The organism is Pantoea sp. X-Soil-TKNS-1279 (assembly GCF_059730565.1).
The window spans coordinates 863,499-921,169 of record NZ_AP035948.1 but is presented as its reverse complement, the minus strand read 5'-3'; the positions used below and the strand labels follow the sequence as shown (position 1 = coordinate 921,169).

The following is a 57,671-nucleotide window of genomic DNA, read 5'->3' as shown; positions in this document are numbered from 1 at the left end:
TGGCGATGTCGTCAACATTGATGTCACGGTGATCAAAGATGACTATCACGGCGACACCTCAAAAATGTTCATCGTCGGCAAGCCGACCATTCAGGGCGAGCGCCTGTGTCGCGTCACCCAGGAAAGCCTGTATCTGGCCCTGCGTCTGGTGAAACCCGGCATCCGCCTGCGTGAACTGGGACGTGCGATTCAGAAGTATGTTGAAGCACAGGATTTCTCTGTGGTGCGCGAATATTGCGGCCACGGCATTGGTAAAGGTTTCCACGAAGAGCCGCAGGTGCTGCATTACGATGCTGATGACGGCGGCGTGGTGCTTCAGGCCGGCATGACCTTTACCGTCGAGCCGATGGTCAACGCCGGTGATTACCGCATCCGCACCATGAAGGATGGCTGGACCGTGAAAACCAAAGATCGCAGCTTGTCCGCGCAGTACGAGCATACTATTGTGGTGACGGAGAACGGCTGTGAGATTCTGACGCTACGTGAAGACGACACCATCCCAGCGGTGCTGGAAAACGTCGCGTAAATCTCTTCCCAACAGTACCAGGCCGACCTTGAGTCGGCTTTTTTATGTCAATGGCGCGAAGAAGAGACGATGTCGATGAGTGGTAGCGTGACCGAAGCAGTACACAAAGGCCTGACCGATTCCCCAGCCGACTGGCCTGATGAAGCCCTAACCCGCGAGAAACTCAAACTCTATCTCGAACAATTTCAGCAGCATATGGGGACGGCGTTTGATGCCGGTACCGATGTCGAATCCCTGATTGATGCGCGTACCCTGTTTATTGATCGGCTGCTGCGCCGCTTATGGCGCTTCTTTGGCTTTGATCAGATGAAAGAGATCGCTCTGCTGGCGGTGGGCGGGTATGGCCGTGGCGAGCTGCATCCGCTGTCGGACATTGATGTGCTGATCCTGAGCCGCCGCCCGCTGGACGAGCATGCCGCACAACGCACCAGTGAGTTGCTCACGCTGATGTGGGATCTCAAGCTCGAAGTCGGCCACAGCGTGCGTACACTCGAGGAGTGTCTGCTGGAGGGGCTGTCGGATTTGACCGTCGCCACCAACCTGATTGAATCGCGCATGCTGACCGGCGACGTCGCATTATTTCTTGAGCTGCAAAAAAACATCTTTAGCGATGGTTTCTGGCCTTCGTCACGCTTCTTCGCCGCCAAAATTGAAGAGCAGCAAGAGCGCCATAAACGCTACCACGGCACCAGCTATAACCTCGAGCCGGATATCAAAAGCAGCCCCGGCGGTCTGCGGGATATTCATACGCTGCAATGGGTGGCACGCCGCCACTTTGGTGCCACCACCCTTGATGAGATGGTTGGCTTCGGCTTTCTCACTGAAGCCGAGCGTAATGAACTTAATGAATGTCAGGAGTTTCTCTGGCGCATCCGCTTCGCGTTGCATCTGACGCTGACGCGTTACGATAACCGCCTGCTGTTTGATCGCCAGCTGAATGTGGCGCAGCGTCTCAACTATCTCGGCGAAGGTAACGAACCGGTTGAGCGCATGATGAAAGATTTTTACCGGGTCACGCGCCGCATTGGCGAGTTAAATCAGATGCTGCTGCAACTGTTTGATGAGGCGATCCTCGGCCTTTCCGCCACCGAAAAGCCGCGTAACATCGATGACGACTTCCAGCTGCGTGGCGAGTTGATCGACCTGCGTGATCCCACGTTATTTGAACGTGAGCCTCAGGCAATTATGCGTATGTTTTACGTGATGGTACGCAACGAAAACATCAAAGGCATTTACTCCACCACCTTACGTCAGTTACGTTTCGCCCGCCGCCATCTCAAACAACCATTGTGCCAGATCGCCGAGGCGCGTCAGACCTTCATGGCGATTCTGCGCCATCCCGGCGCGGTGAGCCGTGCGTTAGTGCCGATGCATCGTCACAGCGTGCTTTGGGCTTATACGCCGCTGTGGGGCAATATCGTCGGTCAGATGCAGTTTGACCTGTTCCATGCCTACACTGTGGATGAACATACCATCCGCGTGTTGCAGAAACTGGAGAGCTTTGCTGACGAAGCGACACGCCCGATGCACCCGCTGTGCGTAGAACTCTGGCCGCGTCTGCCGCAGCCGGAACTGCTGCTGATGGCGGCGCTGTTGCATGACATCGCCAAAGGGCGTGGCGGCGATCACTCGATTTTGGGTGCGCAGGATGCCCTCGATTTCGCTGAATTACATGGCCTGAACTCAAGGGAAACGCAGTTGGTTGCCTGGTTAGTGCGTCATCACCTGCTGATGTCGGTCACCGCCCAGCGCCGCGATATTCAGGATCCTACCGTCATTCAGCAATTCGCAGAGGTAATGCAGAACGAAAACCGCCTGCGCTACCTGGTGTGCTTAACGGTATCGGACATCTGCGCCACCAACGAAAGCTTGTGGAACAGCTGGAAGCAGAGCCTGCTGCGCGAACTGTTCTTCGCCACGGAAAAACAGCTGCGTCGCGGCATGGAAAACAGCCCGGACCTGCGCGAGCGTGTCCGTCATCATCGCTTGCAGGCGCTGGCGCTGCTGCGAATGGAGAACCTCGACGAAGAGCGACTGCAACATATCTGGAGCCGCTGCCGTTCCGATTATTTCCTGCGCCACACCCCCAATCAGCTGGCATGGCATGCGCGACATCTGATCAACCACGATTTGAGCAAACCGCTGGTGCTGGTCAGCCCGCAGGCAACACGCGGCGGAACTGAGATTTTTATCTGGAGTCCCGATCGTCCATATCTGTTTGCTGCTGTGGCGGGTGAACTCGATCGCCGCAATCTCAGCGTGCATGACGCGCAGATCTTTACCAGCCGTGACGGTATGGCAATGGATACCTTTATTGTGCTGGAGCCGGATGGCAGCCCGCTGGCATCCGATCGTCACCCGATGATCATTCAGGCGCTGGAGCAGGCGATCACCCAAACACAATGGGTGCCGCCGCGCGTGCGCCGTCAGTCATCGCGACTGAAGCACTTCAGCGTGGAAACCGAAGTCAACTTCCTGCCCACGCATACCGATCGCCGCAGCTATCTGGAATTGATCGCCCTCGATCAGCCAGGTCTGCTGGCGCGCGTTGGCGAAGTTTTTGCAGATTTAGGTGTCTCGCTTCATGGCGCACGTATCAGTACAATTGGCGAACGGGTTGAGGATCTTTTCATCCTCGCGAACAGCGAGCGCCGCGCACTTGATGCCGAAATGCGCAATGTATTGCAACAACGGTTGACAGAGGCCCTTAATCCAAACGATAAAGTGTGACCGCAATCGATTTATCATCCTTTTTTCTGTGCCAGCGTGACGCTGGCACCCGTATGACAGACTCAGGAAATCATCATGCAACAGTTACAGAGCGTTATTGAATCTGCCTTTGAGCGCCGCGCCGATATCACGCCAACCAGCGTGGACAGCGTCACTCGTGAAGCCATCAACCAGGTCATCGGTCTGCTGGACAGCGGTGAACTGCGCGTATCGGAAAAGATCAACGGTGAGTGGGTAACGCATCAGTGGCTGAAGAAAGCAGTTCTGCTGTCGTTCCGCATCAATGACAACCAGGTGATGGAAGGCGCAGAAACCCGTTTCTACGACAAAGTCCCGATGAAATTCGCCAACTGGGACGAAGCGCGCTTCAAGAAAGAAGGTTTCCGCGTTGTTCCTCCGGCGGCGGTGCGTCAGGGCGCATTTATCGCCCGTAATACCGTGCTGATGCCTTCTTACGTGAACATCGGTGCTTACGTTGACGAAGGTTCAATGGTTGATACCTGGGCAACCGTAGGTTCCTGCGCGCAGATCGGTAAAAACGTTCACCTGTCTGGCGGCGTCGGCATCGGCGGTGTTCTGGAGCCGCTCCAGGCTAACCCGACCATCATCGAAGACAACTGCTTTATCGGTGCGCGTTCAGAAATCGTTGAAGGCGTAATCGTGGAAGAAGGTTCCGTGATTTCAATGGGCGTCTACATCGGCCAGAGCACCAAAATCTATGACCGCGAAACTGGCGAAGTGCATTACGGTCGCGTACCGGCTGGCTCAGTCGTAGTTTCAGGCAACCTGCCTTCTAAAGATGGCAGCTACAGCCTGTACTGCGCGGTCATCGTGAAGAAAGTTGATGCGAAAACCCGTGGCAAAGTCGGTATCAATGAACTGCTGCGCACCATCGACTAAGGCGAATTTGCCTTAAATTAACTAATCCGACGGGTCTGTAATCAGGCCCGTAATTTTTTCTTTACACTGCCTACCAAACAACCTGTTTCTCACCGCGAATTAACAAGTGCGTTTATTTTTCAAACAGGTCATAATCCGCGCCAGTTAACTCAGACCGCGCGATATTCATCCCGATTTTTGTCTACAGTTGATTAAGCTGGTTGCTGCGTTTTAGCCGCATCCCGAATGATGATAGTCCTGCGCGCTCCCCCCACTTTTGATGGAATATAAAGCTATGTACGACAACCTGAAAAGCTTAGGTATCAGCACCCCTGAAGACATTGACCGTTACAGCCTGCGTCAGGAAGCCAATAACGACATCCTGAAAATCTATTTCCGCAAAGATAAAGGCGAGTTCTTCGCGAAAAGCGTGAAGTTCAAATACCCGCGTCAGCGCAAAACCGTAGTGGCTGACCACAGCAGCCAGGGTTACAAAGAAGTTCAGGAAATCAGCCCTAACCTGCGTTATGTGATTGATGAGCTGGATCAGATTTGCCAGCGTGATCAGGTTGAAGTCGATCTGAAACGCAAAATCCTGGCCGATCTGCGTCATCTGGAAAACGTGGTGTCTAATAAGATCGCTGAGATTGAATCCGACCTCGATAAACTGACTCGCAACGGTCGTTAATTTCGCCTCGCGCTTTTCTCAGGCCAGCTATTGCTGGCCTTTTTTCTGCCCATAAGGCAACGAAATCAACCAGGTATCACGCTGCGCCTGCTCTACAGCCCCGCGCGCTGAACCGCTAAAGGCGGTCCAGTCAGTGCGGGCGATGGCGGATTCCCAGCGCGTTTGGTGCAGGCTGTTATCCGCCAACGACAACAAAGGAATGATCCTCTGGCTGACACGATCGCGGTTTTTCCACGGCCAGGGTTTAACCGGATCGCTGTAAGGGGCGAGCGCCGCCAACGCGGCGAGTAACGATCCGCCCTGTGCGTTCTGATAATGCCAGAGATCACCGTTGCCACTTTTTTGTGCCAGCTGCGCGAGGGCGGTCAGCGCCTGCAAATTAAAATAGCTGTAATGAAAAGATCGGGTGCGCGCCAGTTCATAGGGTTGGCTGCCATCGGCCCGGATCTGTTGATCAATTTTACCACGCGCCAGAGTCACCATCGCCCGCACCGCAGCATCATCCCCAAGATACCAGGCGATGCCCGCCAGTTGGGTACAGTACCAGCTACCGTGATTATTGGACGCTGCCGCTTCCTGTTGTGCGAGCGGGCTATGCTGTAACCAATGCAGATAGTCGCGAAACCAGCGTTCTACCCCCTGCTGATCGGCCGCTTGCCAACCTGGAGAGGTTCTCAGTAACTGCAAGGCATCCACTACTCGGGTCGCAAAATAGCGCCCGTCGAGCACCCCGGTATGACGTCCATCCGCTATCCCAGGGACACCCTGCGCAAAGTTAAGGTTGGGATTCATTCGACTGGCAGGATCGATAAACCAGTGGCGCACCAGCGACTGTGCTTTATCGGCATAACGCTGCTCACCAGAGAAGTACCAGGCAAGCGTCAGTGCCTGCACATCAGCGCTAAAGCGTGCCAACCGGACACCATCGCTCTGATCATTTTTGCTGGCCGGATTCACCACACCGTCGCGTCGCAGCCACGGCAGGCCAGCGGGTTGCGACGCGTCTGGCCACCAATAGGCGCTCAGACTGAGATAGTCATGCTTCGAACCACCCGGCGGTAACAGCCCTTTATCGATGACGCTGGGATCAGGATGCTTCAACGCCTGTTGCGCTTCCCGCTGTAATTGTTGCCACGCCGCCAGCGTTGTCGACGCAGCCCGGTGCTGCGCCAGTTGTTGCTTAACCTGCTGTAAATCACTCAGCGAGAGAAAAGCCAGCTCAGTCGCCTGGCTAAAACCGCTACATAGCCATAGCGCGAACGCCAGTATCCCAGCCCGTTTCATCCGCCCTGCTCATCAAGTTGCAATGCCACGTACAATAACAGGCGATCGTCAAAGTTGCCGAGATTCAACCCAGTAAGTTCCGAGATACGATTCAGACGATATTCCAGCGTATTACGATGGATAAACAGTGCACGCGCCGTAGCGCTGGGTTGTACGTTATGGCTGAACCAGGCGATTAAGGTACGCCGCAGCAAACCATTGCTATCCATATTTTTCAGTTTCGCCAGCGGTCGAGCCAGCTCATTGGCCTGCCAGCCACCGCGTAAGCTATCTAGCAGTACCGGCAACACCAAATCCTGATAGAAATAGCTGCGTTGTTCCGGCATACGCTGTTTACCGACCATCATGGTGGTACGGGCGGTACGATAGGAACGTGCGATGCTGCCGGGACCGGTAAAATAGTTCCCCAGCGCAATACGCATGCGCAGATGCCCGCTCTCTTTCATACGTTGTAATAACTGCTCAACCCGACGCCGATGATCGTCCTGATCATAGCGACCGTGCGCATTCAATGCCGGTTTCAATACCACCATTTCGGTGAGCGAGACAATGGCAATCAGGTTATCGCGCTCGGGGGTGGTCAGCAGCGTTTGCAGTTGCTGCAATTCCGACATGGCGCTATCGACACCAAGTTGCCCGCTGTCCACCTCGACCACCGCAACCACACGCGGTTGATTAAGATCGATACCCAGCCGTTGCGCCCATTCGCTCAACGCCGGTGACAGGGTTTCGCTGCGTACCAGGTTGAGAACCAACTCCTCGCGCAGGCGGCTATCCTGGGCCAGCATATGCAGCAGCCGTGCCTGTTCCAGCATCATCTCTGCCGTCATGCAAACCAGTTCACCGTAATGCCGTAACGCTACGGGTTGCCCGGTCAGACCGATCACACCTACGATTTCACCATCAATACGCAGCGGCAAGTTAATCCCCGGGCGTACACCATGCAGATGCTTAGCCACCGCTTCATCGATGTCTACAACCCTACCCTGCGACAGTACCAGCAGCGCACCTTCGTGCAATTCGCCAATACGCTCGCGGTCGCCACTGCCAATGATGCGGCCACGGGCATCCATCACGTTGACATTGCTGTCAATAATTTTCATGGTGCGGGCAACAATGTCCTGAGCCAGTCGCGCATCAAGATGATAGGTGGCCATTAATCACTCCAGATAAAAGGAACTGCCGACAGAATACGCGCCCGCTTAACGGCTGGCATTGTGCAACTGCACATAGCCGGATAGAGATTGCGGGAATTGCGGGGGAGGTCACATCTGTGATGCTTGTGGCGGCACGATTTATCGTGCGAATTTTGGCACCAGGAGCAAACCGCGCGTTAAATCGCGTCGTTACGTTTTCTGCATAAAAAAGGCGGACCGAAGTCCGCCTTTGCTTAGCTACAAGAGATTACTGCATCAGCAGGTACAGGCTGTTGTCGCCGCGCTGGACATTCAACGCCAGTACCGAAGGTTTGGTGTCGAGGATCTTGCGCAGTTCGCCCAGATTCGCCACCGACTGCTGGTTCACACCGAGAATCACATCGCCTTTTTTCAGGCCGATGCGCGCCGCGGCACTGCCCGGTTTCACGCTATCAACTCGCACGCCTTTCTGGCCGTTGCTGTCGACATTACTCAGATCTGCACCTTCAATGCCGGTATAGATCGTAGCGGACTGTACTTTATCCTGAGTGCTCTGCTGCAACTCCACAGTGACGCTTACTGGTTTGCCGTCACGCAGCAGACCGAGTTGCAGCTTGGTGCCAACCGGCAGTGAACCGACTTCAGCACGCAGTGCTGAGAAGCTGGTCAGCGGTTTGCCATTCATCGACACCACCACATCACCAGCTTTAATGCCCGCTTTCGCGGCAGCGGAATTCGGCAGAACCTGGCTTACAAAGGCACCACGCTGCGCATCGACTTTCATCGCTTTCGCCAGCTCGGAGTTCAGCTCGGTACCCATTATCCCCAGCTCACCGCGTTTCACCTGGCCATACTCGACCATCTGCGCACTGAGGTTTTTCACCATATTACTCGGGATGGCAAAACCAATACCGATGTTACCGCCGTCCGGAGCCAGGATCGCGGTGTTGATACCAATCAGTTCACCGTTAAGGTTCACCAACGCACCACCCGAGTTACCACGGTTGATCGCAGCATCGGTCTGGATAAAGTTTTCATAGTTCTCAACGTTCAGGCCGCTGCGACCCAGTGCTGAAACGATACCCGAAGTAACGGTTTCGCCCAGACCATAGGGGTTACCGATCGCTACGGTGTAATCGCCCACGCGCAGGTTATCTGAATCGGCAATCTTAATCGCCGTCAGGTTTTTCGCATCTTTCAGCTGGATCAGCGCAATATCCGACTGCGGATCTTTACCAATGACTTTCGCATCATAACGGCGGCCATCACTCAACTGCACCTGGATTTTTGTCGCATTTTCAACCACATGGTTGTTAGTCACCACGTAGCCTTTATCAGCATTGATCACCACGCCTGAACCCAACGCGCGGAATTTCTCCTGCTGAGTGTTATCACCGCCGCCGCTGTTATCACCGCCACCCCCCTGGCACATCGGTGAGCTTTGGAACGGCGAACCGTCCTGGCAGAACGGTGAGTTATCACCAAAGAACTGCTGGAATTGCTGTGACATACGTGGGGTCTTCACCGTGGTGCTCCCTTCCACGCTGATACTCACCACGGAAGGCATCACTTTTTCCAGCATCGGTGCCAGGCTGGGCAGCTGTTGGCTGGAGGAAGAAGCTGTCTCCGCCGCGAAAACACTGACAGGGCTTAACGCCATGCCAAGACTAAGTGCCAGTGCACTTAACATTAATGTGCTTTTTTTCATTCATCTGTGTCTCATATAAGATTTACGTCCGGACCATTGCTGTGGTCGTGATGATGAGATTAAATTGTAAGCGCGAAGTTCCTGATAAAGTTTTTGGTAAAAGTAAAAAATTATTCTTCGTCTTTACAAAACTTCTCTTATTCTACCGCCATCAAACGGCGGTACTCATCCCAGGCATAAAGGTCCGTCATTCCGCTGATATAGTCCTGAATCAGGCGTGAACGATAATAGCGTTCCCACAGCAGGCGTTCATATTTATGCGCCACAATTAAGGTTCGCATTTTTTGCTGATAAGCTTTGCGATGTTTCCCGGATAGTTTATGAAACAGACGGGTCTCAATCGGATGTTTGGCTAAGAAATCATCATTCATCAGGGTGGTAAACTGCTCATAATCGAGCAACATTAATGACTGATAAATTTCCAGTAACCCTTTAATGACACGATAGCCTTGCAATTCCAGTTGTTCGACTTCGGGATGATTAAACACCTGCTGGCGCGCAACTGTTTTAAATAACATCAACAGACGCCCTTCCTCTCCATCATCCTCCAGCAGAGCATGATTAAAATTCCCTGTAAAAATAGCCGGTAAGTTATCGATAAAGCGCCGTACAGCATGACTGACTAACACGTTTTGCACGTTAACACGTAGCGCCATAAAAAACTGGTCGCCTTTGGTGCGCCATTTCTTCTGGCAGGCTTCTTTCCACGCTTCACCAATGGTGCGGCTGAATGCATCACCAGGTTTTACCGGCCCCCAGGCTTTGAGCAAATAATCGTACAGCGTGTCGACATTAAAGATGTCTTTTTCTACCGCATCATCGAGATCGGCAATGCAATAAGAAATATCGTCAGCGGCTTCCATTATCCAGGTAAGCGGATAGCGATGATGTTCAGGAATATCGGTAGCCGCACGAAGATCGGCGACATATTCCCTTTCGGATAAATAAAAACCCGGCTTTTTCATTAATACGCTGAACTCAGCCGGTTTATCGCCTTGCCACCAGGCGGGGGCGGTATATTTTAAAATACAGGCCACCTGAGCATAACTGAGGTTCAGTTGTAGCAAGGTATGGACCATGCGAATCGCCTGCGCATTGCCTTCGAAGTGGCACAAATCCTGACGAATCATTGCATTTAACCGGTCAAAATCGGCCCGCTGCACCTCGTTTTCTACCCCAGCCACCAGCGGATCCACCAATTCAGCCGGTAAATTATCATCAAACCAGTCATTGATAGCGGCCTCACCGAAGTGACCAAAGGGCGGATTGCCAACATCATGCAGCAGACAGGCCATCTCAATCAGGCTTTCAAAGGCACCCTCCAGCTCATCAAGACCATATTTCGCCAGCCCTCCCCCCTGGGTTTTCAGGGTTTGCAGCACTTCTTTCGCGATATAACGTCCGGTTTGTTGCACTTCGAGAGAATGGGTCAGACGCGAACGCACCGCGGCATTCCGCTCCAGCGGAAAGACCTGGGTTTTTTGTTGCAGACGACGAATCGCGGCCGAATTAATGATACGCCCACGATCGCTTTCAAAATGGCGGGTAATAAAGTATTCCCCTTCGGGATCTTTACGGCTGGTATAGGGGCGGGTGAAGCTGATCTTCTTCCTGAAATTGATCGTCGCCATAATTACCCCTTATTTTTTCGTGAATTCTTCCTCTGACAGCCATGATAGACTATGCCTCACTTTTGCGGTTTACATCCACAACATTAGCGAGACTCTTTTATGAAAGCAGGCATTATTGGCGCGATGGAGCAGGAAGTTACCCTGCTGCGTGACAAAATTGAAAACCGTCAGACGCTGACGCTGGCCGGGTGCGAAATTTACACTGGCACGCTGAATGGCGTTGAGGTTGCCCTGCTGAAATCGGGCATTGGTAAAACCGCAGCAGCACTGGGTACAACGTTACTGCTGGAACTGTGCAAGCCGGATGTCGTCATCAACACCGGTTCTGCTGGCGGTCTGGCACCAACGCTGAAAGTCGGCGATATCGTAGTATCCGACGAAGTGCGTTACCACGATGCAGATGTCACCGCATTCGGTTACGAACCGGGCCAGATGGCCGGTTGCCCGGCGGCGTTCATTGCCGATGATAAACTGATTGCCGCCGCTGAGCAGGTGATCAAGCAACTGGATCTCAACGCAGTGCGTGGCCTGGTGGTAAGCGGTGATGCCTTTATTAACGGTGCCGAGCCGCTGGCGCGCATTCGCCACACCTTCCCACAGGCGATTGCCGTCGAAATGGAAGCCACTGCGATTGGTCATGTATGCCATCAATTCAAGGTGCCTTTTGTGGTGGTGCGCGCCATCTCTGATGTCGCCGACCAGGAATCGCATCTCAGCTTCGATGAGTTCCTCAGCGTTGCAGCGAAGCAATCCTCTCTGATGGTGGAAAACCTGCTGGCACAACTGGCTCGTGGTTAAATCGATCTGGCTTGTCGGGCTGCTGCTGTTTTGCAGCAGCCTGCTTGCCGCAACCCCACGCGTTATCACCTTAGCACCGCACCTGACCGAGCTGGCGTTCGCCGCTGGTATCACGCCAGTGGCGGTCAGCGCCTGGTCAGATTTTCCCGCCAGTGCCGCATCGCTGGAGCAAGTGGCAAACTGGCAAGGCATCAGGATCGAGCGGATTGTCCAGCTTAAACCGGATGTGGTGCTGGCGTGGCGCGGTGGCAATCCTCAGCGCCAGGTCGAACAACTGCAACGGCTGGGCATTAAGGTGGAGTGGATCGATCCGCAGACCCTTGATCAGATGATCGATGCATTGGCGGATCTGCGACGCTGGAGCCCGCATCCACAACAGGCAGAAGATGCGGCTCAGGCGTTACGCGCGCAGGAAATGCAGCTGCGCCAGCAATATCAGCAGCAACAGCCGGTCCGCATTTTTTTGCAGTTTGGACAACAACCGTTGTTTACCGCCTCACGCAATACACTGCAAAATGCAGTGATTGAACTGTGTGGCGGCCGCAATATCTTTGCCGATAGCACGGTGAGCTGGCCGCAGGTCAGCCGCGAACAGGTGCTGGCACGGCACCCACAGGCGATAGTGATCGGCGGCAAAACCGCACAGGCCGCCAGTATCGCGCAGTTCTGGCAACCGCAGTTGGCGGTTCCGGTGATTGCCATTAATGATGACTGGCTGAGTCGACCTGGACCACGCCTGTTGCTGGCAGCTCAGCAGCTCTGTGCGGCGCTTCATCCGGCGAAAAACAGCACCAAAATTGATTAAAGAATCAGCAAAAATTGTCGTTAATCAAGTAACAAGGCACGGCAGCCACGTATGCTCTGTGCCCTTTTTGCGCAAAGCGCAATTTTGACTACACCAGGAATTCAACATGACCAGAGCTTTGCTACTGGCCATAGGGCTTGTGATTGCTGCACCGATTGGTGCGGCCTCCACCACCGGCTCTATTGCCGTTTCGCTGACGATTTTCTCTCGCTGTGATATCTCACGTCCCAATACGCAATCCCTACCCGCGATTGATTGCGGTCGCCAGGTTAGCGCCCAACCACGGGTGATGCACAGCGCATTGGAGCACAACGAAGGGTCACAGTTAGTGACGGTAGAGTGGTAACCGGCCGCCAGAACGGCGGCCAGTGCAATCAGATACTGAAAGAAGAACCACAGCCGCAGGTGGTTTTGGCGTTCGGGTTGGTCACGATGAAACGTGAGCCTTCCAGCCCTTCGGTGTAATCAACCGACCCACCCACCAGATATTGCAGGCTCATCGGATCCACCACCAGCGCCACGCCCTGTTTTTCAATGGTCATGTCGCCGTCGTTCATTTGATCGTCGAAAGTAAAACCGTACTGGAAGCCGCTACAGCCACCACCGGTGATGTAAACACGCAATTTCAGCTCCGGATTTTCTTCATCCGCGATCAGATTCTTCACTTTTTTCGCTGCTGCATCGGTGAATTGCAAAGGCAGTGCTGCTACATCGTCACTCATCTTTTACTCCGGGTAAACGTCCAGGTCAGAAAACGACCTCAATCACGCTATTATCTGCCAGCCGCACAGTGCAATCAAGTGTTGCCCTTCGCACTGCGTGCCGCCTGTTATGCCCTAAAGTATAGCGATGATACGCCTTTAGCGCGCGGCTGCCTTTCACCTCATGCCTATCTTCCCGTAGAATGGCGCGAGTTTTTTTAAGACACAGCAGGAGCCGTAGAATGAGTAAGTCAGAAAACCTGTTTGCCGAAGCGCAACGCCTGATCCCTGGCGGTGTGAACTCCCCGGTACGCGCATTTACCGGTGTAGGCGGTGTGCCGCTGTTCATTGAACACGCTGATGGCGCTTATCTGTACGATGCCGACGGCAAAGCCTATATCGATTATGTCGGATCCTGGGGTCCGATGGTACTCGGCCATAACAACGCCACCATCCGCAACGCGGTGATTGAAGCCGCCTCTCGTGGCCTGAGCTTCGGTGCACCGACCGAGATGGAAGTCAAAATGGCGCAGCTGGTCTGCGAACTGGTGCCGAGCATGGACATGGTGCGCATGGTCAACTCCGGCACTGAAGCCACCATGAGCGCCATTCGTCTGGCGCGTGGTTTTACCCATCGCGACAAAATCATCAAATTTGAAGGCTGCTACCACGGCCATGCTGACTGCCTGCTGGTCAAAGCCGGTTCCGGTGCATTGACCCTCGGTCAGCCGAACTCGCCAGGTGTTCCGGCAGATTTCGCCAAACATACCCTGACCTGTAACTATAACGATCTGGCCTCAGTGCGCAGCGCGTTTGAACAGTATCCGACAGATATCGCCTGCATCATCGTCGAGCCGGTAGCGGGTAATATGAACTGCATTCCGCCGCAACCGGACTTCCTGCCGGGCCTGCGCGCATTGTGTGATGAGTTTGGCGCGCTGCTGATTATCGATGAGGTGATGACCGGTTTCCGTGTGGCCCTGGGTGGCGCGCAAGCGTACTACGAGGTGACGCCGGATCTGACCTGCCTGGGTAAAATCATCGGTGGCGGTATGCCAGTGGGCGCATTTGGTGGGCGCCGTGATGTCATGGAAGCGCTGGCACCGACTGGTCCGGTCTACCAGGCAGGAACCTTGTCCGGTAACCCAATTGCGATGGCTGCCGGTTTTGCCTGCCTGACGCAGATTGCCCAGCCCGGCACCCATCAAACCCTGACTGAGCTGACCACGCAACTGGCGGAAGGCTTGCTGGCAGCAGCGCAAGCAGAAAACATCCCGCTGGTAATCAACCACGTTGGTGGCATGTTTGGCCTGTTCTTCACCGATGCCGACAGCGTGACCTGCTATCAGGACGTGACCAGGTGCGATGTCGAACGCTTCAAGCGTTTCTTCCATCTGATGTTGCAGGAAGGCATCTATCTGGCCCCTTCCGCCTTCGAGGCGGGCTTTATGTCACTGGCGCACAGCCAGGAAGATATTCAGCGCACCATCGATGCCGCACGCCGCTGCTTCGCGCAGCTGTAATGCATCAGGGCACCGCAAGGTGCCCTGATTTGCTCTGTCGAAAACCCGCGCGATAAATCGCGCCGCTACGCCCGCCTCAGCAGCCAGATAAAGTATGGCGCGCCAAAGAAAGTGGCCATCAGGCCCGCCGGGATTTGATCCGGGAAGGCCAGCATACGGCCACACCAGTCAGCAAACACCATCAACACCGCGCCGAGCAAACCGGCCATCAACACCTGTGGTAAGGCACGACGGAAGCCCAGCATGCGCACGATATGCGGTGCCATCAACCCGACAAAACTTAACGGTCCAATGGTTAAGGTCGCGGTAGCGGTTAATGCGGCCGCCAGCAGCAACAGGGCGAGCCGCGAAGTGGTCAGCGCCATCCCTGCCGAACGCGCCGTCGCACTCCCCAGCGGCAGCAGCGTTAACCAGCGGCTCGCCAACGGGGCCAATGCCACCAGTACCACGGCACACACCGCGCTTTGTAATGCCTGATGCAGGGTGATGTTGTAGGTCGAACCAGAGATCCAACTGAGCAACCCACCCATACGCGGATCACCGCTCGCCATCAGCAGCATCAGCAAGGTCACAAAGGCACTATTGAGGGCCATGCCCGCCAGTAGCATGCGTTCCGGCGAAAAGCCGCCACGGCTGGCGACCAGCATAATGGTCAACAGCGTCAACGCTGCGCCCAACGCACCTGCCGGTAACAGCCAGGCCACCGCATTGCCGGGCACGAAAAACAGCATCACCACCACGCCACAGGCAGCACCAGAACTGATGCCTAACACTTCCGGGCTGGCCATCGGGTTACCGGTTAAACGCTGAATCAACGCCCCGGCCACGCCAAGCATCAGTCCGACCATTATGGCGGCCAACACGCGCGGTGCACGCCACGGCAGCAATTGATGCAGCATATCGCCGCTGACCCACGCCCAGCCGTGCGCATCACGGCCAAAGGCCACACCCACCAGGCCCAGCAGCGCTAGCACCACGACGCCGCACAGACACCAACGCAATACGGCCTGACGTTCGGCAGGCACTTTATCGCCCTGATTAAGGGGTGGCGACACCGAACCGGTACGCAGACGCGGCAACAGCCACAGTAGAATCGGCACGCCGATCAGTGCCGTTGCCGTACCGGTAGAGACTTCGCGCCAATGGTTGGTCAGCCACAACACGCATTGGTCCGCCAGCCACAGCAGCAGCGCACCGATCAGCGGGGACAGCAGCATCCGGCTGATTAAACGACGGCCACCGAGCATCTTCGCCAGCAGAGGGGCAAACAAACCAATAAAGCCGATGATACCGGCGACATTAACCAGTTGCGCGCTCAGCAAAATCGCCAGCGCCAGCGCCGCTATACGCGCCAGCGAGAGTGCCAGCCCGAGGTTTTTCGCGACACCATCATCCAGGCCCATCAGGGTCAGTGGACGCAGCAACGCCAGCGCCAGCACAAAGGCCAGCAGCAGACGCGGCCACAGTAACGCAACGTTGTGTCCATCCAGTTGGTTGAGCGCGCCCGTGCTCCACAGGAACATGTTCTGCAACTGGTCATGATTAAAGATGGCAAAGATTTGATTCACCGCACCAACGTACAGGCTGAGCACCAACCCGGCGAGAATCAAGGTCACTGGCGAAAGCCGTTTACCCCAGGCAACCCCGAAGACCAGAATGCCAACCACTACTGCACCGCCCATCGCAGCGAACTGCTGCGTCACGGCACCGCCAGGCAGTTGCCACAAGGTTGCGACCGTCAGGCCCAGTTGGGCGCCAGACGAAACCCCCAGCGTGGTAGGTTCTGCCAGGGGATTGCGCAGCACCTGCTGAAACAGCAAACCCGCCAGCCCCAATCCGGCCCCGACCAACAACGCCAGCGCCAGACGCGACAACAGGCTGTGATGAAACACCACCTGTTGGATATTGTTGACGTCCGGCGCAACAAACGCCTGCGCCCACTCCGCCATCGGCAAGGCCTGGCGAAAATTGATCAGGGTTAAGGTCAACGCCAGCAGGAACAACGCACTCAATAGCGCGACGGAAAACAGACGATTGCGCATCAGTGCGACTCCAGCGCGTGTTCCAGCACGCGGATAAATTTCAGTGCCGAGTAAGTGGCTCCGTAATACCAGACGGCAGGCACCCGCTGAAAATGCCCGGCACGAATAAACGGCAGCGCCTGCCATAATGCCGTGCGCATCACTTCCTGCATCTGCAACTCATTATCGTGGTCGAAGCAGATCACCGGCACATCCCCTACCGCCGCCAGACGCTCCAGCCCGATAACGGCGCTGCCCCAAAAATTGGTTTCTCCCTGCCAGGCGCTTTGCAAACCAAGATTGTCCATCACTTCCAGGAACAGGCTGCCTTTGCCGAAGGTAATGGCATGAAGGCTGTCCAGCAATGACATCAGCAGAATCGGCCGTCCCGCCCAGGGTTTTAGCCGCTCACGCGCTGCCGCCAGCACACTATCGACATACTGCAAATGTTGCACCGCCTGCGCTTCACGACCAATGCGCGCGCCCAATTCATGCAAAGATTTTCTGGCGGTACTTAACGGTTTGCCATCGCCGCTGTTCAGATCAAACCCCATAGTGGGCGCGATGCGTGACAAGGTTTCGGCAGAGGGACCATAGCCATTGGAATGCAGGATCAAAGAGGGATTAAGCTGGGTCATCAACTCCAGATTGGGTTCGGTGCGCAGACCAAGATCGATGGTGGAGGCAGGCAGTTCCGGCTCCCCCACCCACACCCGATAGTTAACCATGTCTGCCACGCCAAGCGGTGCTACGCCCAGCGCCATCAACAACTCCGTGGGTAACCACTCCAGCGCCAGAATGCGTTGGGTATCCGGCAACGCCGCGTGCAGCGGCGCGAGCTTCATCAGCGGCGACAACGCCAGCGCCGCCAGCAAACGACGGCGAGAAATATCCAGCATCACGGGCCTCAGTAAACGAAACTGACGGGCGCACCGCCCTGCGGATGCGGCAGAATCCCCATCGGGATGCCATAAATGCTGCCCAGCACATCGGCCTGCATGATCACCTCTGGTCCCCCTTCGGCAATCATTTCACCACCGCGCAACGCCACTAGCCGGTCGCAATAACGCGCCGCCATATTGATATCATGCAGCACCGCAATCACCGTTAAGCCCCGCTCCTGGCTGAGACGCTGGATCAAAGCCAGCACTTCAACCTGATGGGCAATATCCAGCGCTGAGGTGGGTTCATCCAACAGCAGGCAGCGGCTGTTTTGCGCTACCAGCATCGCCAGCCAGGCGCGCTGACGTTCACCGCCAGACAGGCTATCCACCAGTCGTCCGGCGAACGGCTTCAGCCCGACCAGCGCTATCGCTTCTTCTACACGGTCACGATCTTCCTGACCATAACGCCCCAGCGCCCCGTGCCACGGATAACGCCCAATCGCCACCAGCTCGCGCACCGTCATGCCATCTGCCGCCGGTAACTGCTGCGGCAGATACGCCACCTGACGGGCAAAATCCTTGCTGCCCCACTGATCTACCGCTTCGCCGTTCAGTAACACGCGACCAACACTTGCCGCCTGATGGCGTCCCAGCATTTTCAGCAGCGTGGATTTTCCCGAACCGTTATGTCCAATCAAAGCCGTGACTTTGCCCGGCGTGAAGGTCAATGAGAGCGGATGAAGCAGCGTGCGTCCCGGCACGCGAAAACTGACGTTATCCAGTGTAAAGGTGGTTTCTTCGTGGTGCGGATGCTGCATGGTAATCCCTGGCGTTACGGGCGCACAATGCGCCCTTTTTCTATCAGAAACGGAAGGTTGCAGTACCAACAATCTGGCGATCGCTGCCCCAGTAGCAGGCATATTCGCGATAGCAACTGGCAACATATTCGCGATCAAACAGGTTGTTGACGTTGATACCCAGTGATGAACCCGGCAGGCCAAAGCGCGCGAGATCATATTTCACCGCGGCATCAACCACGGTATAGCCCTTCACATCGAAGTTTTGGTTTTCGTTAGCACCGCTGCTGTATAGCCCTTTGCTGGCACCGGTATAGCGCACGCCGGCCCCCAGTGTCAGACCAGAAAGTGCGGTTTCGTGGAAAGTGTAATCACTCCACAATGACGCGGTCTGTTTCGGCACCTGTACCGGGGTTTTGCCCTGCAAATCGGTATCATGGGTGTATTCCGCATCGGTATAGCTATAGCCCGCCGTCAGGTTGATATTGGCGGTCAGAGCCGCCTTGGCTTCCAGTTCCACCCCACGCGAACGGATCTCACCGCTCTGCACGCTGAAGTTGAGGTTATTCGGATCGGCAGTCAGGTTCTTGCTTTTGGTCAGCTGATACACTGCGGCGGTGATAACAATCGGACGATCTTTCGGTACGTATTTCACCCCGGCTTCATACTGTTTGGCGCGCGAAGGATCAAACGGCTGCCCGTCTGCGGTGGTGCCCGGTGTCGGGATAAAGGATTCGCTATAGCTGAAGTACGGGGCGATACCGTTATCAAATACGTAGTTCAGCCCCCCACGCCAGGTAAACGCCTGATCGTGGTTTTTCTCTTCACTGTTGCCATTACGGTTCAGCGCTGATGTCATGGCGTAATCGTAGCGACCACCCAATGTCAGCACCCAGCGGTTCCACTCCATCTGATCCTGGGTGTAGAGGCCGGTCTGCTCCTGGCGGTTCAGGTACTGATAAGGGAACGGCGTCCCCACCATCGCATCATTGCCGTATTGTGGATTGAACGGGCTAATCGGCTCGGCACCAGCATATACCGCATCAATATCGTTACGGGTACGCTGATAATCCACGCCCATCAACAGGGTATGATCCACAACACCAGTCAGGAATTTCGCCTGCGCCTGTGTGTCGACCGCGAACTGATTGAGCTTCTCATTAGAACGCGCATACCCACGGTTAATCATCTCAGTCGAGGGATCGTAACCGCTACCGTAGATGCTGCGATAATCGGTACGTAGATCGGCATAGCGCAGATTCTGGCGCATCGTCCAGGTATCGTTGAAGCTGTGCTCAAAGCTGTAACCCACCATTTTGGTGTTGCGCGCAATCTTGTTGCTCGGTTCGCCTTCATCAAAATTGGTCGGCAGTTTGAACTGGCTGCCGTCGGCACGGGTGATCGGTACCACCGTACCTTCACGCGGCAGCCAGCCGTAATAGCCAGTTTCCGGTTCGTTCTGGAAATAGGTCAACAGGTCAAAACGGGTATTGGCATCAGGACGCCAGCTAAAGGAAGGCGCGATAGTGTAGCGCTTCTCTTTGTTCATCTCCTGCTGCGCATCCTGGCTGCGCGCCAGGCCGGTCAGTCGATAGCTGTAGACGCCACTGTCATCCAGCGCGCCACCGAAATCAAAACCGGTAGAGAAACGGTTATCGGTGCCCATCTGGAACTGCACTTCACGCAGCGTCTCCTGGGTCGGGCGCTTAGTCACCAATGACACCACACCACCGGGGTTGCTTTTGCCGTACAGCACCGACGCCGGGCCACGCAGCAATTCAGCGCGCTCAAGGAAGTAAGGATCAATAGCGAACTCAGAGTAGTTATCAGCCTGCAATTTCAGGCCATCGAGATACTGGTTGGTATTGACTTCACTAAAGCCGCGAATCGAGAAAGCATCGATCACATCCGAGCTGCCACGGTTATCGCTGATCCCTGGGGTGTAACTGAAAGCACGTTTGACCGACTGGACATTGTGCATCGCCATCTCTTCCTGCGTGACCACCGAAACCGACTGCGGGGTCTTCTCGATAGGCGTGTCGGTTTTGGTGGCCGTGGCGCTGCGTTTTGCAGCGATGGTCGGGGCCGGTCCCCACGCACTCTCCTGAGGTGCCGCAGAACCACCATCAGCGGTGACGACTACAGTATCTTCAGCCAGCGCTTGCGCGCTCAGGGTGCCAAGTACTATTGAAATCAGTAACGCGATTGGGCGTTTGGTAGACGCTCCGCGCGGATCAACAGAGGGAAAATGCGCATTCATATCAGGAATCTCTCGAAAAGTAATCGACGCAGGCGAATGTAAACGAGAATGATTATTAGAAAGGTTGGATTTTAGGCGATATCGCGCAAGATCCGCAAGATTTAAAGCCTGATAGCGGTGTGTTTGCCGCACGTTCGCTCATTTTCACATCTATAAAAAAGGGTGCCGAAGCACCCTTTTTTTAAGATTCAGCAACTTAGTTGTTGCCAAACATCTCTTTGATCCAGCCAGCCACACCGTTGCTGTCTTTCTGCTCTTCCTGTTGCTGCTGTTGCAACTGTTGCTGCTGCTGAACCTGCTGCTGCTGTTGCTGGCACAGCGAGTTAGGATCAAGCGTCCAGACCGGCAGTGAGCGCCAGGTACTGCTGCCCGAACCACAGACAAAGTTACCGGCCGAATCGATGTTCATCTGAGTGATATCTTCCGGCGGCGTCAACACCAGCGGCATCGGTGCCTGGTTATCCAGATAGCGGCGATACAGCTGCATTGCGCCACTGGCACCGTACAGTTTCGTCGTCTGGTTGTTATCGCGTCCAACCCAGGTGATCGCCACTTCTTTGCCGTCAATACCGGCGAACCAGCTATCGATCAGATCGTTCGTGGTACCGGTTTTACCCGCCAGATGCGCATTCGGGAAACGCGCACCCAGCGCACGCGCCGTACCGTGATCCGCCACCTGCTGCATGCTGTACAACGTCAGATATGCCGCCTGCGCCGGTTCCACACGCTGCGCCTGTGGGAAGCTCTGGTACAGCACGGTGCCATCTTCGGCAATCACCGAACGCACCGCCGACAGCTCAGCACGATTACCGCCACTGGCGATGGACTGGAACGCCTGCGCCACTTCAATCGGCGTCAGGTTAAGCGCACCCAGCAGCATCGCCGGAACCGGATGGAGCTGATCTTTCGGCACGCCGAGCTTGGTCCAGGTATCGACCACCGAGTTCAGCCCCAGCGTCATACCCAGGTTTACTGTCGGCACGTTCATCGAGTTGGTCAGTGCGTCCACCAGCATCACTTTGCCACTGAAGCGACGATCATCGTTGAGCGGCTTCCACACCGTGCCATTCGGTTGTTTCAGGGCGATCGGTTCATCAGCAATCCAGCTATTCAGACGGTAGCTGTTCGGCTGGCTTAACGCGGTCAGGTAAGTGGCCGGTTTAGCCAACGAACCGATGGAGCGGCGTGCCTGCAACGCACGGTTGTAACCGGCGAACTGCGGATCGGAACCACCCACCATCGCCCGCACTTCACCGCTGAAGCGGTCAACCACCACCATCGCGGTTTCCAGATCTTTCAGGCCACGCTGTTTTTTCAGCGTCGGAATGCCATCTTCAACCGCTTTTTCTGCCGCATCCTGCGAAATCGGATCGAGCGTGGTGAAGATCTTCACGCCGGAGAGATCTTTCACTTTATCACCGAGTTTCGCCTGCAACTCGTTACGCACCATCTGCATAAAGGCGGGCTGCGGGGTAATCACCCCACCCTTCGGCTGCACGCCTAATGGGCGCGCCGACAGCATGTTGTACAGATCTTCATCGATGATCTTCTGCTGTTGCAGCAAACGCAGCACCAGATTACGACGTTCCAATGCCAGCTGCGGATTACGCCACGGGTTGTACAGCGATGCGCCTTTCACCATCCCCACCAGCATCGCCTGTTGATCGAGGCTCAGCTCATCAACCGGGCGGCCAAAGTAGTACAAACTCGCCAGCGGGAAGCCACGGATCTGATCGTTACCCGCCTGACCGAGGTACACCTCGTTGAGGTACAGCTCCAGAATGCGATCTTTGCTGTAGCGCGCATCCATGATCACCGCCATATAGGCTTCACGCGCTTTACGCCACAGCGAACGCTCGTTGGTGAGGAACAGGTTCTTGACCAACTGCTGCGTCAGGGTACTGCCGCCCTGCACCGCTTTACCGGCCGTAATGTTGGCAAGGAAGGCACGACCAATCGAGTAAGGGCTGATGCCATCATGCTCGTAGAAATGGCGGTCTTCGGTGGCGATCAACGTATCGACCAGCAGATCCGGGAAACCGGCACGCGGCACGAACAAGCGTTGCTCGCCGTTCGGCGATTGCAACATGGTGATCAGGCGCGGATCGAGGCGGAAGAAGCCAAAATCGCGTCCGGTTTCGAGGTTTTTAATCTCGCTCAGTTCGTCACCGTTGAACGTCATACGCGCACGGATCTGGCCTTCTTTGCTGTCCGGGAAATCAAACGGACGGCGCAGCAGGTCGATGGTGTTGCCTTTGACGCTGAACTCACCAGGGCGGGTAATGCGCGACACTTCGCGATACTGCGTGCCTTCCAGCAGCGCAATCATCTCTTTTTTGTCATACGCCATGCCCGGCTCAAGACTGACCATGCGACCATAAACGGCAGCAGGCAGTTGCCACACTTTACCGTCAATACGGCTGCGGATTTCCGAGTCGAGATAGACGCCCCAGGCGGCCATCACCACGACAAAAACCAAAAATAGCTTGATGAACCAGCCTAACCAGCGACGTTTCGCGCGCGGCGGGCGCTTTCCTTTACCTTTGCGTGGCACTGGCTCACTCTCCTCGTCATCATCAAAATCGTCCTGATCGATATCATCATCAAGTTCCCTTCGGCGACCCCGACGCGCGGTGTTGCGCGGCGGTTTGGGCTGTTTTCCTTTGCGCCCAATCGGTTCGCGATCATTCCCAGACATGCTGTTATTCTCCAGGTATAGCTACGGCTGCGCCGTTACTCTAACTGCTTTCTCGTGCCGCGCATGGCAGAACCCTCTGAATTGTCACCAGAGGTCACGATGAAAATTTCTTGGTACGCCTCGTGGGTAAGGCGTTGGCCGGATCGTCCGGCCAGGGATGTTTGGGATAACGCCCTTTCATCTCTTTCTGCACTTCAGGATATGCCCCACGCCAGAACGCCGCCAGGTCACGGGTGATCTGCAACGGCCGGTGCGCCGGTGACAACAACTCCAGTACCAACGGTATCCGGCCTTCAGCCACCGCAGGATTGCTGGCTTCACCAAACATCTCCTGAATACGCACCGCAAGCGCCGGGGGCTTCTCCGCATCATAGCGAATCGGCAGGCGGCTTCCGGTCGGCACAGTGTAATGAGTTGGCAGCACAGTATCCAGCCGCTGACGTTGTGACCATGTCAGCAAATGTAATAATGCACTGACAAGATTGACGTTCTGCAACCCCTTCAGGTCGCGCACCCCATCCATCTCCGGCAACAGCCATGCTTCCAGCGACTCCAACAGCGTCTCGTCATCAAAAGCGGGCCACGCCTCCTCCGGCAACCACTGTGCGGCGCAGTGCAGACGCAGGCGCAGCTGTTCGGCTTCCGGCGTCCAGCCCAGCACCGACAGACCTTTCTCACGGATCCAACGCAGCATCGCCGCGTGCAATACCTCCGGTTCCGGACGTGACATCGGTTGTGCTTTCAGGACCAGCGCACCCGAGACTTCACGCCGCCAGGCACGCAACGTGCCTTTCTCTTCATCCCACTCCACATCGGTACGTTGCTCGACCAGTTGTGGGCACTGCTGACGCAACGCCTCAATATCCACCGGCAGTGCCAGCAAGATACGCGCATCGGCAGCGCTGGCCCCTTGTAACAGCGACGGGGCGATCAGCCATTCGCTGCGGCTCAGGCCATCCTGCTCATCCAGCATCGCCCCGATACCGTTCGCCAGTTGATAACGCGCGCTGTTGCCACGGCGCTGGGCCAGGCGGTCGGCAAACCCGGCGGCCAGCAGTGCCGGGAAAAGATCGGCATCAACGTTGCCACCGCTGACATTGAGGCGCTGTTGCCACTGACGGGCGCGCCGTTGCCAGCTGGATTGAGGACGATGCAGCGCATCACGCAGGTCGGCGCTGCCGCTGCGTGGCGGCTCTTCGAGAATAGCCACCAATAAGGCCGCGCTGGCGATGGCATCCTTATTCTGCCCGGCTGCGCACAGCATGGCGCACAGACGCGGATCGCTACCCAGCTCAGCCATTTTGCGCCCAACGGCGGTCAGGCGTCCGGCGTCATCCAGCGCCGCCAGGCGGGTCAGCAACGTTCGTGCCGCACGCTGGTGACGTGCCGGTGGCATATCCAGCCAACGAAGTTGCGCCACATCCGGGCAGCCCCATTGCAGCAAATCCATTTGCAGGGCCGCCAGATCGCTATGCAGGATTTCCGGCTCACTTTGTGCCGCCGCCCGGAGCGCCTGCTCCTGCGCTAGCAAATGCAGACAGATCCCCGGTTCCAGCCTGCCCGCACGCCCGGCACGTTGCGTCATCGAGGCCTGGCTGATGCGTTGGGTTTGCAGCCGCGTGACACCGCTGCGTACTTCAAACTGCGCGGTGCGTTCCAGCGCGCTGTCCACCACCAGGCGGATGCCCTCAATGGTCAGACTGGTTTCCGCGATATTGGTCGCCAACACCACTTTGCGACGCCCAGGCGGGGACGGCAGGATCGCTCGCCGCTGCGCGTCGAGCGACAACGCACCATATAAAGGAGAAAGATCGACATCCTCACTGACACGCGCTTCCAGTTCACGTTTCACCCGTTCAATCTCCGCCACGCCAGGCAGGAACAGCAACAATGAACCTGTTTCTTCACGTAACAGCTGCGCCACTTCACGCGCCACCGCCTCTTCAAAGCGCAGCTGATTATTCAGGGAAGCAAAACGGCGCGTCACTGGAAAGCTACGACCTTCCGAAGCAATAAAGGGGGCGTCCGGTAGCAGCGCACGCAGGCGATCATTATCCAGCGTCGCCGACATCAGCAGAATCTTCAGATCCTCGCGCAGCCCCTGTTGCACATCCAGCAACAGCGCTAACGCCAGATCGGCCTGCAAACTGCGTTCGTGGAATTCATCGAGGATCACCAGCGAAACACCGTCCAGCATCGGATCGCGCTGCAACATGCGCGTCAGGATACCTTCGGTGACCACCTCCAGCCGGGTGTTCGCCCCGCAGCAGTTTTCACCCCGCATCCGGTACCCCACCGTGCCGCCCGGTTGTTCACCGAGCAGCTCCGCCAGCCGCTGCGCCACGTTGCGCGCGGCAAGCCGCCGTGGCTCCAGCATAATGATGCGACCGGGCAGTTGCGCCTGTTGCAACAACTGCAACGGTAACCAGGTGGATTTGCCTGCGCCGGTCGGTGCTGCCAGTAATACCTGTGGCGCTTGCGCCAGCGCGGTCAGCAGCTCAGGAAGTACCTCGCTTACCGGTAATTCACTCAAACTCAACTCCCTTTCTGCCTGTGCTAAGATGGCGCGCATTGTACCACCCAGCGCGGATTATCGGAGGCTACGATGACCACCCAACGTCTGTTTTTTGCTCTCGAACTGCCTGCGCCTTTGCAGCAGGAGCTGGTACGCTGGCGAGCCGAAAACTTTGCCGAAGACGCCGGGCGCCCGATAGCGGCAGCCAATCTGCATCTGACGCTGGCGTTCCTCGGTGAAGTCAGTGATGAAACCTCGCTGCGCCTGCAACAACTCGCCGGACGGATTAGCCAGCCGGGTTTTGCTATCGATCTGGATGATGCCGGACACTGGCCCCGTCCTGGCGTAGTGTGGCTGGGTTGCCAGCGCCCGCCACGCGGTTTGCTGCAACTGGCCAATCTGCTGCGCGCCCAGGCGGCACGACACGGCTGTGCGCAAAGCGCGCCATCGTTTCACCCGCATGTCACCTTGCTGCGCAACGCGGCCCATAAAGTTGCCCTTCCGCCGCGCGGCTTTCACTGGCGTCTGGATGTGAGCCATTTCGTCTTATGCTCCTCGCGCTTCGAAAAGGGCCAAACCCGCTATCAGGTGCTGGCCCGCTGGCCGTTATCCACCCCGACAGGAGACTGAATGCATTTCTCCCCGCCACTTAAACCGGCCCGTTTAATCGCCCGATATAAGCGTTTCTTAGCGGATGTCATCACCCCGGAAGGTGAGACGCTGACCATCCACTGTGCCAATACTGGCGCGATGACCGGTTGCGCCACGCCTGGCGATACCGTGTGGTATTCCACGTCCGACAGCCCCACACGTAAATATCCTCACAGTTGGGAACTGACCGAAACCCAGCAGGGACACTGGATCTGCGTCAATACGCTGCGCGCCAATCAACTGGTGAAAGAAGCGATAAATCTCGGTGTAATTCCAGAATTTTCCTCTTATGACCACTGCCAGTCTGAAGTGAAATATGGCACGGAAAAAAGCCGAATTGACTTCCTGCTACAAGCGAAGGGCAGATCGAACTGCTATATTGAAGTCAAGTCCGTCACCCTTTTACAGCATGGTAAAGGCTATTTTCCGGATGCGGTGACGGCCCGCGGGCAAAAGCATCTGCGCGAACTGCGACATATCGTGGCAGAGGGTCATCGGGCCGTTTTGTTGTTTGCCGTTTTGCACACGGGGATTGAGGACGTTTCCCCGGCGCGCCATATCGACGCGATATATGCAGAACTACTGGTACAGGCGCAACGGTGTGGCGTGGAAGTATTGGCGTATCAGGCTCACATATCACCGCTAAAAATGTTACTGACGCAGCCGATAAGGGTAGAGTTGTAATATTCTTAGCAATTTGTTGTGATAGGAATGTTCTGAGCGGTGCGCTGAATACGCTGTTCCTCACAGGCTTGTCAAGGTGTGATCATGAATAATTGCCAACCTTGATTGCTTCTGCTATTTATAGCGGCCTGTTTTTTTCCCTGTTGGGAATCGATATACCCTAAGTAATGCAAGTTGCAGACCGGCCGCCAGCATCAGCGCAGCCAACATGCTGGAACTTGACATATGACGGGTGGTGCGTGTTATCCAGGAGAAACAACATGCAAGAAGGGCAAAACCGTAAAACATCGTCCCTGAGTATCCTCGCCATCGCTGGGGTGGAGCCGTATCAGGAGAAACCGGGCGAAGAGTATATGAACGAAGCCCAGCTGAGCCATTTCCGCAAGATTCTGGAAGCCTGGCGCAATCAACTCAGGGATGAAGTCGACCGTACTGTGTCGCATATGCAGGACGAAGCTGCCAACTTCCCGGATCCGGTTGACCGTGCCGCGCAGGAAGAGGAATTCAGTCTGGAACTGCGTAACCGCGATCGCGAGCGTAAGCTGATCAAAAAGATCGAGAAGACGCTGAAGAAAGTGGAAGATGACGATTTCGGCTACTGCGAATCCTGCGGTGTTGAAATTGGTATTCGTCGTCTGGAAGCGCGTCCGACCGCCGATCTCTGCATTGACTGCAAGACGCTGGCAGAAATCCGCGAGAAGCAGATGGCTGGCTAATGGCCGTGAACAGACTGTCGCCGCACAGCAGGGAAAACCACTGTTTTCCCGCCGTGCGGTGCACATTAAAAAATGTCTAATCTTCCCTGCATTGGGCGTTTCGCCCCCTCTCCCTCTGGTGAACTTCATTTTGGCTCGCTGATTGCTGCAACAGGCAGCTACCTGAGTGCGCGTGCACAACAAGGGCGTTGGCTGGTGCGTATCGAAGATATCGATCCACCGCGTGAAGTGCCCGGTGCCGCCAGCCGCATTTTGCAGCAGTTGGAGCAATATGGATTGCATTGGGATGGCGAAGTGTTGTGGCAGTCGCAGCGCCATGAGGCATACCGTGAAGCCTTAAACTGGCTACGCGAGCAGCGCCAGAGCTATTTTTGCACCTGTACGCGCAGCCGTATTCAGCAGTTGGGCGGTTTTTATGATGGTCATTGCCGCGATTTGCAGCTCGGATCACACCATGCCGCGCTACGCCTGCGCCAGCATACGCCGGTGTATGGCTTTGACGATCGTCTGCGCGGTCATCTGGTTGCTGATACCCGGCTGGCAGAGGAAGATTTTATTATTCACCGCCGTGATGGTCTGTTTGCCTATAACCTGGCGGTGGTGGTAGATGACCATTTTCAGGGTGTCAGCGAGATTGTTCGCGGCGCGGATTTGATTGAACCAACGGTGCGCCAGGTAGCCCTGTATCAACAGTTTGGCTGGCCAGTCCCTGCGTATCTGCATTTGCCGCTGGCGGTGAATACCGATGGCAACAAACTGTCCAAGCAGAACCATGCCCCCGCGCTACCCGCGGGCGATGCGCGACCGTTACTGGTTCAGGCGTTAAACTTTTTGGGTCAACCGGTATCTGAAGGATGGCAGGATGAATCGCTGGAAACCCTGTTAAAACAGGCGGTCGCCCGGTGGAATATCCGTCTGATCCCACAGGAAAACGCCCTGAAGCCGGATGAAACGACAACGCCATTCTCAAATGGTTCGCAACAAGCTATGATTAGCCGCTGATTTTACCAACACCATTAATGTCACTGTCGAGGTGTCCCATTTTTACCCGAGTCGCTAATTTTTGCCGGAGAGTCCTCAAGCGTGACGAGGAGGTGCCTGAAGAGGTGGAAACCGAAAGTCTGATGACCGTCATTCCCCGTGAAAGCCACAACATCTCACGCAAAGATATCAGCGAAAATGCCCTCAAAGTGCTCTATCGCCTGAACAAAGCCGGTTACGAAGCCTACCTGGTAGGCGGCGGTGTGCGCGATTTACTGTTGGGTAAGAAACCAAAAGATTTCGATGTCACCACTAACGCGACCCCGGAGCAGATGCGCAAATTGTTCCGCAACTGCCGTCTGGTGGGACGCCGTTTCCGCCTGGCCCATGTCATGTTCGGGCCGGAAGTGATCGAAGTTGCCACTTTCCGTGGCCATCATCAGATGGATGAAGGCGAAGAAGATCGCAACAGCTCACAGCGCGGGCAAAACGGTATGCTGCTGCGCGATAACATCTTCGGCAGCATCGAAGATGATGCCCAGCGTCGTGACCTCACCATCAACAGCCTGTACTACAGCGTGGCCGATTTTACGGTGCGCGATTATGTCGGCGGTTTGCAGGATTTGCAGCAAGGCATCATTCGCCTGATTGGCGATCCGGAAACGCGCTATCGCGAAGACCCGGTGCGTATGCTGCGCGTGGTGCGTTTTGCCGCCAAGCTGGATATGCGTATTGCGCCGGAGACTGCCGAGCCGATTCCGCGTCTTGCCACCCTGCTGCATGACATTCCGCCCGCACGCCTGTTCGAAGAGTCACTCAAGCTGCTGCAAGCCGGTTATGGCTACCGCACCTATCAGATGATGCGTGAGTATCAACTGTTCCAGCCGCTGTTCCCGACGTTGACGCGTGGCTTCACCGAACACAGCGACAGCCCGATGGAGCGCATGCTGGCACAGGTGCTGAAAAACACCGATACCCGCCTACAGAATGATATGCGCGTCAATCCGGCGTTCCTGTTTGCCGCGATGTTCTGGTATCCGCAGCTGGAATCTGCCGAACAAATCGCCCAGGAAAGCGGCCTGACCTATTACGATGCCTTTGCTCTGGCGATGAACGAAACGCTGGATGAAGCCTGCCGCGCGCTGGCGATTCCGAAGCGCATCACCACGCTGATTCGTGATATCTGGCAGTTACAACTGCGTATGTCGCGTCGCCACGGCAAACGTGCGTGGAAGCTGATGGAACATCCTAAGTTCCGCGCGGCCTATGACCTGCTGGCGCTGCGTGCCGAAGTGGAAAACAACCCGGAGCTACAACGTCTGACGCAGTGGTGGGGGGAATTCCAGGCCGCCGCCCCGACGACGCAGAAAAACATGCTGAATACGCTGGGCGACGATCCGGCACCACGCCGTAAACCACGTCGTCCTCGTCGCCGTCCTGCTGCCCCACGCAGCAACAGCGCGCCATGACCCGCGTCTATCTCGCTTTAGGCAGTAACCTCGCCGACCCGCTGCATCAGGTTGATGCAGCGCTGGCGGCGCTGGATGCACTGCCGCACACCACCCGCGTTGCCACGTCGTCGTTGTACCGCACCCCACCCTACGGCCCACCGGATCAACCGGATTACCTCAACGCAGTGGTGGCGCTGGAGACAGATTTGCCCGCAGAAACCTTGCTTGACCATACCCAGCGCATTGAGCTGGAACATGGCCGGGTGCGCAAAGCCGAGCGTTGGGGACCCCGCACCCTCGATCTGGATATCCTGCTGTTTGGCGATGCGGTGATTAACACGCCACGCCTGACGGTACCGCATTATGACATGCACAACCGCGCGTTTATGCTGCTGCCGCTGCTGGAGATCTCCCCTCAGCAGACCTTACCCGATGGCACCCCGTTAGCCCCGGTGCTGGCGGCGCTCGACCAAAGCGCTGCTATTCGTTTCTGGTCTGATATCCCCTGAATAACCCGGTAAAATCGCACGCCAGTCATATCACCGGCACCGTCAATCCATTACACTGCGCCCATCAGAAAATACTGAGAGAGTGCGATGAAACCCACAACCATCTCCCATTTACGCCAGTGGAAAGCCAGTGGCCGCAAATTTGCCACGCTGACGGCCTATGACTTCAGTTTTGCCCGCCTGTTTGCCGACGAAGGTATTCAGGTGCTGCTGATTGGTGATTCGCTCGGCATGACGGTACAGGGCCATGAATCGACCCTGCCGGTGACGGTCGCCGATATCGCTTATCATACCGCCGCAGTGCGTCGTGGTGCGCCACAGGCGCTGGTGATGGCTGACCTGCCGTTTATGAGTTATGCCACGCCCGCACAGACCTTCGACAACGCGGCACAGTTGATGCGTGCCGGGGCCAACATGGTCAAACTGGAAGGCGGTGCCTGGCTGGCAGAAACCGTGCAGATGCTGACCGAGCGCGCGGTGCCGGTATGTGGTCATCTTGGCTTAACGCCGCAGTCGGTGAACATCTTCGGCGGTTATAAAGTTCAGGGTCGCGACGAAGCGGGTGCAGAACGTCTGCTGGCAGATGCGCTGGCGCTGGAAGCGGCAGGTGCGCAGTTACTGGTGCTGGAGTGCGTGCCAGTGGCGCTGGCAGAACGCGTCACCAAAGCGCTGGCGATTCCGGTTATCGGTATCGGCGCAGGCAATGTCACCGATGGACAAATTCTGGTGATGCACGATGCCTTTGGCATTACCGGCGGCCATATCCCGAAGTTTGCCAAAAATTTCCTCGCAGAAACCGGCGACATTCGCGCGGCGATTCGCCACTATATTGCCGAAGTTGAGGCGGGCAGCTATCCGGCCGCCGAACACAGTTTCCAGTAAATCAGGAGATGTGCAGTGCTGATCATTGAAACACTGCCGATGCTGCGTCGCGAGATTCGTCGCTGGCGGCAGGAAGGCAAACGTATCGCGCTGGTGCCTACCATGGGCAACCTGCACGATGGACACTTAACACTGGTCGATGCTGCGCGTGAGCGCGCCGATATCGTGGTGGTGTCGATTTTTGTGAACCCGATGCAATTCGATCGTCCCGACGATTTAGCGCGCTATCCGCGTACTTTGCAGGACGACTGCGAAAAACTGAATCGCCACAGCGTGGACCTGGTATTCGCTCCTGCACCGGCTGATGTCTATCCCAAAGGCCTGGACACCCAAACCTTTGTTGAAGTGCCGGGACTGTCATCGCTGCTGGAAGGCGCCAGCCGTCCGGGCCACTTCCGTGGCGTCTCTACCATCGTCAGCAAGCTGTTCAACCTGGTGCAACCCAATATCGCCTGTTTCGGTGAAAAGGATTTTCAGCAATTGGCTATCATCCGCAAAATGGTGGCGGATATGGGCTTCGACATCGAGATTGTCGGTGTGCCAACGGTACGTGCCAAAGATGGCCTGGCGCTCAGTTCGCGCAATGGTTATCTCACCGCCGATGAGCGTAAACTGGCACCCGGTTTAAGCCAGGTGATGAACGCTATGGCCGAGCGTCTCAACAATGGCGAGCGCCATGTCGAAGAGATTATCGAGACTGCCGAACAGGCGCTGCGTGAGAAAGGTTTCCGCCCGGATGGTCTGGCGATTTGCGATGCCGAAACGCTCCAGCCGCTGACCGTCGATAGCCAACGAGCCGTGATTCTGATGGCTGCCTGGCTGGGCAACGCCCGTCTGATTGATAATCAGCAAGTGGATCTGACCCAGTAAGGGATCATTTTTATAAGGTTATACCGCTATGATTCGTACCGTATTACAGGGCAAGCTGCATCGCGTCAAAGTGACCCAGGCAGACTTGAATTACGAAGGTTCCTGCGCCATTGACCAGGACTTTCTGGATGCCTCTGGCATTCTGCAATATGAAGCCATCGACATCTACAACGTCACCAACGGCCAGCGTTTTTCCACCTACGCCATTGCCGCTGAGCGTGGCTCAAAGATTATCTCCGTCAACGGTGCTGCCGCACGCTGCGCCTGTGAAGGCGACATCATGATCATCTGTTCTTATGTGCAGGTGGAGGATGAAGTTGCCCGTAGCTGGCAGCCCAAAGTGGCCTATTTTGAGGGCGATAACGAGATGAAGCGCATCGCAAAAGCGCTGCCGGTGCAGGTCGCCTGATAGCATTGTAGCGGCGCGATTTATCGCGCCGCTACGTCACAGTTCTGCCTTAGCTTCGCAGTCCTCGCCCACGCTGTATCAATACATACACCAGCGCGTAAAACACCACGATAAACGCCACCAGCACTGACAGGGTCAGCTCCAGCGGTACATCATGGATGCCAAGGAAACCGTAGCGGAAGCCACTGATCATATACACGATCGGATTCAGCTTAGACACCGCCTGCCAGAATGGCGGCAGCAGCGCCAGCGAATAGAACACCCCACCAAGATAGGTCAACGGCGTCAACACGAAGGTCGGAATCAAGCTGATATCGTCAAAGGTGCGGGCAAATACCGCGTTCAGCAAACCGGCCAGCGAGAACAGAATCGCCGTCAGCAGCAGCGTAACCGCCACCATCGTCCACGAATAGACCTGGAAAGGCACGAAGAACAACGATATCGCTGTCACCAGGATCCCGACACAGACACCACGCGCCACACCACCACCGACATACCCGGCGATGATAATGTGCGTCGGCACCGGTGCCACCAGCAGTTCTTCAATGTTGCGCTGAAACTTGGCGCTGAAAAACGAGGAGGCCACGTTAGCGTAGGCGTTGGTGATTACCGCCATCATGATCAGACCCGGCACGATAAATTGCATGTAACTAAAACCATGCATATCACCGATGCGCGATCCAATCAGGTTGCCGAAGATGATGAAATACAGCGTCATGGTGATCACCGGTGGCACCAGCGTCTGAATCCAGATGCGGGCAAAACGGTTGATCTCTTTGGTCCAGATGCTCTTGAGCGCCACCCAATATAAATGCGTCATGCTTTGGCTCCTGTTTTTCCCTGCACCAGGCTGACAAACAGCTCCTCAAGGCGGTTAGCTTTGTTTCGCATACTCAATACCTGAACACCCTGCGCGCTAAGCTGACTGAAAACGCTGTTCAGCCCCTGCTCACGCATCACCTCAACTTCCAGCGTCGAGGTATCGACGAGACGATACTGGAAACCTTCCAACTTCGGCAGCGGACTGCGCGGCGCTAAATCGAGGATAAAGGTTTCGGATTGCAGCTTAGAGAGCAAACCTTTCATCGAGGTGTTTTCCACCAGCTCACCGCTCTGGATAATGCCGATATTACGGCACAGCATTTCCGCCTCTTCCAGGTAATGGGTGGTCAGAATGATGGTGGTGCCCTGCGCATTCAGCTCCTTCAGGAACACCCACATGGAGCGACGCAGTTCGATATCGACACCCGCGGTTGGCTCATCGAGGATCAGCAGCTTGGGTTCGTGCATCAGCGCGCGGGCAATCATCAGGCGGCGTTTCATCCCGCCAGACAACATACGCGCACGTTCGTTGCGCTTGCCCCACAGATCGAGTTGTTTCAGGTATTTTTCGGCGCGGATATTCGCTTCACGACGTTCCACACCGTAATAACCGGCCTGATTAACCACAATCTGTAATACGGTTTCAAACGGGTTGAAGTTAAATTCCTGCGGCACCAGTCCCAGCTGGCGCTTGGCATTGACCACATCCTTTTCCAGGTCATAGCCGAACACCCGCACGCTGCCGCCAGATTTATTCACCAGCGAGCTGATAATGCCGATGGTAGTGGACTTACCGGCACCGTTCGGCCCCAGTAAGGCATAAAAATCACCTGCTTCCACGCTGAGATCGATCCCTTTCAGCGCCTGTACGCCGCCGGGATAGGTCTTGGTCAGCCCGGAAAGTTCCAGTGCATAAGTCATTGCGAATCCATACCTTGTTGTAATCAGAAATGAGTGACCAGGTGATAAAAGTCGTGAATTTAAAGGAGTTTAGCAGAGATTATGTTACCACTCAGCGCAGCGCGGGGGAAACGCGTGCAGCGCCACCCGTCAGCCACTGGCCGACGGGTGGCGCATCTTATCGCAGGCGGGAAAGGTTAGCCTTGGAAGATTGTGCGGTTACTCGTCGAGCAGCACCACTTTGCCGATGTACGGCAGATGACGATAGCGCTGGGCGTAGTCGATACCAAAACCCACCACAAATTCGTCCGGGATGGCGAAGCCAACATATTCAACGGTGACATCCACTTCACGACGTTCCGGCTTGTCCAGCAGGGTACAGATCGCCAGCGAGTGTGGCTCGCGCAGACGCAGGATCTCGCGCACTTTGCTCAGGGTGTTGCCGGAATCGATGATGTCTTCGACGATCAGCACGTCTTTCCCGCGAATATCTTCATCGAGATCTTTCAGGATCTTCACATCACGGGTACTGGACATGCCGCTGCCGTAGCTGGAGGCGGTCATAAAGTCGACTTCGTGCGGCACCTCAATGGTGCGGCACAGATCGGCCATAAACATAAAGGAACCGCGTAACAGCCCGACCAGCACCATTTCACGGCCGCTGTTACGGTAATGGTCGCTAATCTGTTTGCCCAGCTCGGCAATACGGGTTGCGATCTCCTGCTCAGAGATCATCACGTCGACGGTGTGTTTCATTGCATTCAGCCCGGTTAGGTGTCTTAAGAAAGCCACGCAGTCTATCATAGTCCAATTAAGCGCTGACGCCGCGCACACAACGCAAACGTTACCGTGGCGAAAAATATTGCTCTGACGTTAACTGTATAAAAAGCACCCTGCTAACCGGAGACGTTATGACCTCTTCATCCAGCAAAAAATCGCCGCCTGGTACCTCTTCGCTCCATCCCGAAACACAAATGCTGAATTACGGTTACGATCCACGCCTGTCGGAAGGGGCAGTTAAGCCACCGGTATTCCTCACCTCCACCTTCGTGTTTAACAGCGCCGAAGAGGGGAAGGATTTTTTTGATTTCGTCGCCGGACGCCGGGAACCGCCCGAAGGCAAAAGCAGCGGCCTGGTCTACTCACGCTTTAATCATCCCAATAGCGAAATTGTTGAAGATCGGCTGGCAATTTACGAAGGAGCCGAACGCGCCGCCCTGTTCTCTTCCGGGATGGCGGCGATTGCCACCACCTTGCTGACCTTTGCCCGGCCAGGTGAGGTGATTTTGCATTCACAGCCGCTGTACGGCGGCACCGAAACCCTGCTCAGCAAGACGCTGCATAATCTCGAAATCAAAGCCGTTGGTTTTAGCGATGGCACCGATGAAGAGAAAGTCCACGAAGCCGCTAAACTGGCCTGGCAACGTGGACGCGTGGCGTTGATTTTGATTGAAACCCCCGCCAACCCCACCAACAGTCTGGTGGATATTGAATTGATGGTGGAAGTCGCCGAGGTGATTGCTCAGCACCAGGGTTCCCGTCCGATTATTGCCTGTGATAACACCCTGCTCGGCCCGATTTTTCAGCGCCCGCTGGAACAGGGTGCTGACCTGTCGCTCTATTCCCTGACCAAATATGTCGGCGGTCACTCTGACCTGATTGCCGGTGCGGTACTGGGTAGAAAAGCGTTGATTGATCAGGTACGGTCGCTGCGCAGCGCCATTGGTACCCAGCTTGATCCTCACTCCAGTTGGATGATTGGCCGTTCGCTGGAAACATTGTCGTTGCGGATGGAGAAAGCCGCGCACAACGCAGCGTTAGTGGCGGCGTTTCTGCGCGATCAACCGCAGGTGGAGAAGTTGTACTGGCTCCCCTTCCTCGATAAAAACAGCAGCGCCGGGGAAACCTATCGTCGTCAGTGCTTTGGCGCAGGTTCCACCTTCTCTTTTGATATTCGCGGCGGTCAGCCTGCCGCTTTCCGTTTCCTCAACGCCCTGAAGTTGTTCAAACTGGCGGTGAGCCTCGGCGGCACCGAATCACTCGCCAGCCATCCGGCCAGCACCACCCATTCCGGTGTCGCCGCCGAAGTACGTCAGCGTATTGGTATCACTGACGCCACCGTGCGATTATCCATCGGCATCGAACATGCCGATGATTTAATTGAAGATATCCGGCAGGCGTTAGCCAGTTAAGTCACGGTAAAGCCCAGCATCATGCCGGTGTCTTCATGTTCCAAAAGGTGACAGTGCGCCATGTAGGCATGTTCAGCGCTGGCAACATAGTTGAAGCGCACCAACACCTCACTGCGCCAGCCATCGACGCTGACCATATCTTTCCAGCCCTGGCGGTGTGGAGCCGGTGGCTTGCCATTTTCTGACAGAATACGGAACTGGGTGCCGTGGATATGGAACGGGTGCAGCATGCTGTCGCCTTCGCCTGAGATGGTCCATTTCTCCATGCTGCCAAGTTTCGCACCGAACATCGGCTTCGCCATATCAAAGGCAACGCCATTGATTTTGTTCCCATTATGAAAATCGTAACCCGGCGCAGCCTTAGCATGGCCGCTGTGATCCATCGCCATGTTGCCGTGATCCATCTGCATGCCGCCCATGTCCATCTTCATGTCCATCGGCTTTTTGTCGGCTGGCATGGCCATGCCGTGATGATTACCCATCGCTTTTGCCCCATAGCGATCCATCAACGCCTGCATCCCCTGGCTGTCGAGCTGCGGGTCCATCATCAGTTGCAACCAACGGGTTTGTAGCCCCTCAGTCGCGGGCACTGGCGGCAGATCCACCAGCTTATCCGGCAACGCGCCGCTCGCCATGACACGCAGCGGCAGGATGTTCACCAACGGCAGCGGCTGATCGAACGGGGCCAGCATCATACCCATCTGTGTCACCGGCAGCGTCACCATATCAAAGGCGTTACCGTCGGAAGTATCGACCATCACTTCAAAACGTTCGCCTGGCAGTAGCGGCAGACTCTCCACCTTCACCGGTTCCGCCAGCAAACCACCGTCGCTGCCAATCACATATAACGGACGTTTATCGCTGGTGGCGATATGCAGTGAACGGGCGTTACATCCATTCAGCAGACGCAGGCGCAACCAGCCGCGAGGCACCGCATGTTGTGGATATTGCGCGCCGTTGGTCAGCATCATATCGCCGAACCAACCCACTGCCGCGCGCATAATATCCAGTTGATAATCAATGCGGCTGCCATCTTTCGTTAGCTGCTTGTCCTGGAAAATCAGGGGGACATCGTCAACGCCCCACTGGATGGGCAGGCGCAATTTGTCGGATGCGTCATCCTGAAGCAGCACCAGTCCAGCCAGCCCCTGAGCGACCTGATGGCCGGTTTTGCCATGCAGGTGGGGATGAAACCAGCAGGTCGCTGCGGGTTGATCCGGGGTAAAACTCACCTGCCGGGTTGCTCCGGGCGCGATGACCGCCTGAGGCCCCCCATCCACCGCACCGGGCACTTCCAGCCCGTGCCAGTGGACGGTCGTCGCTTCCGGCAGACGGTTATGGATATTGACGTTCACCGGTTTACCGCGCTGCAAGGCAATGGCGGGGCCGAGCAGGCTACCGTTGTAACCCCAGGTCGGCACCGCTTTGCCGTTCCACTGGCTGGTGCCTGCCTGAGCGATAAGGTTATAGGTGCCGTGCGCATCCGCTTCCAGCAGCGCGGGGATCGGCAATAAAGGGCGCGTGGCGGCCATCAATGAGCGGCTCCACAGGGGCAGGGCACCTGCCGCGCTGAGAGCAGCAGTCAGCTTCAGAAAATGACGACGTTGCATATTCATATCCTTTTTGTGCATAAGGCCTCAGCGTAAACCTTGTCCCTGCGGGAGGGTCAAGCCCTGCTGTATAATGCAGCGAAAAAATTGCGAAGTGCGGCACGACGGCAAATTTATCGGAATCCTGCCAGTATCTGTGCTAACGTCAGTTTATTGTCCCTTGTTGAGAATGATTATGACGAAAAGCATCAAGATCCTGCTGCTGGCGGGACTCCTTGGCTTCTCCTCCACCAGCTTTGCCCTGAGCGAATCCGAAGCAGAAGATCTGGCTGATCTCACCGCAGTATTTGTTTATCTGAAGAATGATTGCGGCTATCAGGACTTACCCGATGCGCAGATTCGCAAAGCACTGGTGTTCTTCGCCCAGCAAAACCGCTGGGATCTGAGCAACTACAGTACCTTCAACATGAAAGCGCTCGGCGAAGACAGCTACAAAGATTTGAGCGGCATCGCCATCACCAATGACAAAAAATGTAAGTCACTGGCACGCGACTCGTTAAGCCTGCTCGCCTACGTGAAATAACCCGCCGCCCCGCTCTGCTGCTGAACATTTGACCGTGCAACCACGGTCATAATTCGCTATGATTTGCCGCCCATTTTCATGGCGATGTCATCACAGGAGAGCCTCAATCATGGCCCAAAATGAAATGTGGTATGAAACCCTTCATGCCGGTTTCGGACAGTATTTCACGGTGGATAAGGAACTTTACCGCGAGAAAACTGCGCACCAGGATTTAGTCATCTTTGAAAATGCGGCTTTCGGTCGCGTTATGGCGCTGGACGGCGTGGTACAAACCACCGAGCGCGATGAATTTATCTATCATGAAATGATGACCCATGTGCCGATTCTGGCGCACGGGGCGGCAAAGCGTGTGCTGATTATCGGCGGTGGCGACGGTGCCATGCTGCGCGAAGTATCACGCCATGCCAGCATTGAACAGATCACCATGGTGGAGATCGATGCCGGGGTGGTGAACTTCTGCAAACAGTATCTGCCCAACCACAGCGCGGGTGCCTATGACGATGCGCGTTTGCAGCTGGTGATTGATGATGGCGTCAATTTCGTCAACCAGACGCCGGAGAAATTCGATGTGATCATCTCTGACTGCACCGACCCGATCGGTCCGGGAGAGAGCCTGTTCACCTCAGAATTTTATGCCGGCTGCAAAAACGCCCTCAACCCGGGCGGTATTTTTGTCGCACAGAACGGCGTCTGCTTTTTACAGCAAGACGAGGCGATTAACAGCCATCGCAAACTCAGCCACTACTTTTCCGATGTCAGCTTTTACCAGGCAGCGATTCCGACCTATTACGGTGGCATCATGACCTTTGCCTGGGCTAGCGACAATCCGGCGCTACGTCAACTTGATAGCGCCACCTTGCAGTCGCGTTTTGCGGCCGCTGGCCTGCACTGCCGTTACTACAATCCGGCAATCCACACTGGCAGCTTTGCCCTGCCGCAATATCTGCTGAATGCCCTGTCAGACGTGCGCTGACCGGATATTTATAAGGGGGTGAACGAAATTGCAAAAGCTAAAACTACATGGCTTCAATAACCTGACAAAGAGCCTGAGTTTTTGTATTTACGATATTTGCTATGCAAATACTGAAGCCGAGCGTGATGGTTACATCGCCTATATTGATGAGCAATACAACGCCAACCGTCTGACGGAAATTCTGACGGAGACCTGCTCGATCATCGGTGCCAACGTGCTCAACATCGCACGCCAGGACTATGAACCACAGGGAGCAAGCGTGACCATTCTGGTCAGCGAGGAGCCGATCGATCCGAAAGACATCGATAACTCAGAACATCCCGGCCCGCTGCCCAACTCCGTCGTCGCGCACCTCGATAAAAGCCATATTTGCGTGCATACCTATCCGGAAAGCCATCCGGAAGGCGGATTATGCACCTTCCGCGCCGATATTGAAGTCTCGACCTGCGGCGTGATTTCACCGTTGAAAGCGTTGAATTACCTGATTCACCAGTTGGAATCTGACATCGTCACCATTGACTATCGCGTGCGCGGTTTTACCCGTGATGTGAATGGCGTGAAGCACTTTATCGACCATGCGATCAACTCGATTCAGAACTTTATGTCGGATGATATGAAGTCGATGTATGACATGCTGGATGTGAACGTTTATCAGGAAAATATCTTTCACACCAAAATGTTGCTGAAAGAGTTCGATCTGAAGCATTACCTGTTCAACACCAAACCGGAAGATCTCAGCCCGGAAGAACACCAGCGCATTACCGGCTTGCTGTGGAAAGAGATGCGGGAGATCTACTATGGCCGCAATATTCCGTCTGTGGCCCTGAAACCCGGAACGTTCTGATACGGTTCACGAAAGTGATCCAGCCAATTCTTTATGGCGGGCAACAACCCGCCACTTCCTGAATGCCGCGAAAATTTATCAAAAAATTCATTATTCAGATGCACTTTAATACCACCCATTAATAAACACACGTCCGTGTGGTATCAGTTATTATTTGGTATAAACAGAAATGTTCGTCTACGCTTCGTATGTACAATAGATTGACCATTATTTCACCAACATAAGGCTAATGGCAGAATAAATGATTTATAATCCGTAATAACTCTGCACGGGGTTGTGGACATGAACATTTTCACACGAAATACTCTCTGGGTATTGTTCTATCTATTTTTCACTGCCGGTCCGTTATTTGTTCTTCTGATAGGTCCACTCCCCCCTCCAGGGATTTTTGGACAGAATTCTCTGCTGCGGCAGGCTATGCTGGCCTGGCCATTTTAGGATTGCAGGTTGGTCTTACCGCCCGCTTTCGTGCGGTGACAAGCCCGTGGGGCGAAGATACTATTTATCATTTCCATAAACAAATGTCTTTTATAGCCCTGGTCCTGATTATTGCCCATCCTGTCATCCTTTTTATTTTGCGACCAGAAAGACTGGCACTGCTTAATTTCATTGAAGCACCGTGGCGGGCACGCTTTGCGGCAATATCAACCTATTCTCTTATTGCCTTAATGGTGATGGCACTGTGGCGTGTGAAACTAAAAATTAGCTACGAAGTCTGGCACTATACTCATATTATTTTGGCAGTTTTAGTTATTGGCGCGGGGCTACTTCATACGGTTGCCTGGGGGTTCTATTTAGATGCACCCTTAAAACGTGCCTTGTGGACAGGATTAGCCATACTCTGGTGCTGCCTGCTGATTTATACACGCATCGTCCGTCCTTTCCTGATGTTGCGAAAACCCTACCAGGTCATTGCAACGCGCAATGAACGAGGAGGCAGTACCACGCTGGTGATGCAACCTGTTGGTCATGCAGGGTTTCCATTTGTCCCCGGTCAATTTGGCTGGCTGAATGTCTGGGGAAGTCCTTTCAAATTGACGTCTCATCCCTTCTCTTTTTCATCCAGCGCGGAAATGGCGAAAGAGACGATTGAAATGACCATACAAGATGCTGGCGATTACACCCGGAAGATCAGAAATGTGACGGCGGGTAAGCGTGTTTATATTGATGGTCCCTATGGCGCATTCACTGTGGGTAATCCGGCGGATATGCATGTGTTAATTGCCGGGGGGATTGGTATTACCCCGATGATGAGTATCATCCGAACTTTTGCCGATCTCGGTGATAAACGTCCGATAATACTAATCTATGGTAATAAAAATTGGGATGGCATTACTTTTAGAGAAGAACTGGAAGCCTTGTCAGATAGAATTAATCTACAGGTCATACATGTTCTTGAACAACCCCCGAAAGACTGGACAGGAGAAACGGGTATCATTAGCAGTGAACTGATACAACGTTATATTCCAGCGCCATATGAACAACATGAATACTTTATCTGTGGCCCAAACAGAATGATGGATGAGATTGAAAAAACGCTGGCAGCTTTACAGGTTCCGTTAGCGAAATATCACTCAGAACGCTATCACTTTGTATAAAGAGGCGAAAATGCGTAAATTATTTGCCGATCTTCTGGTTTTTATCACGGCAGTGATAATACTGGCATTGATAATATTCTTTGCATATAGCAGAGTCTATTTTTGATCCGGTTCCTGAAATAATAACCACTCATCGCCGGTAGAATTAACATCATGCCAAACTGAATTCAGAAAAGAGTACGTGGAATGGCATCATCGTGCTCAAGAGCGAGTCGGCGCATTTGCGCCTGAACTCTTGAGCCACGACAGGGTGAGGATATCGATTTATTCTGTCAGTTGTAGCGCAATTCCACGTTCCCGCAGATTGCGACACACTTCGTCATCCAGGCGCGCATCGGTCACGATATCGGTCAGACTCTCAATGGGTGCGGCACAGAACAGTGACCATGAACCGTATTTGCTGCTGTCGGCCAGCAGAATCCGGCGACGCGCATTCGCCAGCAAATCCATCTTCAGCCCGGCCTTCTCTTCGGTTGGCGTAGTTATGCCGCGTTCGATACTCCACGAGTTACAGCTGACAAAGGCCACATCCGGGTTGATGCTACGCAGCAGGCGGCGACCATGTTCACCGATGCATGACTGGCTGGAATCATCGATCCGCCCGCCAATGATGGTGACTTCAATCTGTTTGAATTCAGACAAAAACAGCGCGATGTGCAGGTCGGCAGTGATCACCCGCAGCGGTAAATGGGTCAATTGACGCGCCAGCTCCAGCATGGTGGTGCCAGCATCCAGTACCACCGCATCTCCGGACTGTACAAAACCGGCAGCAAAATGAGCGATCGCCTGTTTTTCCGCCAGGTTACGCTGCATCTTTTCCAGAGTGGTTGGCTGGGCGGGGATAAAGCGATTAAGGGTAACGCCGCCGTGACTACGGCTAATCACGCCTTCTTTATCCAGCTTGATCAGATCGCGGCGAATAGTGGCCGGTGAGGCAGAAATAGCGCTCACCAGCTGTTCAACAGTAACCAGATTATGGCTTTTCAGATAGTCCATAATCTGGTCGAGGCGACTTTGTCCCTTCATATTTCCCTATGCAAGTTGCATCGCGAGTTTGATGGAGATCGCCATGCTCGCAGAGTTCGCCTTACCTGTCCAGGCGATATCAAAGGCGGTGCCGTGGTCCGCAGAAGTACGGATAAACGGCAAACCGGCTGTAATATTGACGCCATCATAAAAACCAAGCAATTTCAGCGGGATATGACCCTGATCGTGGTACATCGCCACCACCATATCATACTGGCCTTGCTGGCATTGCAGGAACACCGTATCCGGCGGGCACGGGCCATAAACATCGATGCCTTTTTCCTTCATCGCTTTGATGGCCGGTGCCACGGTAGTGATCTCTTCATCACCAAACAAACCATTCTCACCGGCATGCGGGTTAACCCCGGCAACCGCAATACGCGGTTTGTCGAATCCGACACGGCGCAGGAAAGTATCTGCCATGCCGATCACCGTCTCAATACGCGGACGATTGAGGGTGTCGAGGAATTTACGCAGCGCGATATGCGTCGTGACGTGAATCACCTTCAGATGATCGGTGTACAGTACCATCGCGTAATCTTTGGTGTTGGTCAGTTGCGCCAGCAGTTCGGTGTGGCCGGGATAGATATGACCCGCCGAATGCAGGGCTTCTTTGTTCAGCGGCGCAGTCGCAATCGCCTGCACTTCCCCAGCCAGAGCCAGTTCGGTGGCACGTTTCACGCAGCGCCATGCCAGATCGCCCGCTTCTTTCTGCACCACACCGGGTTGCAGCGCTTCCGGGTTCGCCAGCGGCTCGTCAATCACGTTGATGATACCCGGCGCAAAATGCGCGTCTTTTACCTGGTCCAGCACGCGCAGCTCAGCCTGCGGCGTAATGTTCAATCCCATCACCCGACGCAGCGTTGCGGCACAGCCCACCACCACCGCCGGAACACCGGCCAGCTCACCTTCCGCCAGCGCTTTAATGATGATCTCCGGGCTGATGCCCGCCGGATCGCCCATGGTCACCGCAATAATTTTATTCACTCGACATCTCCTCAATAAAACGAATGGCTTCTACCAGGGTGTTTTCGTCGCCAAAGCCACCCGCTTTGGTCATCACCGGCAGGTGTAAATCACTATTAAGCAGAACCCCGTGCGGCACACAGCCCGCCACCAGACCCTGAATTTGAAAACCGCTGGCCCCCAGCGCCTGTGCCACGGCAATCGCCACATCCCCACCGGAGAGATACAGCCCGGCAGGCTGGACGTTGCGGCACACTACTTCGGTCAGTTGGGCCAAAAACTGGCAGATACGTTCGCCCAGTTGCTGGCGGGAAACCTGTTGCTGCTGGCACAGCCTGTCAATCTCATGACGCTGTGCGGCATGTTGGGTGGTGCGCACCACGCAGTGTTCACCCATGCGCAATGCCTGCTCCATCGCCTGCTGCCAGTTGCTGGCCTGCGGCCATGCTGGCTGGGCAAACAACTGACGGATATCAATATCGATAATGCGAATCGCCCGCTGGCTATTGAGACGATCAATCTGCTGTTGGGCAATGGCGCTCATCGAACCCACCACCGCCAGCACCGGCCGCGCCTCCCGGCCTGCCAGATACTCACCCAGCGCGTCACCCAGACCAGATGCTCCGGCCAACAGCGGACGCGTTGACAGCACAGCTGCCGCCTGCATCAAAACGCGTAAATCGGCGTCCTGCTCAATATCAATCACCACCAGCCCCTGCTTCCCTGCCAGCACCTGCGCCAGCTTGCCGCTGCGCAGCGTGTCGATGTTGATCACTTCACCTGGCAAATCGCTCTGCATCTGCAAGCGCATCAGCACATTGCTGCTGGTAACGGGCGTTTTCGGGTCGCTGGCAAATTCGGTGTCAGTCAGGCGCTGCTGATTGATCCACACCTCGCCCCCTCGCGTGGTGCGCCCCAGCTTTGGTACCGCAGGCACGACCAGCGCCAGCGCTTTGCCACTGGCCGCCATCGCTGCGGCAATTTCCGCACCGGGGTTGCCACGTAACGTGGAATCCATCTTCTTAAACAACCAGCCATCCCGCGCAATCGCCTGATGCTGCTGTACCGCGCGTTCAGTGCGTTGCGCGGCCTCGGTGGCACTTACTGCCCGGCTGTCGGTGCTAATCACCAGTACATCGGCGGCATTGGCATCATGCGGCGTATCGCTATTAAACAGCACATGCACGCGCGCCCCTGCCCGAGCCAGACCGCTTCCGGCATCGTTAGCGCCGGTAAAATCATCGGCAATCACCAGAACCGGCGTTTTCCAAGGTTGTGAACGCATCCTCTCTCCTGTAACGGGCAGCTTGCCGTGTTGAGATTGATTATATTCAATCATGATTGATTATATGTGAGCAAGATCAAATTAATTGAAATCAATATGCCCTATAAATTCAGGCACAGTTAGTGACAGATATCGCAGACTGATGAGCAAAACCAATCAATCAGCGCGATAACATCGGGAAAAGGGTACGAAATGAATATCAACAGCACCGTGATTAGCGGCTATCAGGCACTCAATGACCTCAGCTACCTGCTGAAAGGTCGGCAGAAAGCGCTGCTGGTCACTGATAAGAATATAGAGGGCATACCGGCAGTCCAGACGTTGATTGCCCAACTGAAGCAGCACATTGCCAGCCTCAGTGTGGTCAACAGCGTGCCGCCAGAACCCAGCCAGCATGATGTGGCGGCGATTGTTGCTGCCCTGCCGACGACCGATGTCGATCTGGTGATTGGTGTAGGCGGCGGTAGCGTCTTGGACGTTGCCAAACTGCTCTCTATTCTGTGTGTGAAAGGCGCGCCTACCCTTGAGGCCCTGCTGGCCGGGGAAAAACCGCTGACCCGCACCACTTCGCTGCTGATCCCGACCACCGCAGGCACCGGTTCAGAAGCCACGCCGAACGCCATCCTGGCGATCCCGGAGAAAGAAACCAAAGTTGGCATTATTACCCCGGTGATGCTGCCGGACTATGTCGCGCTGGTGCCGGAGCTGACCACCAGCATGCCACCACACATCGCCTCTTCTACCGGCATTGATGCGCTGTGCCACCTGATTGAGTGCTTCACCGCCACGGTCGCCAACCCGGTGAGTGATAACTACGCGATGATTGGCATGAAAAAACTGTTTGCCAGCCTGGAAACCGCCGTTGCCGAGCCGGGTAATCTTGAAGCGCGTCTGAATATGCTGTGGGCGTCATATTACGGCGGCGCATCGATTGCCCACGCCGGTACGCATCTGGTGCACGCGATGTCTTATCCGCTGGGCGGCAAATATCACATTCCGCACGGCGTGGCGAACGCCATCCTGTTGGCACCCTGTATGCGTTTCGTACGCCCGGCAGCAGTGAGTAAATTTGCTCAGGCTTATGACCTGCTGCCTGATGCCGACCAGACTCTGGATGAAGAAGCGAAATCGCACGCGCTGGTTGAGTACTTCGCCGCGCTGGTACAGCGCCTGAAACTGCCAGCCAGCCTGGAAGAGCTGGGTATCGGCCCGGATCACCTGCCCTATCTGGTTGAAGCCGCGCTCGACGTGCAACGCCTGATGAAGAATGTACCGATGAAAGTGAGCGCCGATGACGTGCGAAACGTCTACCTGACGCTGTTTCCGGCATTGAATCACTAAGGACTATCGAGGAAATCATGAGCAACAAAATTCAGGGCGTACTGACCGCCATTGTCACCACCTTCGACCGCGACGGTGCCTTTAACCCTGCCACACAACGTGAGCAGGTGAAGCGTCAACTGAGCGCCGGTAACGGTATTTTCTGCGGCGGCACCAACGGTGAATTCTTCGTGCTGAATGAGCAGGAGAAACTGGCGGTCACTGAAACCTGCGTGGATGAAGTGAACGGCAGCGCGCCTGTAGTGGCACATATTGGCGAGATCTCCACCCGTGAAACCATCCGTCTCGGTAAGCAGATTGAGAAACTGGGTGTTGATGCGGTATCGGTGATCACCCCGTACTTCGTGCCGTTGAAGCAGGATGAGTTGATTTACCACTATCAGACGGTGGCGGATGCGCTGAACGTGCCGCTGTTCCTCTACAACATCCCGGCGCGTACCGGCAATACCTTGCAACCGGAAACCGTGCGCACGCTGGCGTCACATCCCAACATCATCGGTATCAAGGACAGCGCGGGCAGCTACGAAAGCCTGAGCGGTTTCCTGCAAGCCGCCAAAGGTATCGATAATTTTGACGTGCTGAATGGCCCGGACTCGCTGATTCATCAGGGCTTTGTTGATGGCTGCTCAGCCTGCATCTCCGGCCTTGCCAACGTGGCACCGAAAGAGATCAACGCCATCTGGGCACGCTTCCACGCCGGCGATATCGAAGGTTCGCGCCTGGCACAGGAAAATGTCACCGGCTTACGCACCGACCTGTACAGCGTCGGCTTCTCACCGGCAGCGGTGAAAAAGGCGGTTTCTCTGCTCGGTTATAACGTCGGTGACAGCCGATATGCGGTGCGTTTCACTGCCGAAGAAGAGCAGAAGATCCGTCAGATCGTGAACCAGTATTTGCAGTAATGGCCGTCAGGGCAGCGTGTGCTGCCCTTGCCTGTTCCACTTTTTACACCGGGAAGCGTTATGAAAGTCATCTGTACCTCACCATCATTCGCTAAATATGACGCAACGCCAATCACCACGTTGCAACAGCAGGGTTTTGAACTGATCACCCTGCCCGCCGATGCCCCGCTCAGCGCGCTGGAGCCGCATCTGCCCGACACCGTGGCGATGATTGTCGCCTTTACCGACGTCAATGAAGAACTGCTGAGCAAAGCGCCGCAGTTGAAGATCGTCTGCAAGCACGGCGTTGGCGTCGATAACATCAATCTGGAAGCCACCCGCGCACGCGGCATCTATGTCACCAACGTGCCGGATGCCAACAAACATGCAGTGGCCGACTTCGCCTTTGCCTTGATCCTCAACAGCGCCCGCCAGGTGACCCAGGCTGCGGTAGAAACCCGTGCCGGTAACTGGCCGCGTATTTTCGCCACCGACGTGTACGGTAAAACGCTGGGCATCGTCGGTCTGGGCAACATTGGTAAGCAGGTCGCGCTGCGCGCTAAAGGCTTCAACATGCGCGTCATCGCCTTTGATTTCTACCCGGACGAGAAATTCGCAGCGGAACACGGCATCGAATTCGTCAGCATGGACCAACTGACCGAAGCCAGTGACTTCATCACGCTGCACACCCCGCTGACCAATGAAACGCGCAACCTGTTTGATGCGGTACGGATCAAACGGATGAAGAAAAGCGCGTTCCTGATCAATGTATCGCGCGGTGGCGTGGTGAATGAACAGGATCTGTTCCAGGCGTTGCAGGACAACGTGATCGCCGGAGCGGCTGCGGATGTCTTTGAGCAGGAACCTCTGGCCGAACATCCGCTGTTCACCCTGAGCAACTTTATTCCGACCTCACATATTGCGGGCTACACCGACGGGGCAATCAGCGCCATCGGTGAACGCTGTGTAACGCAAATTGTGCAGTGCATTAAACAGGGCGAACGCCCGGTTAACGTGATGAACGGGCTGGCCTGAGGGCCGCCCCCCTGAATCGAGTGATTATTATGAATACACCCTCACGCTCGACCCGTATTCGCTGGTGGATCGCTGGCCTGATGTGGCTGGCTGTCGCCATTAACTATATTGACCGTACTGTACTCTCTGCTGCTGCCCCGCATCTGATCAAAGAACTGGAAATCAATCCAGAGATGATGGGCGTAATCATGGCCGCGTTTTTCTGGTCGTACGCACTACTGCAAATTCCGGCTGGCTGGTTTGCTGACCGTTTCGGTCAGAAAAAAGGGCTGGGGATTGCCGTTGGCTGGTGGTCAATCGCCACTATGGCAATGGGCCTGGCAACGGGCTTTAAATCGCTACTGGCGCTGCGTCTGGCGCTGGGTGTCGGTGAAGCGGCGGCCTACCCGAGCAACGCCGGGATCGCAGCCCGCTGGTTCCCGGACCGCGAACGCGCCACCGTCTCTGGCTTGTTTGACAGCGCCTCCAAATTTGGTGGTGCTATCGCCATGCCGCTGATTGTATGGATGATCGCCATGTTTGACTGGCGCATCACCTTCCTCGCCATCGGTGCGGTCGGTCTGTTCTGGGTAATTGCCTGGTACTTTATCTATGCCGAGAACCCGGAAGATCATAAGTCGATCAGCCGCGATGAAGTGCACCTGATCCGTGATGGCCAGGCTAACAAGCACGGTGATAAAAGCGTGCTGCCGATGAAGTGGTACAAGCTGCTGCGCTATCGCAATATCTGGGCAATGTGCATTGGCTTCTTCACCATCAACTACACCTCCTATTTCTTTATCACCTGGCTGCCGACCTACCTGGTGAAAGATAAAGGCATGGACTTCCTGAAAATGGGGATGGTGGCAGCACTGCCGTTGATTTGCGGCATGGTGATTGAAGTGCTGGCTGGTTGGGCATCCGACCGGATGGTGCACAACAAAGTCCTGTCGCTGACCGCGACGCGTAAACTGTTCCTGACCATTGGCCTGGTGATGGCGCTGTGCATCGGTTTTGCACCCTTCACTGACTCGGTGTTTATGACGGTGCTGCTGCTGTGCATCGCCAAATCGGGTACGACCGTAGCGGCTTCCCAGGTGTGGGCGTTGCCGGGTGACGTGGCACCGAAAAACAGCGTGTCAATTGTCGCCGGATTGCAGAACACCGTTTCCAATATGGGCGGCGCGGTTGGCCCGATCATTACCGGCGCTATCGTGGGTGCCACCGGCCATTTCACCTGGGCGCTGGTGTTCTCTGCCGTACTGGTGGTGATTGGCATCCTTAATTACCTGTTCCTGATGGGCAAAGTAGAACCTATCGTGGATGAGGAACAGGTTCATCATTCACAAACCCTGACCAGCGGCGCGTAAGCGCCCTGATCCGCCGCATCGTCCTGATGCGGCGTTCCCTACAACTCACTATAAAAAATAATTGGAGGCGATGATGTCGCTGAATTCCAATGGAGCATCTGCTGCTGTTTCGGCAAGAAAAGGGAAATTTCGTTTCATCATTCTGACGGTGCTGTCTGTCGGCATCGCCATCAACTACATCGACCGCGCCGCAATGAGCGTCGCCATCCCGTTTATGAGCCAGGAGTTACACTTCTCGCCCACCGACAGCGGGTTGCTGCTCTCCGCCTTCTTCTGGAGTTATGTCCTGTTCCAGTTACCAGGCGGTTGGCTGGTGGATAAACTCGGCCCACGCATCACTTTCGCCCTCAGTAGCCTCGGCTGGGGACTGGCTACCGCGGCCTGCGGCCTCGCCAGCAGCATCGCGGCGCTGGTGGGTTTCCGTTTTGTCCTCGGTGCGGTCGAAGCCCCCAGCTATCCCGCCAGTTCCTCGACCGTGACACGCTGGTTCCCGCGCCAGGAACGCAGCTTCGCCGCCGCCACCTTTAATAACGGCAGCAAAATTGGCGGCACCCTGGCGATTCCAATCATCTCGTTTTTGATTGCGCTGGTTGGCTGGCGTATGACCTTTGTCATCTCCGGCCTGGTGGCGGTGGTTTGGGCACTGGCATGGTATCTGTGGTATCGCGATCCGCGCGAACACAAGGCCGTCTCCGCAGAGGAAGTGGCGTTTATTGAGGCCAATCAGGACCCGCAAAACGGCGAACCGATGAGCGTACGTCAGTTGCTGGCGCAGCGCACCGTGCAGGCGATGATGGCGGGTTTCTTCTGCATCAACTTCGTTTCCTATTTCTTCTTCACCTGGTTCCCAACCTATCTGGTGGAAACCTTCCATCTTTCGCTGATGAAGTTCGGCCTGCTGGGGATGCTGCCGGGTATCGCCGCGATTGTCGGTGGCTGGTGTGGCGGTTTGCTGTCGGATTCGTTGGTGCGCCGAGGTTATTCACTCAGCGTGGCGCGCAAAATCCCGCTGGTCGGTGGGATGCTTGGCAGCGCGACTATCGGCCTGGCGGCCTTTTCCCCGACGGTAGGTCTGGCGCTGTCTGCACTGTGCTTCGCTAACTTTGCCGCAACCTTTGCTTCGGCGGCTTTGTGGGCGCTGCCGTCAGACGTGGCACCCAACCGCGCCAATGTCGCCACCATTGGGGGTATCCAGAATATGGCGGCCAACCTTGCTGGCATCATTTCGCCGATTCTGATCGGTGTGATCATGCAGTTCACCCATTCGTTCGTGATTCCGCTGGAAATCGCTGGCGTCATCGGTGTGCTCGGCGCGCTGGTGTATGCCTTCTGGCTGCCGCGCGTGCAGCCGATGGGTGTGGCCGACAACGCTGCGCCCGATGGCGCGTTGAGGAGAGAAGTATGAATAGCCGTTGGAAACAACGCCCGCCCCACTCCACCTGGGGTGATTTTGGCCCCGATGACCAGTTAGGTCGCCTCAATCTACTCACGCCACAAAAAGTGCGGGAAGGTGTGGCGGAAGTGCAGACCGGAGAAACCTTTTGCCTGAGTTTGCCGCTCGATTTACCGGGCGGCACGGCGATGAATCCACGTCGTCCACCGCCGCAGCTCAACGCCACAAGGCGTGGTGAACACGCCAATATGACCTATCCGCTGTCGCGTGATAATCCACAGTTGAGTGATGTGATTTGCGACGACACCGTGACGCTGGCGCTGCAATATTCCACCCAGTGGGACAGCCTTGCACACATGGGACAATGGTTTGACGTGAACGCGAACGGCGAGCCAGAAATGGTGTTCTACAACGGCTATAAAGCAAATGTCGATATCGTCGGCGAAACCGACTACCGCGCCGGGTGTGGCTGCCACCACGGTAGCCATCTGGGAGCCAAAGCGCTGGGCATCGAAAATATGGCCCAGCACGGTATTCAGGGACGGGCGGTGATGATCGATATCAAGCGCCACTTTGGCACCGAGCGTTTTGCCTTTGGCTATACCCATCTGCAACAGATTTTGCAGGCTGACGGTATTGAAGTGCGCCCTGGCGATCTGGTGTGTTTCCGTACCGGCATGGATGAGGCCATTCTGTCGATGCAAGGCGAGCCAGATATGACTTTCCTTAACAGCCACTTTGCCGGGCTGGACGGCAGCGATGCGCAATTGCGGCAGTGGATTGTAGAAAGCGGTGTTGTGGCGCTGATTGCCGACAATCCGGCGGTGGAGATGCTACCGGCACGACCGTTGAACGATGATTTTTATCCGTCGCATCCGCTGCATGATCTCTGCCTGTTCCGCCTGGGGGTGTATCTCGGTGAGTTGTGGCTGCTAAGTCCGTTAGCAGACTGGCTGGCGCACCATCAGCGTCACGCGTTTCTGCTGACGGCCCCGCCGCTGCGGCTGCCGGGCGCAGTGGGATCGCCTGCTACGCCGATTGCGACGGTTTAATAAAGTAATATCTGGTAATGAGTCCGGGGCATTACCGGATTCATTACAACCGGATTTCGCGTTATTTACTTACAACTTCATTGAATAGAAAAGTTGAGAAAATTCATTTCATGGAGAAATACATTCACTAATACTCCATGCGAAACAATATCATTCTTTATATTTTACCGAAGACATTTAGCATTCATCTCCTCACGAATCTCACACTAAAGTTTCAATAGCCACCTTATAATTCGCACCAAAAATAAAAAATTACTATTTCCACCCCACTCACGACAAAAATAAATTAGCCCATTATGAGTATGTAGACACGTAGACTACCTTTAGCTGTTTATTCCAGACAATCACGGAAACACCTCTACCCATCTGATTTATATGAATAAAAAATAAAACTATACCTTGGTACAGAAGAAATGCGCCCAGCCTATTGACATTTAAATAAGAAAAACGCAAATAATACTAAGAATCGGTTATAACCAGATGGCAATCTACAAATAACTCAAGTCCTGTCAGGACAAGGATATATAATGAAATCAATAAAATTTTCAGCAGCACTGATCGATTCTGATAATCTTGTAGAGCGATACTACAATTTACTACTCAACTCAGAAGAGTTCTTTTCCTCAGAAAATAATAATACTCCTTCAGGATCTTCACACACATTTGAGCCTGATTTTAAAATTCCTTTCATGGATGAAAAATTAAAAAAATATCTTTCACCAACAAAAGCATCTATAGTCAGCATTGGAAAGTATAAAGGAAGAGAAATCAGTCTTTTTAATTTAATGAAAAACCCCGCGACCAACACGGTAAAAACGTATGCAGCTACGCTAATGATCGCCAGAGCAGTCAGCCACATAAGAGAAAAACGAGAGAAAATCATCGTTTTCTCTCCATCATCGGGAAATAAGGCAATTGCAAATGGCAAAAAGATATGGATCGAAAGCCAGGAGTTTACCTCGCCAAGATGCTTATGAGACACTATTTAAGAATGGACTGTTATTTAGAATATTCAAAAATGGGAAATGGGTTGCAGGAAGTGTCGGCCAAATTGACACATTGAATAAGAAGATGAACTCCAGATTGATTGGCGTATTAGACGGTGATTATAGATACAGAGCAGACGGCTCACAAAACTTTGTCTATCACTCCATTCTTGAATGGTCTTGTCATGAAAAGTTTATTGACATTGTTGATTTTCAGGGATGCGAGCCATTCCTGACAAAAGGGACTTTTCAATATAAAAAACGATTCGGCACTGAAGCATGCATTCCTGATAATGTCTTTAAAGAACTCCGACTACTTCTCAGAGTCCCAAATGAAAACAGCTCTGCCTATAAATTCATTATTAACAACCCTCTTTTAAATGTTGATGAAGATGGCGTATTATTCGCACAATACTTCTATGATACAAAATCCAGCATGAGAAAAGATTTTCCTTACGCTTGCCCAGGAATTCTTTATTCGAAATCAATTCCCTTGAGAAACTCACTTGAAAAATAAAAAACTATCACGTGATGATTATCTTATTCTTTTAGCCAATATATTTTCCTCTTTGGCATCGTTCTCATTTTTTCCTTACATCAGTACCGACCTCGCTGCCTGGATGCTTTTGACATCAGCTGAAGCTTCTTCAGCGGCAGGAACGGGCGTGATGGGTGGTAGCATACTAGCCTACTTATTTTCTACTTTATTTTCGGTTCGCAACTTAAGAAAACAAATTGTATTGACTTTCTTTATCGGGTTTTCTTCCATTCTTAGCCTTATTATCGTTAACAAATTGGCATTAATTCCTTTGTTTTTTTTCTCCCTGAGCCTCATAACATTTCGCTTCTCGATTAGCTACACCTCCAATTTAATCAAAACTCTACAACTGAAAGATATCAAGACGGAAACAGTCCGGGCTTCGATGCTGGGATATATAAAAGTCACAACCAGTGTTGGAGGTGCACTTGGTCCAATATGTGGAAGCTTTTTAATCAATCAATACAATGTAATTGTATTATTATTTTTCTCAGCTGCATTGTTTTTGCTTTCTGCACTACTGATCTCACTACTAACGTCAGAAACACATGGAGTGGTACCCACCAGAGTTAAAGGGGCAAGCTTATTTCGTATGCCACGCGATGTATTTTTACTCTGCCTCATTGCACTGGTACATTTTGTTTTTGAAGCACAGATTTATGCATTCATGGCGATTTCAGTGGAAAAAAACAATCCTGCATCTGCCTTCCTGCCGTTGATGTTTTCTGTGAATGCCATCTTGCTGATAACGCTGACCATTCCAGTATTGAATGTAATTAGAAGATGGAGAGTCAATTCAGTAATCGCAATCATATTCGGTAGTTTTTGCTCGCTAATAAGCATTATCGCTAGTCCATATTGTCATTCATCTGCATCCATTCTGGTCATTACTTCATTATTTACCTTGGGGGAAATAATAACTCCACAAATAATTTTGCAGAAGATATCTCAATCAGACAACCATCATGAAATATTGAAGTTTCTCTCAACATATAATTTAATGACTTTTGGCGCAGGGTTGACCATTGGTTATTTTCTCTCCTCATGGGCAGTAAGCTTACAGAAGCCGCTATACTCCAGTCTGGCTTTTATTTGTGTTTATGCTCTTCTTTTTATACTTCTGTGCATCAAGAGAAAAGCCGCCTGATTAAGGCGGGCTTTGTTGCCAGATTGAGGAAAGCGGTTCATTTAAGGCAATCAGGACGATTATTTCCCCGCTAAAAACAGCCGATACGCGGTAATCACCGCCAGGAAGTCTTCTACGCCGCAGAACGCCAGGCTCTCTTCATCGTAGTAGGTCATGCCTTCTTCCAGGCCGTCATCCTCTAACGCCAGCTGGTTAGCGCGAATCATCACCTCTTCTTCATCCAGCCACAGCGTGTATTCATGCCCGACACGTTGCCACTGATGATGGGTGCCCTTCACCTGCTGCACCGCAGCTTCAACTTCATCCAGCAGGGCCAGATTTTCATCAACCTCTTCGTTGAACCAGTGCCCCACCGCTTCGTGGTCCATCGACATACGCACTTTGACCTTACCGGTCAGATCGCGCAAAAATTCATATTCCATGAGTTTTACCTCTTACTGATAGCGCGCCACGAGGCACTCCCTGAGAGCATTTTGTGCGCAACACGCTGAATAAAGTGGGATCGTGCTCGCATTATGCCAGGCCGCGCCAGAGGAAAAAAGCACGCAAAAAAAAGGGGCGATTCTCATCGCCCCCTGATAACACCTTTTCCCAATTACAGCGCGGTCTGGAAGATCACGTTGTCGGCTTTATCGGTGTACTGGTGCAGCTGATCAAAATTGAGGTAGCGGTAGGTATCCGCCGCGGTCTTATCAACCTGATTCATAAACTGCTGATACTCATCCGGCGTAGGCAGTTTACCCAGCAATGAGGCGACAGCCGCCAACTCCGCAGAGGCCAGATAAACGTTCGCGCCAGTACCGAGACGGTTCGGGAAGTTACGGGTCGAGGTAGAAACCACCGTCGCACCGTCAGCTACACGCGCCTGGTTACCCATACACAACGAGCAACCCGGGATCTCAATACGCGCACCGCTCTTGCCGAATACGCTGTAGTAGCCTTCTTCGGTGAGCTGTGCCGCATCCATCTTGGTTGGCGGAGCCACCCACAGACGGGTCGGCAGCTGACCTTTGTGGCTGTCCAGCAGTTTACCCGCCGCACGGAAGTGGCCGATGTTGGTCATGCAAGAACCGATAAATACTTCATCGATCTTCTCACCCTGCACATCAGACAGCAGACGCGCATCATCCGGATCGTTTGGCGCACACAGAATCGGCTCTTTGATTTCCGCCAGATCGATGTCGATCACCGCAGCGTATTCTGCATCCGCATCGCCTTCCAGCAGCTGCGGATCGGCCAGCCATTTCTCCATACCTTCAACGCGGCGCTCCAGCGTACGACGATCGCCGTAACCTTCGGAGATCATCCACTTCAGCAGCACGATGTTGGAGTTGAGATACTCGATGATCGGCTCTTTATCCAGTTTGATGGTACAACCGGCAGCAGAACGCTCAGCAGAGGCATCGGTCAGTTCAAACGCCTGCTCCACTTTCAGTTTTGGCAGACCTTCGATTTCCAGCACGCGGCCAGAGAAGATGTTTTTCTTACCTTTCTTCTCAACGGTCAGCAGGCCCTGTTTGATAGCGTACAGCGGAATCGCGTGTACCAAATCACGCAGGGTGATGCCCGGCTGCATTTCGCCTTTGAAACGCACCAGTACCGATTCCGGCATATCCAGCGGCATAACACCTGTTGCCGCAGCAAACGCGACCAGACCAGAACCTGCCGGGAACGAAATACCAATCGGGAAACGGGTATGAGAGTCACCACCGGTGCCAACGGTATCCGGCAGCAGCATACGGTTCAGCCAGCTGTGAATCACGCCGTCACCCGGACGCAGCGACACGCCGCCACGGTTCATAATGAAGTCTGGCAGAGTATGGTGCGTGGTCACGTCTACCGGTTTCGGGTAAGCGGCAGTATGACAGAAGGATTGCATCACCAGGTCAGCAGAGAAGCCGAGACACGCCAGGTCCTTCAGCTCATCACGGGTCATCGGACCGGTGGTGTCCTGAGAACCTACTGAAGTCATCTTCGGCTCGCAGTACGCGCCAGGACGGATACCTTCAACACCACAGGCACGGCCAACCATTTTCTGCGCCAGTGAGAAACCACGGGTGCTGGCAGCAACGTCTTTGGCTTGCAGGAACACATCGCTGTGCGGCAGACCCAGAGATTCACGGGCTTTGGCTGTCAGGCCACGACCGATAATCAGCGGAATACGGCCACCCGCGCGAACTTCATCCAGCAGGACTTCGGTTTTCAGCTCGAATTTTGCCAGCAGTTCGTCGGTGTCGTGATTACGCACTTCACCTTTATACGGGTAGACATCAATCACATCGCCCATATTCAGACGATCAACGTCCACTTCGATCGGCAGCGCGCCGGCATCTTCCATAGTGTTGAAGAAGATCGGCGCAATTTTGCCGCCAAGGCACAAACCGCCACCCTTCTTGTTCGGCACATACGGAATGTCTTCACCCATAAACCACAGCACCGAGTTGGTGGCTGACTTACGGGAAGAACCGGTTCC

The 57,671-nt window shown here is 54.7% G+C and carries 51 protein-coding genes (2 of these 51 cut by a window edge); 31 read left to right on the top strand and 20 right to left on the bottom strand.

Annotated elements, in window-relative coordinates; all coding sequences use genetic code 11:
• From map to AC6I8N_RS04105, 4 genes are all read left to right on the top strand, one after another.
• A protein-coding gene (gene map, locus AC6I8N_RS04120; protein WP_021184669.1) for a type I methionyl aminopeptidase crosses the window boundary here: on the top strand, positions 1-526 show its 3' portion. It extends 269 nt beyond the left edge of the window; only the last 526 of its 795 coding nucleotides appear in the window; its start codon lies beyond the left edge, outside the window; its stop codon occupies positions 524-526.
• 75 nt (positions 527-601) lie between these two features.
• Entirely contained in the window at positions 602-3,256 is a 2,655-nt protein-coding gene (gene glnD / locus AC6I8N_RS04115; RefSeq protein ID WP_497830662.1) for a bifunctional uridylyltransferase/uridylyl-removing protein GlnD, read from the top strand.
• Between the two features lie 75 nt (positions 3,257-3,331).
• On the top strand, positions 3,332-4,156 hold the full coding sequence (gene dapD, locus AC6I8N_RS04110) for a 2,3,4,5-tetrahydropyridine-2,6-dicarboxylate N-succinyltransferase (protein WP_013507939.1): 825 nt from the start codon (positions 3,332-3,334) through the stop codon (positions 4,154-4,156).
• Positions 4,157-4,430: 274 nt separating this feature from the next.
• Complete coding sequence (locus AC6I8N_RS04105) at positions 4,431-4,823, top strand: DUF3461 family protein (protein WP_021184671.1); 393 nt, start codon at positions 4,431-4,433, stop codon at positions 4,821-4,823.
• Between the two features lie 27 nt (positions 4,824-4,850).
• On the opposite strand, the gene AC6I8N_RS04100 is transcribed toward AC6I8N_RS04105, so the two are convergent.
• From AC6I8N_RS04100 to dgt, 4 genes are all read right to left on the bottom strand, one after another.
• Positions 4,851-6,107 carry an alginate lyase family protein gene (locus AC6I8N_RS04100; protein WP_497830105.1) on the bottom strand — a complete coding sequence of 419 codons (1,257 nt, stop codon included), beginning with the start codon at positions 6,105-6,107 and terminating at the stop codon, positions 4,851-4,853.
• Entirely contained in the window at positions 6,104-7,264 is a 1,161-nt protein-coding gene (locus AC6I8N_RS04095) for a CdaR family transcriptional regulator (protein WP_208724836.1), read from the bottom strand. The genes AC6I8N_RS04100 and AC6I8N_RS04095 overlap by 4 nt, the downstream gene beginning before the upstream one ends.
• 247 nt (positions 7,265-7,511) lie before the next feature.
• On the bottom strand, positions 7,512-8,951 hold the full coding sequence (gene degP, locus AC6I8N_RS04090; RefSeq protein WP_036626616.1) for a serine endoprotease DegP: 1,440 nt from the start codon (positions 8,949-8,951) through the stop codon (positions 7,512-7,514).
• 137 nt (positions 8,952-9,088) lie between these two features.
• Positions 9,089-10,582, bottom strand: a complete 1,494-nt coding sequence (gene dgt, locus AC6I8N_RS04085) for a dGTPase (protein WP_021184674.1) — start codon at positions 10,580-10,582, stop codon at positions 9,089-9,091.
• A 99-nt stretch (positions 10,583-10,681) separates the two neighbouring features.
• On the opposite strand from dgt, the gene mtnN reads away from it, so the two are divergent.
• From mtnN to AC6I8N_RS04070, 3 genes are all read left to right on the top strand, one after another.
• Positions 10,682-11,380: a 5'-methylthioadenosine/S-adenosylhomocysteine nucleosidase gene (mtnN, locus tag AC6I8N_RS04080; RefSeq protein WP_021184675.1), complete on the top strand. Its 699-nt coding sequence runs from the start codon at positions 10,682-10,684 to the stop codon at positions 11,378-11,380.
• The gene (btuF, locus tag AC6I8N_RS04075) at positions 11,373-12,185 is read left to right on the top strand and encodes a vitamin B12 ABC transporter substrate-binding protein BtuF (RefSeq protein WP_497830104.1); all 813 of its coding nucleotides are present in this window, start codon (positions 11,373-11,375) and stop codon (positions 12,183-12,185) included. The genes mtnN and btuF overlap by 8 nt, the downstream gene beginning before the upstream one ends.
• A gap of 106 nt (positions 12,186-12,291) precedes the next feature.
• Entirely contained in the window at positions 12,292-12,531 is a 240-nt protein-coding gene (locus tag AC6I8N_RS04070) for a hypothetical protein (RefSeq protein WP_208724832.1), read from the top strand.
• A 28-nt stretch (positions 12,532-12,559) separates the two neighbouring features.
• On the opposite strand, the gene erpA is transcribed toward AC6I8N_RS04070, so the two are convergent.
• Positions 12,560-12,907 (bottom strand): iron-sulfur cluster insertion protein ErpA, encoded by a 348-nt coding sequence (erpA, locus tag AC6I8N_RS04065; protein WP_013507930.1) that lies wholly within the window; start codon positions 12,905-12,907, stop codon positions 12,560-12,562.
• Positions 12,908-13,128: 221 nt separating this feature from the next.
• On the opposite strand from erpA, the gene hemL reads away from it, so the two are divergent.
• Positions 13,129-14,409, top strand: a complete 1,281-nt coding sequence (gene hemL / locus AC6I8N_RS04060; RefSeq protein ID WP_497830103.1) for a glutamate-1-semialdehyde 2,1-aminomutase — start codon at positions 13,129-13,131, stop codon at positions 14,407-14,409.
• A 65-nt stretch (positions 14,410-14,474) separates the two neighbouring features.
• Here the strand turns inward: hemL and fhuB are convergent, their stop codons facing one another.
• From fhuB to hrpB, 6 genes are all read right to left on the bottom strand, one after another.
• Complete coding sequence (gene fhuB, locus AC6I8N_RS04055) at positions 14,475-16,451, bottom strand: Fe(3+)-hydroxamate ABC transporter permease FhuB (RefSeq protein WP_497830102.1); 1,977 nt, start codon at positions 16,449-16,451, stop codon at positions 14,475-14,477.
• A complete protein-coding gene (fhuD, locus tag AC6I8N_RS04050; RefSeq protein WP_497830101.1) occupies positions 16,451-17,329 on the bottom strand; it encodes a Fe(3+)-hydroxamate ABC transporter substrate-binding protein FhuD in 879 nt (292 codons plus the stop codon). Before fhuD ends, fhuB begins: the two co-directional genes overlap by 1 nt.
• 8 nt (positions 17,330-17,337) lie before the next feature.
• Entirely contained in the window at positions 17,338-18,132 is a 795-nt protein-coding gene (gene fhuC, locus AC6I8N_RS04045; RefSeq protein ID WP_497830100.1) for a Fe3+-hydroxamate ABC transporter ATP-binding protein FhuC, read from the bottom strand.
• Positions 18,133-18,175: 43 nt separating this feature from the next.
• Positions 18,176-20,371 (bottom strand): ferrichrome porin FhuA, encoded by a 2,196-nt coding sequence (gene fhuA / locus AC6I8N_RS04040; protein ID WP_497830099.1) that lies wholly within the window; start codon positions 20,369-20,371, stop codon positions 18,176-18,178.
• Between the two features lie 196 nt (positions 20,372-20,567).
• Positions 20,568-23,069: a bifunctional glycosyl transferase/transpeptidase gene (mrcB, locus tag AC6I8N_RS04035; RefSeq protein WP_497830098.1), complete on the bottom strand. Its 2,502-nt coding sequence runs from the start codon at positions 23,067-23,069 to the stop codon at positions 20,568-20,570.
• Between the two features lie 94 nt (positions 23,070-23,163).
• Positions 23,164-25,641: an ATP-dependent helicase HrpB gene (gene hrpB / locus AC6I8N_RS04030; protein ID WP_497830097.1), complete on the bottom strand. Its 2,478-nt coding sequence runs from the start codon at positions 25,639-25,641 to the stop codon at positions 23,164-23,166.
• A 33-nt stretch (positions 25,642-25,674) separates the two neighbouring features.
• On the opposite strand from hrpB, the gene thpR reads away from it, so the two are divergent.
• From thpR to panD, 9 genes are all read left to right on the top strand, one after another.
• On the top strand, positions 25,675-26,214 hold the full coding sequence (gene thpR / locus AC6I8N_RS04025; protein WP_021184685.1) for an RNA 2',3'-cyclic phosphodiesterase: 540 nt from the start codon (positions 25,675-25,677) through the stop codon (positions 26,212-26,214).
• Complete coding sequence (sfsA, locus tag AC6I8N_RS04020) at positions 26,215-26,919, top strand: DNA/RNA nuclease SfsA (protein ID WP_497830096.1); 705 nt, start codon at positions 26,215-26,217, stop codon at positions 26,917-26,919.
• A 260-nt stretch (positions 26,920-27,179) separates the two neighbouring features.
• Complete coding sequence (gene dksA / locus AC6I8N_RS04015) at positions 27,180-27,635, top strand: RNA polymerase-binding protein DksA (RefSeq protein WP_013507920.1); 456 nt, start codon at positions 27,180-27,182, stop codon at positions 27,633-27,635.
• Positions 27,636-27,707: 72 nt separating this feature from the next.
• Positions 27,708-28,637, top strand: a complete 930-nt coding sequence (gene gluQRS, locus AC6I8N_RS04010; protein ID WP_021184687.1) for a tRNA glutamyl-Q(34) synthetase GluQRS — start codon at positions 27,708-27,710, stop codon at positions 28,635-28,637.
• A gap of 38 nt (positions 28,638-28,675) precedes the next feature.
• Positions 28,676-30,085: a polynucleotide adenylyltransferase PcnB gene (gene pcnB / locus AC6I8N_RS04005; RefSeq protein ID WP_209012101.1), complete on the top strand. Its 1,410-nt coding sequence runs from the start codon at positions 28,676-28,678 to the stop codon at positions 30,083-30,085.
• Positions 30,082-30,576 carry a 2-amino-4-hydroxy-6-hydroxymethyldihydropteridine diphosphokinase gene (gene folK / locus AC6I8N_RS04000; protein WP_208724812.1) on the top strand — a complete coding sequence of 165 codons (495 nt, stop codon included), beginning with the start codon at positions 30,082-30,084 and terminating at the stop codon, positions 30,574-30,576. Before pcnB ends, folK begins: the two co-directional genes overlap by 4 nt.
• A gap of 87 nt (positions 30,577-30,663) precedes the next feature.
• A complete protein-coding gene (gene panB, locus AC6I8N_RS03995; RefSeq protein ID WP_021184690.1) occupies positions 30,664-31,458 on the top strand; it encodes a 3-methyl-2-oxobutanoate hydroxymethyltransferase in 795 nt (264 codons plus the stop codon).
• A gap of 15 nt (positions 31,459-31,473) precedes the next feature.
• Positions 31,474-32,328, top strand: coding sequence for a pantoate--beta-alanine ligase (gene panC, locus AC6I8N_RS03990; protein ID WP_497830095.1), 855 nt, complete (start codon positions 31,474-31,476; stop codon positions 32,326-32,328).
• Between the two features lie 28 nt (positions 32,329-32,356).
• Positions 32,357-32,737 (top strand): aspartate 1-decarboxylase, encoded by a 381-nt coding sequence (gene panD, locus AC6I8N_RS03985; protein ID WP_013507914.1) that lies wholly within the window; start codon positions 32,357-32,359, stop codon positions 32,735-32,737.
• Between the two features lie 49 nt (positions 32,738-32,786).
• Here panD and AC6I8N_RS03980 read toward each other — a convergent pair whose 3' ends face one another.
• The 3 genes from AC6I8N_RS03980 to hpt all read right to left on the bottom strand — a co-directional run bounded on the left by AC6I8N_RS03980 (position 32,787) and on the right by hpt (position 35,215).
• Positions 32,787-33,557 (bottom strand): ABC transporter permease, encoded by a 771-nt coding sequence (locus AC6I8N_RS03980; protein WP_021184692.1) that lies wholly within the window; start codon positions 33,555-33,557, stop codon positions 32,787-32,789.
• The gene (locus tag AC6I8N_RS03975) at positions 33,554-34,480 is read right to left on the bottom strand and encodes an ABC transporter ATP-binding protein (RefSeq protein WP_013507912.1); all 927 of its coding nucleotides are present in this window, start codon (positions 34,478-34,480) and stop codon (positions 33,554-33,556) included. The genes AC6I8N_RS03980 and AC6I8N_RS03975 overlap by 4 nt, the downstream gene beginning before the upstream one ends.
• Before the next feature lie 198 nt (positions 34,481-34,678).
• A complete protein-coding gene (gene hpt / locus AC6I8N_RS03970) occupies positions 34,679-35,215 on the bottom strand; it encodes a hypoxanthine phosphoribosyltransferase (RefSeq protein WP_021184693.1) in 537 nt (178 codons plus the stop codon).
• Between the two features lie 155 nt (positions 35,216-35,370).
• Between hpt and AC6I8N_RS03965 the strand changes: the two genes are divergently transcribed.
• Entirely contained in the window at positions 35,371-36,651 is a 1,281-nt protein-coding gene (locus AC6I8N_RS03965) for a cystathionine gamma-synthase family protein (RefSeq protein ID WP_497830094.1), read from the top strand.
• Here the strand turns inward: AC6I8N_RS03965 and cueO are convergent.
• Positions 36,648-38,261, bottom strand: coding sequence for a multicopper oxidase CueO (cueO, locus tag AC6I8N_RS03960; RefSeq protein WP_497830093.1), 1,614 nt, complete (start codon positions 38,259-38,261; stop codon positions 36,648-36,650). The two genes, AC6I8N_RS03965 and cueO, sit on opposite strands and share 4 nt — an antisense overlap.
• A gap of 175 nt (positions 38,262-38,436) precedes the next feature.
• On the opposite strand from cueO, the gene AC6I8N_RS03955 reads away from it, so the two are divergent.
• The 4 genes from AC6I8N_RS03955 (at position 38,437) to AC6I8N_RS03940 (ending at position 42,199) form a co-directional block, all read left to right on the top strand.
• On the top strand, positions 38,437-38,784 hold the full coding sequence (locus AC6I8N_RS03955; RefSeq protein WP_013507908.1) for a YacC family pilotin-like protein: 348 nt from the start codon (positions 38,437-38,439) through the stop codon (positions 38,782-38,784).
• Positions 38,785-38,893: 109 nt separating this feature from the next.
• Entirely contained in the window at positions 38,894-39,757 is an 864-nt protein-coding gene (gene speE / locus AC6I8N_RS03950) for a polyamine aminopropyltransferase (protein ID WP_497830092.1), read from the top strand.
• Positions 39,758-39,785: 28 nt separating this feature from the next.
• Positions 39,786-40,601: an adenosylmethionine decarboxylase gene (gene speD / locus AC6I8N_RS03945; RefSeq protein ID WP_497830091.1), complete on the top strand. Its 816-nt coding sequence runs from the start codon at positions 39,786-39,788 to the stop codon at positions 40,599-40,601.
• 440 nt (positions 40,602-41,041) lie between these two features.
• Complete coding sequence (locus AC6I8N_RS03940) at positions 41,042-42,199, top strand: ferredoxin reductase family protein (protein WP_497830090.1); 1,158 nt, start codon at positions 41,042-41,044, stop codon at positions 42,197-42,199.
• A 264-nt stretch (positions 42,200-42,463) separates the two neighbouring features.
• Here the strand turns inward: AC6I8N_RS03940 and AC6I8N_RS03935 are convergent, their stop codons facing one another.
• The 3 genes from AC6I8N_RS03935 to dtnK are packed head-to-tail and all read right to left on the bottom strand — an operon-like array spanning position 42,464 to position 45,476.
• Positions 42,464-43,225 (bottom strand): DeoR/GlpR family DNA-binding transcription regulator, encoded by a 762-nt coding sequence (locus AC6I8N_RS03935; protein ID WP_021184700.1) that lies wholly within the window; start codon positions 43,223-43,225, stop codon positions 42,464-42,466.
• 6 nt (positions 43,226-43,231) lie between these two features.
• Entirely contained in the window at positions 43,232-44,212 is a 981-nt protein-coding gene (locus AC6I8N_RS03930; protein WP_021184701.1) for a D-threonate 4-phosphate dehydrogenase, read from the bottom strand.
• Positions 44,205-45,476, bottom strand: a complete 1,272-nt coding sequence (gene dtnK, locus AC6I8N_RS03925; protein WP_497830089.1) for a D-threonate kinase — start codon at positions 45,474-45,476, stop codon at positions 44,205-44,207. The genes AC6I8N_RS03930 and dtnK overlap by 8 nt, the downstream gene beginning before the upstream one ends.
• Positions 45,477-45,668: 192 nt before the next feature.
• On the opposite strand from dtnK, the gene AC6I8N_RS03920 reads away from it, so the two are divergent.
• The 9 genes from AC6I8N_RS03920 (at position 45,669) to AC6I8N_RS03880 (ending at position 55,198) form a co-directional block, all read left to right on the top strand.
• Positions 45,669-46,817 carry an iron-containing alcohol dehydrogenase gene (locus tag AC6I8N_RS03920; protein WP_021184703.1) on the top strand — a complete coding sequence of 383 codons (1,149 nt, stop codon included), beginning with the start codon at positions 45,669-45,671 and terminating at the stop codon, positions 46,815-46,817.
• 17 nt (positions 46,818-46,834) lie between these two features.
• Complete coding sequence (locus AC6I8N_RS03915) at positions 46,835-47,719, top strand: dihydrodipicolinate synthase family protein (RefSeq protein WP_415175722.1); 885 nt, start codon at positions 46,835-46,837, stop codon at positions 47,717-47,719.
• A 60-nt stretch (positions 47,720-47,779) separates the two neighbouring features.
• Entirely contained in the window at positions 47,780-48,733 is a 954-nt protein-coding gene (locus AC6I8N_RS03910) for a phosphoglycerate dehydrogenase (RefSeq protein WP_497830088.1), read from the top strand.
• Positions 48,734-48,762: 29 nt separating this feature from the next.
• Positions 48,763-50,082, top strand: coding sequence for an MFS transporter (locus AC6I8N_RS03905; RefSeq protein ID WP_021184706.1), 1,320 nt, complete (start codon positions 48,763-48,765; stop codon positions 50,080-50,082).
• 73 nt (positions 50,083-50,155) lie between these two features.
• Positions 50,156-51,487 carry an MFS transporter gene (locus AC6I8N_RS03900; RefSeq protein ID WP_497830661.1) on the top strand — a complete coding sequence of 444 codons (1,332 nt, stop codon included), beginning with the start codon at positions 50,156-50,158 and terminating at the stop codon, positions 51,485-51,487.
• Positions 51,484-52,527, top strand: coding sequence for a cyclase family protein (locus tag AC6I8N_RS03895; protein WP_497830087.1), 1,044 nt, complete (start codon positions 51,484-51,486; stop codon positions 52,525-52,527). The genes AC6I8N_RS03900 and AC6I8N_RS03895 overlap by 4 nt, the downstream gene beginning before the upstream one ends.
• 527 nt (positions 52,528-53,054) lie before the next feature.
• A complete protein-coding gene (locus tag AC6I8N_RS03890; RefSeq protein ID WP_497830086.1) occupies positions 53,055-53,504 on the top strand; it encodes a DUF6002 family protein in 450 nt (149 codons plus the stop codon).
• Positions 53,449-54,030: a hypothetical protein gene (locus tag AC6I8N_RS03885; protein ID WP_497830085.1), complete on the top strand. Its 582-nt coding sequence runs from the start codon at positions 53,449-53,451 to the stop codon at positions 54,028-54,030. Before AC6I8N_RS03890 ends, AC6I8N_RS03885 begins: the two co-directional genes overlap by 56 nt.
• The gene (locus AC6I8N_RS03880; RefSeq protein ID WP_497830084.1) at positions 54,020-55,198 is read left to right on the top strand and encodes an MFS transporter; all 1,179 of its coding nucleotides are present in this window, start codon (positions 54,020-54,022) and stop codon (positions 55,196-55,198) included. The genes AC6I8N_RS03885 and AC6I8N_RS03880 overlap by 11 nt, the downstream gene beginning before the upstream one ends.
• Before the next feature lie 59 nt (positions 55,199-55,257).
• Here AC6I8N_RS03880 and yacL read toward each other — a convergent pair whose 3' ends face one another.
• Both yacL and acnB read right to left on the bottom strand, forming a co-directional pair.
• A complete protein-coding gene (gene yacL, locus AC6I8N_RS03875; RefSeq protein ID WP_497830083.1) occupies positions 55,258-55,620 on the bottom strand; it encodes a protein YacL in 363 nt (120 codons plus the stop codon).
• Positions 55,621-55,793: 173 nt separating this feature from the next.
• Positions 55,794-57,671, bottom strand: partial view of a bifunctional aconitate hydratase 2/2-methylisocitrate dehydratase gene (acnB, locus tag AC6I8N_RS03870; RefSeq protein WP_497830082.1) — the 3' portion only. It continues 720 nt past the right edge of the window; 1,878 of the gene's 2,598 nt are visible here — the last part of the coding sequence; its start codon lies off the right edge, out of view; the stop codon is at positions 55,794-55,796.

What these genes read in the sequence shown, in the direction of transcription:
- AC6I8N_RS03915 (WP_415175722.1), top strand. Translation starts at nt 46,835, where the DNA reads ATGAGCAACAAAATTCAGGGCGTACTGACCGCCATTGTCACCACCTTC.
- dksA (WP_013507920.1), top strand. Translation starts at nt 27,180, where the DNA reads ATGCAAGAAGGGCAAAACCGTAAAACATCGTCCCTGAGTATCCTCGCC.
- AC6I8N_RS04105 (WP_021184671.1), top strand. Translation starts at nt 4,431, where the DNA reads ATGTACGACAACCTGAAAAGCTTAGGTATCAGCACCCCTGAAGACATT.
- fhuA (WP_497830099.1), bottom strand. Translation starts at nt 20,371, where the DNA reads ATGAATGCGCATTTTCCCTCTGTTGATCCGCGCGGAGCGTCTACCAAA.
- fhuD (WP_497830101.1), bottom strand. Translation starts at nt 17,329, where the DNA reads ATGCTGGATATTTCTCGCCGTCGTTTGCTGGCGGCGCTGGCGTTGTCG.
- fhuC (WP_497830100.1), bottom strand. Translation starts at nt 18,132, where the DNA reads ATGCAGCATCCGCACCACGAAGAAACCACCTTTACACTGGATAACGTC.
- AC6I8N_RS03900 (WP_497830661.1), top strand. Translation starts at nt 50,156, where the DNA reads ATGTCGCTGAATTCCAATGGAGCATCTGCTGCTGTTTCGGCAAGAAAA.
- AC6I8N_RS03955 (WP_013507908.1), top strand. Translation starts at nt 38,437, where the DNA reads ATGACGAAAAGCATCAAGATCCTGCTGCTGGCGGGACTCCTTGGCTTC.
- yacL (WP_497830083.1), bottom strand. Translation starts at nt 55,620, where the DNA reads ATGGAATATGAATTTTTGCGCGATCTGACCGGTAAGGTCAAAGTGCGT.
- mtnN (WP_021184675.1), top strand. Translation starts at nt 10,682, where the DNA reads ATGAAAGCAGGCATTATTGGCGCGATGGAGCAGGAAGTTACCCTGCTG.
- hrpB (WP_497830097.1), bottom strand. Translation starts at nt 25,641, where the DNA reads ATGCGCGCCATCTTAGCACAGGCAGAAAGGGAGTTGAGTTTGAGTGAA.
- gluQRS (WP_021184687.1), top strand. Translation starts at nt 27,708, where the DNA reads ATGTCTAATCTTCCCTGCATTGGGCGTTTCGCCCCCTCTCCCTCTGGT.
- AC6I8N_RS03975 (WP_013507912.1), bottom strand. Translation starts at nt 34,480, where the DNA reads ATGACTTATGCACTGGAACTTTCCGGGCTGACCAAGACCTATCCCGGC.
- AC6I8N_RS03910 (WP_497830088.1), top strand. Translation starts at nt 47,780, where the DNA reads ATGAAAGTCATCTGTACCTCACCATCATTCGCTAAATATGACGCAACG.
- degP (WP_036626616.1), bottom strand. Translation starts at nt 8,951, where the DNA reads ATGAAAAAAAGCACATTAATGTTAAGTGCACTGGCACTTAGTCTTGGC.
- fhuB (WP_497830102.1), bottom strand. Translation starts at nt 16,451, where the DNA reads ATGCGCAATCGTCTGTTTTCCGTCGCGCTATTGAGTGCGTTGTTCCTG.
- glnD (WP_497830662.1), top strand. Translation starts at nt 602, where the DNA reads ATGAGTGGTAGCGTGACCGAAGCAGTACACAAAGGCCTGACCGATTCC.
- dtnK (WP_497830089.1), bottom strand. Translation starts at nt 45,476, where the DNA reads ATGCGTTCACAACCTTGGAAAACGCCGGTTCTGGTGATTGCCGATGAT.
- AC6I8N_RS03895 (WP_497830087.1), top strand. Translation starts at nt 51,484, where the DNA reads ATGAATAGCCGTTGGAAACAACGCCCGCCCCACTCCACCTGGGGTGAT.
- AC6I8N_RS04100 (WP_497830105.1), bottom strand. Translation starts at nt 6,107, where the DNA reads ATGAAACGGGCTGGGATACTGGCGTTCGCGCTATGGCTATGTAGCGGT.
- sfsA (WP_497830096.1), top strand. Translation starts at nt 26,215, where the DNA reads ATGCATTTCTCCCCGCCACTTAAACCGGCCCGTTTAATCGCCCGATAT.
- AC6I8N_RS03965 (WP_497830094.1), top strand. Translation starts at nt 35,371, where the DNA reads ATGACCTCTTCATCCAGCAAAAAATCGCCGCCTGGTACCTCTTCGCTC.
- thpR (WP_021184685.1), top strand. Translation starts at nt 25,675, where the DNA reads ATGACCACCCAACGTCTGTTTTTTGCTCTCGAACTGCCTGCGCCTTTG.
- AC6I8N_RS03885 (WP_497830085.1), top strand. Translation starts at nt 53,449, where the DNA reads ATGGCAAAAAGATATGGATCGAAAGCCAGGAGTTTACCTCGCCAAGAT.
- hpt (WP_021184693.1), bottom strand. Translation starts at nt 35,215, where the DNA reads ATGAAACACACCGTCGACGTGATGATCTCTGAGCAGGAGATCGCAACC.
- AC6I8N_RS03980 (WP_021184692.1), bottom strand. Translation starts at nt 33,557, where the DNA reads ATGACGCATTTATATTGGGTGGCGCTCAAGAGCATCTGGACCAAAGAG.
- AC6I8N_RS03935 (WP_021184700.1), bottom strand. Translation starts at nt 43,225, where the DNA reads ATGAAGGGACAAAGTCGCCTCGACCAGATTATGGACTATCTGAAAAGC.
- folK (WP_208724812.1), top strand. Translation starts at nt 30,082, where the DNA reads ATGACCCGCGTCTATCTCGCTTTAGGCAGTAACCTCGCCGACCCGCTG.
- panD (WP_013507914.1), top strand. Translation starts at nt 32,357, where the DNA reads ATGATTCGTACCGTATTACAGGGCAAGCTGCATCGCGTCAAAGTGACC.
- mrcB (WP_497830098.1), bottom strand. Translation starts at nt 23,069, where the DNA reads ATGTCTGGGAATGATCGCGAACCGATTGGGCGCAAAGGAAAACAGCCC.
- panB (WP_021184690.1), top strand. Translation starts at nt 30,664, where the DNA reads ATGAAACCCACAACCATCTCCCATTTACGCCAGTGGAAAGCCAGTGGC.
- AC6I8N_RS03890 (WP_497830086.1), top strand. Translation starts at nt 53,055, where the DNA reads ATGAAATCAATAAAATTTTCAGCAGCACTGATCGATTCTGATAATCTT.
- AC6I8N_RS03905 (WP_021184706.1), top strand. Translation starts at nt 48,763, where the DNA reads ATGAATACACCCTCACGCTCGACCCGTATTCGCTGGTGGATCGCTGGC.
- AC6I8N_RS04095 (WP_208724836.1), bottom strand. Translation starts at nt 7,264, where the DNA reads ATGGCCACCTATCATCTTGATGCGCGACTGGCTCAGGACATTGTTGCC.
- dgt (WP_021184674.1), bottom strand. Translation starts at nt 10,582, where the DNA reads ATGGCGACGATCAATTTCAGGAAGAAGATCAGCTTCACCCGCCCCTAT.
- cueO (WP_497830093.1), bottom strand. Translation starts at nt 38,261, where the DNA reads ATGCAACGTCGTCATTTTCTGAAGCTGACTGCTGCTCTCAGCGCGGCA.
- hemL (WP_497830103.1), top strand. Translation starts at nt 13,129, where the DNA reads ATGAGTAAGTCAGAAAACCTGTTTGCCGAAGCGCAACGCCTGATCCCT.
- speE (WP_497830092.1), top strand. Translation starts at nt 38,894, where the DNA reads ATGGCCCAAAATGAAATGTGGTATGAAACCCTTCATGCCGGTTTCGGA.
- erpA (WP_013507930.1), bottom strand. Translation starts at nt 12,907, where the DNA reads ATGAGTGACGATGTAGCAGCACTGCCTTTGCAATTCACCGATGCAGCA.
- AC6I8N_RS04070 (WP_208724832.1), top strand. Translation starts at nt 12,292, where the DNA reads ATGACCAGAGCTTTGCTACTGGCCATAGGGCTTGTGATTGCTGCACCG.
- dapD (WP_013507939.1), top strand. Translation starts at nt 3,332, where the DNA reads ATGCAACAGTTACAGAGCGTTATTGAATCTGCCTTTGAGCGCCGCGCC.
- AC6I8N_RS03920 (WP_021184703.1), top strand. Translation starts at nt 45,669, where the DNA reads ATGAATATCAACAGCACCGTGATTAGCGGCTATCAGGCACTCAATGAC.